Source organism: Caldanaerobacter subterraneus, from assembly GCF_004345675.1.
GTDB classification, from domain to species: domain Bacteria; phylum Bacillota; class Thermoanaerobacteria; order Thermoanaerobacterales; family Thermoanaerobacteraceae; genus Thermoanaerobacter; species Thermoanaerobacter subterraneus.
Window position 1 is genome coordinate 1 of the sequence record NZ_SLWU01000007.1, and the last position, 57,671, is coordinate 57,671.

The 57,671-nt window shown below is 37.0% G+C and carries 50 protein-coding genes, 3 pseudogenes and 1 riboswitch; of the genes and pseudogenes, 11 read left to right on the plus strand and 42 right to left on the minus strand.

The genetic code is table 11. From position 1 onward, the window contains the following. From EV203_RS04255 to EV203_RS04265, 3 genes are all read right to left on the minus strand, one after another. Window positions 1–286: helix-turn-helix domain-containing protein (locus tag EV203_RS04255; protein ID WP_165911582.1), on the minus strand; the 286-nt coding region annotated here is incomplete at its 3' end. 71 nt (window positions 287–357) lie between these two features. Continuing rightward, window positions 358–630 carry an excisionase family DNA-binding protein gene (locus tag EV203_RS04260; RefSeq protein ID WP_132039308.1) on the minus strand — a complete coding sequence of 91 codons (273 nt, stop codon included), beginning with the start codon at window positions 628–630 and terminating at the stop codon, window positions 358–360. A 48-nt stretch (window positions 631–678) separates the two neighbouring features. After that, entirely contained in the window at window positions 679–903 is a 225-nt protein-coding gene (locus EV203_RS04265) for a helix-turn-helix domain-containing protein (RefSeq protein ID WP_132039309.1), read from the minus strand. 179 nt (window positions 904–1,082) lie between these two features. Here EV203_RS04265 and EV203_RS04270 point away from each other — a divergent pair, with 179 nt between their 5' ends. From EV203_RS04270 to EV203_RS04280, 3 genes are read left to right on the plus strand one after another with little or no spacing between them, the layout of a single operon-like run. Next, on the plus strand, window positions 1,083–1,505 hold the full coding sequence (locus tag EV203_RS04270) for a helix-turn-helix domain-containing protein (protein WP_132039311.1): 423 nt from the start codon (window positions 1,083–1,085) through the stop codon (window positions 1,503–1,505). A 13-nt stretch (window positions 1,506–1,518) separates the two neighbouring features. Further along, window positions 1,519–1,974 (plus strand): ImmA/IrrE family metallo-endopeptidase, encoded by a 456-nt coding sequence (locus EV203_RS04275; RefSeq protein ID WP_132039313.1) that lies wholly within the window; start codon window positions 1,519–1,521, stop codon window positions 1,972–1,974. Between the two features lie 26 nt (window positions 1,975–2,000). Next, window positions 2,001–3,176 (plus strand): tyrosine-type recombinase/integrase, encoded by a 1,176-nt coding sequence (locus EV203_RS04280; protein WP_011026230.1) that lies wholly within the window; start codon window positions 2,001–2,003, stop codon window positions 3,174–3,176. A 140-nt stretch (window positions 3,177–3,316) separates the two neighbouring features. Here the strand turns inward: EV203_RS04280 and EV203_RS04285 are convergent, their stop codons facing one another. Then, on the minus strand, window positions 3,317–4,726 hold the full coding sequence (locus tag EV203_RS04285; RefSeq protein ID WP_132039315.1) for a PIG-L deacetylase family protein: 1,410 nt from the start codon (window positions 4,724–4,726) through the stop codon (window positions 3,317–3,319). A 152-nt stretch (window positions 4,727–4,878) separates the two neighbouring features. On the opposite strand from EV203_RS04285, the gene EV203_RS04290 reads away from it, so the two are divergent. The 3 genes from EV203_RS04290 to EV203_RS04300 all read left to right on the plus strand — a co-directional run bounded on the left by EV203_RS04290 (window position 4,879) and on the right by EV203_RS04300 (window position 9,559). Next, on the plus strand, window positions 4,879–5,811 hold the full coding sequence (locus EV203_RS04290) for a dipeptidase (protein ID WP_009610763.1): 933 nt from the start codon (window positions 4,879–4,881) through the stop codon (window positions 5,809–5,811). A 273-nt stretch (window positions 5,812–6,084) separates the two neighbouring features. After that, entirely contained in the window at window positions 6,085–7,326 is a 1,242-nt protein-coding gene (locus tag EV203_RS04295) for a serine hydroxymethyltransferase (protein ID WP_009610753.1), read from the plus strand. 289 nt (window positions 7,327–7,615) lie between these two features. Next, window positions 7,616–9,559, plus strand: a complete 1,944-nt coding sequence (locus EV203_RS04300) for an oxidoreductase (RefSeq protein WP_132039317.1) — start codon at window positions 7,616–7,618, stop codon at window positions 9,557–9,559. A gap of 197 nt (window positions 9,560–9,756) precedes the next feature. Here the strand turns inward: EV203_RS04300 and hisIE are convergent, their stop codons facing one another. From hisIE to hisZ, 9 genes are read right to left on the minus strand one after another with little or no spacing between them, the layout of a single operon-like run. Continuing rightward, window positions 9,757–10,374, minus strand: a complete 618-nt coding sequence (gene hisIE / locus EV203_RS04305) for a bifunctional phosphoribosyl-AMP cyclohydrolase/phosphoribosyl-ATP diphosphatase HisIE (protein WP_011026233.1) — start codon at window positions 10,372–10,374, stop codon at window positions 9,757–9,759. 17 nt (window positions 10,375–10,391) lie between these two features. Next, window positions 10,392–11,153, minus strand: coding sequence for an imidazole glycerol phosphate synthase subunit HisF (gene hisF / locus EV203_RS04310; protein ID WP_132039318.1), 762 nt, complete (start codon window positions 11,151–11,153; stop codon window positions 10,392–10,394). Further along, a complete protein-coding gene (gene hisA, locus EV203_RS04315; RefSeq protein ID WP_132039320.1) occupies window positions 11,154–11,876 on the minus strand; it encodes a 1-(5-phosphoribosyl)-5-[(5-phosphoribosylamino)methylideneamino]imidazole-4-carboxamide isomerase in 723 nt (240 codons plus the stop codon). Then, on the minus strand, window positions 11,867–12,478 hold the full coding sequence (hisH, locus tag EV203_RS04320) for an imidazole glycerol phosphate synthase subunit HisH (protein ID WP_009610410.1): 612 nt from the start codon (window positions 12,476–12,478) through the stop codon (window positions 11,867–11,869). The genes hisA and hisH overlap by 10 nt, the downstream gene beginning before the upstream one ends. An 18-nt stretch (window positions 12,479–12,496) precedes the next feature. Beyond that, a complete protein-coding gene (gene hisB, locus EV203_RS04325) occupies window positions 12,497–13,081 on the minus strand; it encodes an imidazoleglycerol-phosphate dehydratase HisB (protein WP_009610409.1) in 585 nt (194 codons plus the stop codon). After that, window positions 13,078–14,133, minus strand: coding sequence for a histidinol-phosphate transaminase (gene hisC / locus EV203_RS04330; protein WP_009610408.1), 1,056 nt, complete (start codon window positions 14,131–14,133; stop codon window positions 13,078–13,080). The genes hisB and hisC overlap by 4 nt, the downstream gene beginning before the upstream one ends. Further along, complete coding sequence (gene hisD, locus EV203_RS04335) at window positions 14,126–15,418, minus strand: histidinol dehydrogenase (protein WP_009610407.1); 1,293 nt, start codon at window positions 15,416–15,418, stop codon at window positions 14,126–14,128. Before hisD ends, hisC begins: the two co-directional genes overlap by 8 nt. 2 nt (window positions 15,419–15,420) lie before the next feature. Beyond that, window positions 15,421–16,053, minus strand: coding sequence for an ATP phosphoribosyltransferase (gene hisG / locus EV203_RS04340; RefSeq protein WP_009610411.1), 633 nt, complete (start codon window positions 16,051–16,053; stop codon window positions 15,421–15,423). A 1-nt stretch (window position 16,054) separates the two neighbouring features. Further along, window positions 16,055–17,194 (minus strand): ATP phosphoribosyltransferase regulatory subunit, encoded by a 1,140-nt coding sequence (gene hisZ / locus EV203_RS04345; protein WP_009610404.1) that lies wholly within the window; start codon window positions 17,192–17,194, stop codon window positions 16,055–16,057. A gap of 166 nt (window positions 17,195–17,360) precedes the next feature. Here hisZ and EV203_RS04350 point away from each other — a divergent pair. Further along, window positions 17,361–17,627 (plus strand): annotated as a pseudogene (locus EV203_RS04350) (nucleotidyltransferase domain-containing protein). On the opposite strand, the gene EV203_RS04355 reads toward EV203_RS04350, so the two are convergent. The 13 genes and pseudogenes from EV203_RS04355 to EV203_RS04410 form a co-directional block, all read right to left on the minus strand. Continuing rightward, on the minus strand, window positions 17,620–18,525 hold the full coding sequence (locus tag EV203_RS04355) for a DUF4340 domain-containing protein (protein ID WP_009610402.1): 906 nt from the start codon (window positions 18,523–18,525) through the stop codon (window positions 17,620–17,622). The pseudogene EV203_RS04350 and the gene EV203_RS04355 sit on opposite strands and share 8 nt — an antisense overlap. Further along, the gene (locus tag EV203_RS04360) at window positions 18,522–19,910 is read right to left on the minus strand and encodes a GldG family protein (protein ID WP_011026238.1); all 1,389 of its coding nucleotides are present in this window, start codon (window positions 19,908–19,910) and stop codon (window positions 18,522–18,524) included. Before EV203_RS04360 ends, EV203_RS04355 begins: the two co-directional genes overlap by 4 nt. Before the next feature lie 11 nt (window positions 19,911–19,921). Beyond that, window positions 19,922–20,629 carry an ABC transporter permease gene (locus EV203_RS04365; protein ID WP_132039322.1) on the minus strand — a complete coding sequence of 236 codons (708 nt, stop codon included), beginning with the start codon at window positions 20,627–20,629 and terminating at the stop codon, window positions 19,922–19,924. After that, window positions 20,595–21,572, minus strand: coding sequence for an ABC transporter ATP-binding protein (locus tag EV203_RS04370; protein WP_132039324.1), 978 nt, complete (start codon window positions 21,570–21,572; stop codon window positions 20,595–20,597). The genes EV203_RS04365 and EV203_RS04370 overlap by 35 nt, the downstream gene beginning before the upstream one ends. A gap of 153 nt (window positions 21,573–21,725) precedes the next feature. Continuing rightward, the gene (locus EV203_RS04375) at window positions 21,726–30,314 is read right to left on the minus strand and encodes a glycoside hydrolase family 94 protein (protein WP_132039326.1); all 8,589 of its coding nucleotides are present in this window, start codon (window positions 30,312–30,314) and stop codon (window positions 21,726–21,728) included. A 103-nt stretch (window positions 30,315–30,417) separates the two neighbouring features. Then, window positions 30,418–31,800, minus strand: coding sequence for an RsmB/NOP family class I SAM-dependent RNA methyltransferase (locus EV203_RS04380; RefSeq protein ID WP_011026242.1), 1,383 nt, complete (start codon window positions 31,798–31,800; stop codon window positions 30,418–30,420). Window positions 31,801–31,818: 18 nt separating this feature from the next. Next, window positions 31,819–32,940 carry a Gfo/Idh/MocA family protein gene (locus tag EV203_RS04385; RefSeq protein WP_011026243.1) on the minus strand — a complete coding sequence of 374 codons (1,122 nt, stop codon included), beginning with the start codon at window positions 32,938–32,940 and terminating at the stop codon, window positions 31,819–31,821. Window positions 32,941–33,053: 113 nt separating this feature from the next. Further along, entirely contained in the window at window positions 33,054–34,160 is a 1,107-nt protein-coding gene (gene metX, locus EV203_RS04390; protein ID WP_132039328.1) for a homoserine O-acetyltransferase MetX, read from the minus strand. A gap of 12 nt (window positions 34,161–34,172) precedes the next feature. Beyond that, a complete protein-coding gene (locus EV203_RS04395; RefSeq protein WP_009610397.1) occupies window positions 34,173–35,456 on the minus strand; it encodes a homocysteine synthase in 1,284 nt (427 codons plus the stop codon). A gap of 25 nt (window positions 35,457–35,481) precedes the next feature. Beyond that, window positions 35,482–36,762: a homoserine dehydrogenase gene (locus EV203_RS04400; protein WP_009610393.1), complete on the minus strand. Its 1,281-nt coding sequence runs from the start codon at window positions 36,760–36,762 to the stop codon at window positions 35,482–35,484. Window positions 36,763–36,837: 75 nt separating this feature from the next. After that, window positions 36,838–36,947, minus strand: a riboswitch (SAM riboswitch). Window positions 36,948–37,104: 157 nt separating this feature from the next. Next, window positions 37,105–37,452, minus strand: a pseudogene (locus EV203_RS14040) (DUF1646 family protein). Continuing rightward, on the minus strand, window positions 37,430–37,717 hold the full coding sequence (locus EV203_RS14280; RefSeq protein WP_424945274.1) for a DUF1646 family protein: 288 nt from the start codon (window positions 37,715–37,717) through the stop codon (window positions 37,430–37,432). The pseudogene EV203_RS14040 and the gene EV203_RS14280 overlap by 23 nt, the downstream one beginning before the upstream one ends. Before the next feature lie 140 nt (window positions 37,718–37,857). Then, window positions 37,858–39,075 carry an IS110 family RNA-guided transposase gene (locus tag EV203_RS04410; protein ID WP_132039330.1) on the minus strand — a complete coding sequence of 406 codons (1,218 nt, stop codon included), beginning with the start codon at window positions 39,073–39,075 and terminating at the stop codon, window positions 37,858–37,860. Between the two features lie 246 nt (window positions 39,076–39,321). On the opposite strand from EV203_RS04410, the gene EV203_RS14285 reads away from it, so the two are divergent. Continuing rightward, window positions 39,322–39,684, plus strand: a complete 363-nt coding sequence (locus EV203_RS14285; protein WP_132039331.1) for a DDE-type integrase/transposase/recombinase — start codon at window positions 39,322–39,324, stop codon at window positions 39,682–39,684. Here the strand turns inward: EV203_RS14285 and EV203_RS04420 are convergent. From EV203_RS04420 to EV203_RS04430, 3 genes are read right to left on the minus strand one after another with little or no spacing between them, the layout of a single operon-like run. Continuing rightward, complete coding sequence (locus EV203_RS04420; protein ID WP_132039333.1) at window positions 39,575–39,922, minus strand: hypothetical protein; 348 nt, start codon at window positions 39,920–39,922, stop codon at window positions 39,575–39,577. The two genes, EV203_RS14285 and EV203_RS04420, sit on opposite strands and share 110 nt — an antisense overlap. Window positions 39,923–39,926: 4 nt before the next feature. After that, window positions 39,927–41,561, minus strand: a complete 1,635-nt coding sequence (locus EV203_RS04425; protein WP_132039335.1) for a carbon starvation CstA family protein — start codon at window positions 41,559–41,561, stop codon at window positions 39,927–39,929. Between the two features lie 38 nt (window positions 41,562–41,599). Next, entirely contained in the window at window positions 41,600–41,968 is a 369-nt protein-coding gene (locus tag EV203_RS04430; RefSeq protein WP_132039337.1) for a hypothetical protein, read from the minus strand. A 589-nt stretch (window positions 41,969–42,557) separates the two neighbouring features. On the opposite strand from EV203_RS04430, the gene EV203_RS04435 reads away from it, so the two are divergent. Genes EV203_RS04435 through EV203_RS04445 form a run of 3 tightly spaced genes read left to right on the plus strand, consistent with a single transcriptional unit; the run spans window position 42,558 to window position 45,582 of the window. Continuing rightward, window positions 42,558–43,616, plus strand: coding sequence for a universal stress protein (locus EV203_RS04435; RefSeq protein ID WP_243700577.1), 1,059 nt, complete (start codon window positions 42,558–42,560; stop codon window positions 43,614–43,616). 21 nt (window positions 43,617–43,637) lie between these two features. Beyond that, a complete protein-coding gene (locus EV203_RS04440; protein ID WP_132039339.1) occupies window positions 43,638–45,026 on the plus strand; it encodes a Na+/H+ antiporter NhaC family protein in 1,389 nt (462 codons plus the stop codon). Between the two features lie 37 nt (window positions 45,027–45,063). Further along, complete coding sequence (locus EV203_RS04445) at window positions 45,064–45,582, plus strand: ferredoxin domain-containing protein (RefSeq protein ID WP_009610651.1); 519 nt, start codon at window positions 45,064–45,066, stop codon at window positions 45,580–45,582. Window positions 45,583–45,613: 31 nt separating this feature from the next. Here the strand turns inward: EV203_RS04445 and EV203_RS04450 are convergent, their stop codons facing one another. The 13 genes and pseudogenes from EV203_RS04450 to EV203_RS04510 all read right to left on the minus strand — a co-directional run bounded on the left by EV203_RS04450 (window position 45,614) and on the right by EV203_RS04510 (window position 57,450). Further along, window positions 45,614–46,462 (minus strand): YitT family protein, encoded by an 849-nt coding sequence (locus tag EV203_RS04450; RefSeq protein WP_009610656.1) that lies wholly within the window; start codon window positions 46,460–46,462, stop codon window positions 45,614–45,616. A 145-nt stretch (window positions 46,463–46,607) separates the two neighbouring features. Then, window positions 46,608–48,044 (minus strand): IS200/IS605 family accessory protein TnpB-related protein, encoded by a 1,437-nt coding sequence (locus EV203_RS04455; RefSeq protein WP_132039341.1) that lies wholly within the window; start codon window positions 48,042–48,044, stop codon window positions 46,608–46,610. Beyond that, a pseudogene (locus EV203_RS04460) lies at window positions 48,025–48,523 on the minus strand (IS607 family transposase). Before EV203_RS04460 ends, EV203_RS04455 begins: the two are co-directional and overlap by 20 nt. 73 nt (window positions 48,524–48,596) lie before the next feature. Further along, window positions 48,597–49,331: a WecB/TagA/CpsF family glycosyltransferase gene (locus EV203_RS04465; protein WP_009610644.1), complete on the minus strand. Its 735-nt coding sequence runs from the start codon at window positions 49,329–49,331 to the stop codon at window positions 48,597–48,599. A gap of 12 nt (window positions 49,332–49,343) precedes the next feature. Next, window positions 49,344–50,423, minus strand: coding sequence for a polysaccharide pyruvyl transferase CsaB (csaB, locus tag EV203_RS04470; protein ID WP_009610643.1), 1,080 nt, complete (start codon window positions 50,421–50,423; stop codon window positions 49,344–49,346). A gap of 1 nt (window position 50,424) precedes the next feature. Then, window positions 50,425–52,437: a DUF5693 family protein gene (locus tag EV203_RS04475; protein WP_132039343.1), complete on the minus strand. Its 2,013-nt coding sequence runs from the start codon at window positions 52,435–52,437 to the stop codon at window positions 50,425–50,427. A gap of 101 nt (window positions 52,438–52,538) precedes the next feature. Further along, window positions 52,539–52,889, minus strand: coding sequence for a type II toxin-antitoxin system PemK/MazF family toxin (locus EV203_RS04480; protein WP_031314082.1), 351 nt, complete (start codon window positions 52,887–52,889; stop codon window positions 52,539–52,541). A gap of 2 nt (window positions 52,890–52,891) precedes the next feature. Then, entirely contained in the window at window positions 52,892–53,167 is a 276-nt protein-coding gene (locus EV203_RS04485; protein WP_011026253.1) for a CopG family ribbon-helix-helix protein, read from the minus strand. 88 nt (window positions 53,168–53,255) lie between these two features. Beyond that, entirely contained in the window at window positions 53,256–54,422 is a 1,167-nt protein-coding gene (alr, locus tag EV203_RS04490; RefSeq protein ID WP_009610648.1) for an alanine racemase, read from the minus strand. An 18-nt stretch (window positions 54,423–54,440) separates the two neighbouring features. Next, on the minus strand, window positions 54,441–55,040 hold the full coding sequence (locus EV203_RS04495; protein ID WP_243700578.1) for a LolA family protein: 600 nt from the start codon (window positions 55,038–55,040) through the stop codon (window positions 54,441–54,443). A 39-nt stretch (window positions 55,041–55,079) separates the two neighbouring features. Then, window positions 55,080–56,618 (minus strand): NAD(P)H-hydrate dehydratase, encoded by a 1,539-nt coding sequence (locus tag EV203_RS04500; RefSeq protein WP_132039345.1) that lies wholly within the window; start codon window positions 56,616–56,618, stop codon window positions 55,080–55,082. Continuing rightward, window positions 56,615–56,998: a holo-ACP synthase gene (gene acpS / locus EV203_RS04505; RefSeq protein WP_043884095.1), complete on the minus strand. Its 384-nt coding sequence runs from the start codon at window positions 56,996–56,998 to the stop codon at window positions 56,615–56,617. The genes EV203_RS04500 and acpS overlap by 4 nt, the downstream gene beginning before the upstream one ends. 89 nt (window positions 56,999–57,087) lie before the next feature. Then, a complete protein-coding gene (locus EV203_RS04510; protein WP_011026258.1) occupies window positions 57,088–57,450 on the minus strand; it encodes a DUF6514 family protein in 363 nt (120 codons plus the stop codon). Window positions 57,451–57,671: the final 221 nt, after the last annotated feature.

Consider the following 57,671-nt stretch of genomic DNA (forward strand, 5'->3'; position numbering starts at 1 on the left):
CCTCTTCCTGTTTTTCTTTTTCTATTTTTTTGAATTTAAATTTTGCTAATTTATGGTTTTCTAAACTTTTTTCTTTTTTTCTTTGTTTTATTTTTTCATATTCCGGATCTTCTTTAATGGCTTTTTTTACTGTAAAAAGGCTGCAGTTGAGTATTTTGGCAATTTCTTTCTGTGTCATTCCCTCTCTATGTAGTTTCTGTATTTCTTTTATAAAAATTGCTGGGTAACTCACCTTGTTTTCCCCCTTAAAATATACTAGTTTCTTGGGAAATACTGGTGTTTTCAACCTTTTTTGTCTCCTGTTTTTGGGTACAAAAAGACTATATAAGGCTATGTGCCCTTTTGCAAAAAGCTTTGTTATAGGACTTTTCTTTCTTCTGCAACCCTTTTTAGCCATTCTTTGAGCAGTTCTCGGTTTATTAAAAACTTTGTACCAACCCGAAAGGCTGGGAAGCCCGATTCTGGGTTGTGGGCCAGTTCTAGCAATTTATCTCTGCCGATTCCGGTGTATCTTGCTGCTTCCTCTATTGTTAGTGTTAATTTAGGATTCATGGCTTCCTTAACTGCTTCTTTTATGGTTTCTTGTAGCTGTTCAAGGATATTCTCTTCTACTGCTACCTTTGAAGGCATATTGTGATACCCCCTTTTAGGTAGTAAATTTTGAATATTCTATTTTCTTTATGCAATTTCCGGTTTATTTGCTTTATCGTTGTATAATTCTTCTATAGGCACTTCCAAGATTTTTGCTATTTCTGCTAAAGTTTCCGCTTTTATATTTCTTTTCCCACTTTCTATGTAATGGTAACCTGTTCCGCTTTTATATCCTATTTTTTGTGCAAGTTCTTTTTGTGACATTCTTTTTGCTTTGCGTAAAGCTCTGATTTTTTCTAAATTTACTTGCATAAGTAAACCCTCCAAATTGGTAGTTTGTTACCGTACTGGTAGCCTAAATATATTATAAACTACCGAATTGGAAATGTCAATACTTAATTTTCCGATTTGGTAGTTTCACTTTAAAAAAAATTTCCGTTGCGGTATAATTATATTACCAAAATGGTAAAAACAAAAAGGGGGATAAAAAGTTGTTAGGAGAGAGAATTAGGAAAGCAAGGTTAGCAAAAGGTTTGACACAAAAACAATTAGCGGAAATGTTAAATATAACAGACGCAACTGTTAATAGATATGAAAAAGGTATAAGGAAACCAGATCCTGAAATGCTTAAAGCAATAGCGGATGTTTTAAATGTATCTATTGATTATCTTCTTGGCAAAACAGATATTCCTAATATTCATATACCCGAAAGTTATTCTCAAAAGCATGAAGTTACTAAACGAGATTTAGCACAATATGAGGACTTCGTAAAGCATGTTAATGCTTTTTTTATGGATGATAAAGTTGCAGATGAAGATAAAGAAAAACTTTTTAAAGACATATCCGAACTTTTCTGGAAGGCCAAAGAAATAAACAAACAAAAATATGGAAGGAAAAAGAAAAAAGCTGATTAGAGAGGTGCTTCACATGTATGAGAATAGGTGTATTAAAAAAATTTATAAAAAAGTGAAGCACCTTGTACGAGAACATGAAACAAGAGACCCTAAAAAACTTGCGGAGTATTTAGGAATTCATGTAGTATACAAAAGCTATTCTCTATATACAAAAGGTTATTTTATAAAAACCCTGCGGAATAAATTTATTATTGTTAATGATGAGCTGGATGAAAACGAAAAGAAAATCGTCCTGGCACATGAGCTGGGACATGCCGTGCTTCATTCTGCTAAGCCTATTTCTTTCATCAGAGAGTATACACTTTTCCCAGTTGGAACGTATGAAGAAGAAGCAAATATATTTGCTGCGGAATTATTGATTGATGATAGTGATATAGAAGAGTTAAAGTATCTTTCAGTATCCCACATTGCTGCTGTTCTGGGTGTTAGTGAAGGACTTGTAAAATATAAACTTTTAAAGTTTTTATAAAAAAATTTTACGCAGGAGGAGATGTTATGGCTAAGAAGACGAATTATGTTAAAAACGGAAAAGAGTATTACCGTGTAACAGTTACTATTGGGAGAGATGAAAATGGAAAGCTAATACGTAAAGAATTTTATGGAAAAACAAAAAAGGAAGCTGAAGCAAAGAAAGAAGAATATTTAAACGGAATAAGAAACGGATTGAATGTTGATTTTCAAGATGTTACTTTGGGAGATTTAATGCATACATGGCTTTTTGAAGTAGTGAGAATGTCAAGAAAGCCTGCTACGTTTGTGAAATATGAAGGACATTATAGAAATTACATAAAAAATAGTGAACTATATGGAATGAAAATCAGTATCATAAAGTCGATACAAATACAGAGGTATTACAACAAGCTATATCAGCAAGGGAAAAGCAGTAAAACAATAAAAGCTTTGAACAATTTTTTGAAGACGTTTTTTAATTATGCAGTAGATGAAGGATATTTAGCTAAAAATCCATGCACAGGGAAGAAAATAGTTATACCCGGTACTCCAGAAGAAAAAATTGAAACAGAAATTGAAACTTTTTCTGATGAGGAAATAAAGAAAATTAAAGAAGCATTAAAAGGGCATCGTCTGAAGGCACTGTTTTTGCTGGCTTTTGGAACAGGTCTAAGGCAGGGAGAATTGTTGGGATTGAAATGGACAGATATTGACTTTGAAAAAAAGGAATTAAGGGTTCAGCGTATGATTAAACAAGTTACTATTATTGATGAAAAAGGAAATAGAAAATATAAAACTATTGAACAAATACCAAAAACAAAAAACAGCATAAGGACAGTTCCAATTCCATCATCACTTATACCAATGCTAAAGGAGCACAGAAATAGGCAAAGGGAAGAAAAATTAAAGGCAGGCTCAGTCTACCTCAATGATGTTGAAAAAGGATATGTGTTTACAACAGAATTGGGCAATACTATAGATGCAAGTAACCTTTTAAAGACATATAAAAAAATTTTAAATAGAGCAGGAGTACCTTATAGAAAATTTCATGCCATACGACACACGTATGCAACAAAACTATTTGAAAGGGGCGTACCACTCAAAACAGTATCAGAATTATTAGGGCACTCCAACATCTCTATCACAGCAAATATTTATACTCATGTAATACCTAAACAAAAAACTAACGCAGTAGAAACACTAAATGACCTTTTTATTTAGAAAAACAGCTTTTTAAAGGCTTTGTTTTATTCCCACACTTTTCCCACAAAAGTTTTAGAAAGTTATAGAATGTTTTAGTACGTTAAAGTACAAAAAAGCAGTATTTATGCGAGTTACGGGGCAATATAGGGAATTATAAATTACTTGGAAATGACATACATATTCCAAGGTATCTTATCTATAAGGCGATTCCTGTAAATAGAATCTGCTCCCATAAATATATACCTCAAATTGTCAACATGAGGAATGTTCACTTCAATCCATATTCTATTTCTCTCTATAAAAGGTTTTGACGCTATCACGTTTGTCAGGGAATTCTCTGCTCTCTTGTACTCGTACAGTTCCCCATTTACTACCCCTAAATCTATCCTCTTTATGTCACCTGGGTCCTTGTAAAACAGCCTCATTTCAATATGGTATATCACTTTTTTAGAAATTGGCTTTGCCGATTCTAAACCAACGTACAGCTTGTTGTCATGGTAAAAAGCTGCAAGTTTAGTCAAAGCAGCACTCCTGTAAATTTCTTCGTTTAACATACCCCCCGTATACACTTTAAGAAGGGTATGAGGCAGATCAGCATCTCTCAAATCAGGCTTTGAAGACACAACTGGTATACTTATCACAGGCTTGGTAGCAAACAACTCAGTCTTTCTGACAAATCCCATCAAAAATGGCTCCATAACTTCTGTCTGGGTTCTATACTGTTTTATTGCAGCCTGTTTCATATTCACTTCTTTAGGAGTAAGCTCAAAAGCCTGCCATTCTGTGTTGCTGTTTTTCATGTCTACTGGAGGCAACATAGGCCTATTTTTTTCTGCCATCCAAGGAACAGGCCATTGAGGGTGGTGAACTAAAAACATGTGTTCTCTGACATTTAAATTCATAACAGTAATTGTATATCTTACAAAATTGCTCACTGCCCAGTGGTCAGGATGAATGTCATCCGCAAGAGGGTAGTATATATCAGTAGGCTTAAAATCTTTTATTATCTCGGTAAGCTCATCTACCAATGTCTGACCGGTATAAGGAGCTCTTGGCTTATAAACCGTATCGTAAGGAGCATAGGCCACACGAGTACCGCCACTTACGCGGGGCCTGTTATTATCCCAATATTGGCTCCACAAAAACCTCGTGCTTCCATCCGCAAATCCCAAAAAAATTAAATCTTTTCTGGGAAGCCCGAGAATTCTCATTGCAGCAATGCTTTCCTGCTGGCGAGCCAATCCCAGTTTGTAAAAATCTCTAGGAGTAGGATTCTTTTTTCCGCAAAAAACCATTGCAGCTTTTTTATAGCTTTCACCACTTGTGACAACCACCACTTTTACAGGCCTTTTTAATTCAACCGCTCTTTGGATAACACCTGCCATACCCAGAGTTTCATCGTCCGGATGAGGAACTATAATAAGTATTCTCTGCCCTGGGTCGTCAAAAGTAGGCACGGTAGCTTTTTCTGTGAAATTTGCAATAGCCATTCCCCAGTTCATTATATAGGAAACTCCGATAAGCAAAGCAGTAAATAAAGAAAAATATATAGTTCGCCTTGTAATCATACTCTTTGCCTCCATTCTTGCTTATTATTTTACCATAGATTTATGAACAAATTATTACAGGATAATTAATTTTTAATTAATGAACTCAAATTCTGAAAATCTTTCTCAGTGTGATACAATCATATTGAGAAGAATTTGAGGAGGGGATAAAAATGTTTGTAGATTTTCACTGCGATACCCTGTACAGGCTGGTAGATAAAGGAACTGATTTCTTTGAAAGGACAGAAGAGAGGCATGTAGATTTCCCCAGAATGAAGGAGGGAAAAGTGCATCTTCAAGTTTTTGCAGTGTTTGTAGACCCTAAATTTATGAGAAAGAATGCAGCTACAATGGCTTTAAAACTAATTGATAAAATGCATGAAATAATAGATAAAAGCAGCGAAATTGAATTGGTACTAAGAGGAGAGGATATTGACAGAATAAAAAGCGAAGGAAAAATTGGAGCTTTGCTCTCAATTGAAGGGGGAGAAGCCTTAGAAGGAGAAATCGCTTTACTAAGAATATTTTACAAATTGGGAGTAAGAGCTATCACTTTGACCTGGAGTTTAAGAAATGACTTAGGGGATGGAGTCGAGGGAGTTCCTGATGCTGGGCTCACATCTTTTGGAAAGCAAGTAGTAAAAGAAATGAACCGGCTTGGTATGATAGTAGACGTATCCCATCTCAATGAAAAAGGCTTTTGGGATGTTATAGAAATAAGCGAAAAACCAGTAATAGCTTCCCATTCAAACGCTAAAGCTTTGTGCTCCCACAGGAGAAATCTGACAGATGAGCAGATAAAAGCAATCGCTCAAAAGGGAGGAGTAATTGGTATAAATTTCGCTCCTCAATTTTTAAAAGATGACAAAAGAGCAACGATAGAAGATGTATTAAATCACATAGATTACATGGTGGACTTAGTTGGAGAAGACTACGTAGGATTTGGATCTGACTTTGATGGCATAAGTTCCACACCAGAGGGGTTAGAAGATATATCAAAATTCCCGAAAATTGTAGAAGGGCTTATAAAAAGAGGATATACACAGGAACAAATTGATAAAATCACTCACAAAAATTTTGAAAACCTCATAAAAAAGATTTTATAAAACAAAAAGTGCCCCGATCACCGGGGCTTTATATGTTAAAGGGGGAGTCATTGGTTTAACCAAGTATACATTATACATAGGTTTTTTAAAAAAAGCAAGACCTTATCAAAATATTTTAAGAGGGATAGGGGGTTTTAGGGAGCTCGTCTAGATATATTATACCCAGTTTTCACTGATTTTAAATTAAAAGAGTGTTAAATTTTTATTAACTTTGTGTAAAAAATAAATTGTTGTATAATAGAGGTAGAAACACAAAAATGAGGGGGTAAAACAATGGATATTGAAATAATAAGAAAAACAGACCCAGAAATCGCAGAAGTCATATTAAAAGAACTCAACAGACAGAGAAACAAAATAGAGCTTATAGCCTCTGAAAACTTTGTGAGCAGGGCCGTAATGGAAGCAATGGGTACCCCTCTCACAAATAAATACGCAGAAGGGTATCCCGGAAGGCGTTATTACGGTGGCTGTGAATATGTAGATATGGCAGAGGAACTTGCAAGGGAAAGGCTTAAAAAGCTTTTCGGAGCGGAACACGCAAATGTGCAGCCTCACTCGGGAGCTCAGGCAAATATGGCAGCTTATTTTGCACTTCTAAAACCTGGAGATACTGTACTAGGAATGGATTTAGCTCACGGCGGACATTTAACCCATGGAAGCAAAGTCAATTTTTCTGGGCAAATATATAACTTTGTATCCTATGGCGTAAGAGAAGATACAGGATACATAGACTATGACCAAGTAGAAGACCTAGCAAAAAAGCATAAACCAAAACTAATTGTAGCTGGCGCTAGTGCTTATCCAAGAATAATTGACTTTAAGAAATTTAGAGAAATTGCAGACAAGGTAGGAGCATATCTGATGGTAGACATGGCTCACATTGCCGGGCTTGTCGCAGCAGGTTTACACCCAAATCCTGTTCCTTATGCAGACGTAGTGACAACTACTACTCATAAGACTTTAAGAGGACCTAGAGGAGGAGCTATACTCTGTAAACAAGAACACGCAAAAGCCATCGACAAAGCCCTTTTCCCTGGAACACAAGGTGGACCCTTAATGCATATTATAGCAGCAAAAGCTGTATGTTTTAAAGAAGCCCTTTCAGATGAGTTTAAAGAATATCAAAAAAGGATTGTAGAAAACGCAAAAGCTTTAGCAAATGCATTAATGGAAAGAGGAATAAATTTGGTATCCGGCGGTACTGACAACCACTTAATGCTATTAGATTTGCGAAACACAGGAATAACAGGAAAGGAATTGGAAACTAGATTAGATGAAGTAAACATAACTTGCAATAAAAACGCTATACCTTTTGATCCATTAGGACCAAATGTAACCTCTGGCGTAAGATTAGGTACACCTGCAGTTACCACCAGAGGAATGAAACCGGAAGACATGGTAGAAATAGCAGATATAATAGCTAATATGATAAAAGATGAAAATTACAAAGAAAAAGCGAAAGAAAGGGTAGCAAAACTACTTGAAAAATACCCTCTCTACCCAGACCTCTTATAACCCCAGACAAGGGGACGGTTCTTCCGTCCGGTTTCTCACAAAAAAATCGGACAAAGAAACCGTCCCCTTGTCCGGTTAAAAGAGCCTCCTTCTTGGTAAGAATCAGTGTGAGGCTCTTTGCTTTTTGTGTTTCAAAATAAACCAACCACTCACTAAAGCTTTTAATAGAGACATTCTATAAAAATTTTACACCCTCAATATGCATAATTGCTCTTGACATAATGAAAAAATAAAGTTAGCATATTACTTGATAACTGTTAATAAATTAACAATATGAGGAGGATTTAAGATGAGTGAATTCAAGTTTGAAAAGCTTCTAGAACCAATTCAAATTGGGTCAATGAAACTAAGAAATAGGATTATTATGCCTCCTATGGTTACAAATTACGCTGCTGAGGATGGTGCCGTCACCGAACGTTTTAAAGCTTATCACCAAACCAGAGCAAAAGGTGGAGTAGGCTTAATTATTGTTGAAGCAACATACATTCATCCAGGTGGTAAAGGCTTTCAAAACCAACTTGGTATTTACAAAGATGAATTAATATCTGGTTTGAAAGAATTAACAGAGGCAGTTCATAAGTATGGAGCGAAAATTGCTGTGCAACTTTATCATGCCGGTAGGCAAACAACTTTGAAAGTTACTGGAATGCAAGTAGTTGCTCCGTCACCTATTCCTTGCCCAGTTAAGCAAGAAAAGCCCAAAGAATTATCAGTAGACGAAATAAAAGAGTTAATAGAAGCATTTGGACAAGCTGCGAGACGTGCTAAAGAAGCAGGGTTTGATGCTGTCGAAATCCATGGTGCTCACGGTTATTTAATTAATCAATTCTTATCACCATATAGCAATAAGCGAACCGATGAATACGGTGGAAGTTTTGAAAACAGAATGAGATTCCCATTGGAAGTTGTCAGGAGAGTAAGAGAAGAAGTTGGGCCAGATTTTCCTATTATATATCGCATGAGTGCTGAAGAGTATGTTCCTGGAGGACTTACGATTGAAGATACTAAGATATTTGCTCAAAAGTTAGTAGAAGAAGGAATCGATGCTTTGCATATTTCGGGTGGAGTATATGAATCTTCAGCAATGATTATCCAGCCTGCAGCTATACCTCAGGGTTGTTTTGTAGAAAACGCAGCTGCTATAAAGAAAGCAATTAATAGCAAAGTACCTGTAATTGTTGTTGGTCGAATCAAAGATCCTATTATGGCAGAGCAAATCATCCGTGAGGGCAAAGCTGATCTAGTATCAATGGGAAGAGCCCTACTAGCAGACCCAGAATTGCCCAGGAAAGTTTCTGAGGGCAAGATTGAAGAAATAAGAAAATGCATTGGGTGTAATCAGGGTTGTATTGATCGTCTGTTCCAAGATATTGATATTGGTTGCATAGCCAATGCATTAACTGGACATGAAACAGAATTTGACATGGAAAGCCTAGCAAAGACAAGAAAGAAAGTATTTATAATCGGTGGTGGCCCTGGCGGGTTAGAAGCAGCTAGAGTAGCAGCTTTGCGTGGCCATGAAGTAATTCTTTATGAAAAGCAACCAGAATTAGGTGGACAAATGCGAATTGCTGCTGTACCGCCTCATAAAGGGGAAATAAATGATCTGGCTGATTACCTCATCAATCAAGTAGAAAAATCTGGTATTACGATTGTAAAAGGCAAAGAAGCAGATTTAAACACAATTCATGAAATTAAACCCGATGTGGTTATATTAGCAACAGGGTCTGAACCAATAATTCCTGAAATTCCTGGAATCAATCAAAAAAATGTTGTTACGGCCCATGATGTTTTAAAAGGGACAGTTACTGTTGGTAAAAAAGTAGCTGTCATTGGTGGTGGGTTAGTAGGTTGTGAAACTGCAGAATTCTTGGCTGATCAAAGTAAAGAAGTAACAGTAATAGAGATGTTGGATGATATAGCAATAGATGTTGGAAGTTTGGTAAGAGCTCTATTACTAAATCGTATGGCTGAGAAGAAGATTAAAGTATTGACAAAGAGCAAAGTTAAAGAAATATCAGGAGATAAAGTAACTATAGAAACAGTAAATGGAAACCAAGAATTAAGTGGTATAGACACTATCGTAATAGCAGTTGGGTCTAAACCCAAGAACGATTTATTGAAGTTAATTGAAAAAGAAGGTATACCTGTTTATGCTATTGGGGATTGCGTCAAAGCTAGAAAGTTTATGGACGCTATTCATGAAGGTTTCCGTTATGCTTACAGCTTGTAATTTTAAGTCTTTACAAAAAAGGGGTATCCCAAAATATAGATGGATACCCCTTTTATTATTACTCCAAATTTAATTGTGCTTATAGCTCATTATAATAACCACTTCTTCATTGCCAATAAACGCGTAGACCTTTTTCAAATAGTTACTCTCCACTCCGTACATGGTGACAGACAAAAGGGACGGTTCCTTTTGTCTGATTATTTTTTATATCGCCTTTCAAGTTCATTGTATATGTCATTTAATGTAATATTTTTCTCAACCAAAAGCACCATCAAATGATAAATTAGGTCAGATACTTCATACACTATCTCATCTTTTGAATCATTTTTCGAAGCGATAACCACTTCTGTAGCTTCCTCTCCAACTTTTTTTAATATTTTGTCTATGCCTTTTTCAAAGAGATAGTTTGTATAGGATCCTTCTACAGGGTTTATTTTTCTGCCTTTTATCCTTTCATAAAGCTTATTTAGAATCTCTATGCCATCTTCAGTTTCTTCATCGAAACTTCTATAAAAACAGCTTATATTGCCTGTATGACAGGCAGGGCCTTTTGCTTCTACTTGAATTAAAAGAGCATCTTCATCGCAGTCATAAAATATCTTTTTTACCTTCTGCGTATTCCCTGAGGTTTCCCCCTTGTGCCATATCTTGCCTCTGCTTCTACTAAAAAAATATGTCTCTCCTTTTTCTAATGTAAGCTTCAAACTCTCCTCATTCATATATGCAAGCATTAAAACCTGCTTTGTGTAATAATCTTGCACAATTGCCGGTATAAGACCCTTTTCGTCAAACTTAAGCTCTTTTATGTCAATCATCCTCTACATCCTTTCTCCTACAATCTTACCGGTATACCCTCATCCTTTAAATATCTTTTCAACTCTTTTATATCAAGCTCTCCATAGTGAAATACAGAAGCAGCCAAAGCTGCATCAGCTTTTCCTTGTGTAAACACCTCTTTAAAATGCTCGGGTTTCCCTGCTCCTCCTGATGCTATAACTGGAATATTCACAGCTTCACTTATAAGCCTTGTAAGTTCAATATCATATCCATCCTTTGTCCCGTCTTTATCCATACTTGTTAAAAGTATTTCTCCTGCACCCAAATCTTTCACCTTTTTAGCCCACTCAACAGCATCAAGTCCTGTGTTTATTCTCCCTCCATTTATATACACATTGTAGCCTGTGCCATCTGGTCTCTTTTTAGCGTCAATTGCCACAACAACACACTGGCTCCCAAACCTCAAAGCCGCCTGACGAATAAGTGTTGGCTGTTTTACCGCCTGTGTATTTATAGAAACCTTATCAGCTCCTGCTTTTAAAACTTCTCTTATGTCATCAATATCAGAAATTCCTCCCCCTACAGTCAAAGGGATAAACACCTTTTCTGATGTTCTCTTTACAACATCTATCATAATTTTTCTTTTTTCATAGGAAGCTGTAATATCCAGAAATACAAGCTCATCGGCTCCTAATTCATTGTACCTTTCAGCTATTTCAACAGGGTCTCCAGCATCCTTTAAATTTACAAAATTTATTCCTTTTACTACTCTTCCATCTTTAACATCCAGACATGGTATTATTCTCTTTGCAAGCATTTAAATTCCCTCTCTTTCTAATTCCAGCAATGCAGCTTTTAAGTCTATCATACCAGTGTACAAGGCCTTCCCAATAATAGCACCAGTAACTCCCATATCTTTAAGCCTTTTTAAATCTTCAATTGAAGATATGCCTCCTGAAGCTATTATTTCTACTCCTACCTTTAGCATATCCTTTAAAGCTTCAAAATTTGGCCCATGAAGTGTGCCATCTTTTGAAATATCAGTAAAAATTATTGTCTTTATCCCTATCTCTTTTATCTTCTCAGCCAACTCAGTATCCTTTATTTTAGTCCTTTCAAGCCATCCACTTACAGCAACTTCTCTTTTTTTTGAATCAATTCCCACTATAGTCTTTTCTCCATAATGTGAGACAGAATAAAGAAGAAGGTCTTTATCATATATTGCAGCAGAACCTAAAATAATGTACGATACTCCAATTGAAAAAAGATAATCTAAAGCCTCTCTATTTCTTACTCCTCCCCCTACCTCTATTTCTACATTGCAGCAGTTCACAATCTTTTCAATAACCCCTGCATTTACCAGATATCCCTGCCTTGCCCCATCCAGATCCACTACATGAATTCTCTTTGCACCACACTCTTGCCACATCTTAGCCACATCTGCAGGATTGTCATAATATACTTCTTTTGAATCAAAATTCCCTTTTGTGAGTCTTACACATTTCCCATCCAATATGTCAATTGCAGGTATTACAAGCATTTTATCATCTCTCCAAAATTTTTTAAAATTTTAAGCCCTGTCTCTCCGCTTTTTTCTGGATGAAACTGACAGGAAAAAACATTGTCTTTAATAATGACAGCTGGAATTTCTATCCCATATTCAGTAACTGCGTATTCAAAATCTTTTTCATTGCCATTTACATAATAAGAATGGACAAAATACACATAATCTCCATTTTTTATTCCTTTAAGAAATGGTGTGTCTTTTTTTATGGTCAAACTGTTCCACCCTACATGGGGGATTTTATTTCCTTTAGGAAGTCCTACAACATTGCCTTTAAATATTTTAAGCCCCTCTGTCTTGCCTCCCTCAAAACTTTTCTCAAATAAAAGCTGCATTCCCAAGCATATTCCCAAAAAAGGCTTTCCCTTTTCAATGTGTATTTTTATCTCTTCAGCCATACCTGTTTTGATTAAAACCCTGATGGCATCTGGAAAGGCTCCAACTCCGGGAAGTATCAAGGCCTCAAAATTTTTTATTTCTTTTGCATCACTTGTAATCTTCGCATCGTATCCCACGTATTTTAAAGCTTTTTCAACGCTTCTCAAATTTCCCATTCCATAATCTATAATGCCTATCAAAATTCCACCCCTTTATGTTTACAAAATCCCTTTAGTAGAAGGTATGCCATCTATTCTCTCATCCAATTTAAGTGCCTCATCCAACGCTTTACCCAAAGCTTTAAAAGATGCTTCTATAATGTGATGAGTGTTTACACCATGTAAAAGTTCTACGTGGAGTGTTATACCAAAATTATAAGCAAAAGCCCTAAAAAACTCCTCCACAGTCTCTGTTTCAAAATTCCCAACTCTTTCAGCTTTCAAAGGCAAATCATAATAAAGATAAGGCCTTCCACTTATATCAAGAGAAACTCTAACTAAAGCTTCATCCATAGGCACATAAAAAGTACTAAATCTTTTTATTGACTTTTTATCCCCTGAAGCTTTTAAAAAGGCAGTACCTAAGACTATTCCTACATCCTCTACAGTGTGATGAGTGTCTACTTCCAGATCTCCTTTTGCTATTACTTTTAAATCAAAAAGGCCGTGCTTTGCAAAAAGAGAAAGCATGTGGTCAAAAAAGCCTATTCCCGTCTTTATATCATATGAGCCTTTGCCATCTATATTAAGTTCGACATATATGTCAGTCTCTGCCGTTTTTCTTTTAACTTCCGCTTTCCTCATGACAATATCTCCCTTAAAGCGTTTATTAAATAATCATTGGCATCAGAAGAACTCACAGTTATCCTTAAAGTCCCTTCCAACCCCTTCACATTAGAAAAATTTCTCACCAAAATTCCCCTTTCAACAAGTCTTTTGTGCACATCATTGGCATTTTCAAATTTACAAAGAACAAAATTTGCATGAGAAGGATACACTTTTATCCCATTAATTTTATTTAACTCCTTTACCAGCTTTTCTCTTTCGTTTATAATGTAATTTACCCTCTCCTTTAAAACACCACTTTTTAAAACTTCTAATGCTATTCTCTGTGATAAAGAGTTGAGATTATAAGGAGATTTTACAAGATTTAAATATTTCACTATTTCTCCATTTGAGAGAGCATATCCCACTCTTAATCCTGCAATCCCAAAAGCTTTTGACAATGTTCGCAGCACAATCAAATTTTCAAATCTATCTATATATGGCACAAGAGTTTTTCCATAAAATTCAAAATAAGCTTCATCAACTATTACAATCCCTCTTGCTTTTTCAATTATTCTGATTATATCCTCTTCATCTATTACGCTTCCAGTGGGATTGTTTGGATTGCACAAAAACACCAATTTAGGCTTATATCTTTCAACTGCTTCTGCAAATCTTTCAACATTATAAGTATAGTCCTCATTTAAATTCACAGCTATTTCATTCGCTCCTGCAATTTTACTGTATATGCTGTACATTGCAAAAGATGGGTGAGGGTACAAAACTGTATCCCCTTTATCTACAAAGGCAAGCATTATAAGGTGTATTATTTCATCAGAACCATTTCCTACAAAAATATTTTTAGGAGTGACACTGCAATATCTCGCTAACTCTTCTCTCAATTTTTCTGCCGTAGGGTCTGGATATATATTTACATGGATAGACTTTACAATATCCCCTATATTTTTCATTACCTCTTCAGGAAGTTCAAAAGGGGTCTCGTTTGCATCCATCTTATATTTATAAGGCACATTTTCCACTTCATAATTTTTAAATCCTTTAATTTCTTCCCTCAACAAATTCTCAATCATTGTAAAACCTCACTTTTACAGAATTGGCATGGGCTGTAAGCTCTTCAGCTTCTGCCAAGGTTATGACATCATCTTTTACACTGCTCAAAGCTTCCTTAGAGTAATAAAGTACATTCATCTTTTTGACAAAATCCCTAACTGAAAGAGGAGAGAAAAATCTCGCTGTACCACTTGTAGGAAGAACATGATTTGGACCTGCAAGGTAGTCTCCCAAAGGTTCTGGAGAAAATTCTCCTAAAAATACTGCTCCTGCATTTTTAATTTCGCCTAAAATTTCAAAAGGATTTTCAATGACAAGCTCTAAATGCTCTGGAGCTATTTCATTTGCAATACCAATTGCTTCTTTTAAATTATCTATAACAATTATCGCGCCAAAATTTTTTAAAGACTCTGCAATTATTTCTTTTCGCTCAAGATATTCCATTTGTCTTTCAATTTCTTTTTTTACTTTTTCCGCTAACTCTTTTGAGGTTGTCACTAATATTGAAGAAGCCATTACATCGTGTTCTGCCTGTGAAAGAAGGTCTGCTGCTACATATTTTGGACTTGCTGACTCATCTGCAATTACCAAAATTTCACTAGGTCCTGCCACCATGTCTATGTCTACATAGCCATATAGGGCTCTTTTTGCCATTGCTACATAAATATTTCCTGGACCAACTATTTTGTCCACCTTAGGTATTGATTCTGTGCCAAAAGCCAGTGCTGCAACAGCCTGTGCTCCGCCAATTTTATATATTTCTTTTATTCCAATTTTATCTGCCGCCACAAGCACATAAGGGCTTATCCCCTTTTTTCCAGCAGGAGATACCATTACTATTCTTTCAACGCCTGCCACCTTTGCAGGAATACCATTCATCAAAACTGAAGAAGGATATGAGGCAGTTCCTCCAGGAACATAAATGCCTACAGAGGAAAGAGGCCTTAATACTTGCCCGTAAACTATTCCTTCTTTAAAATCCATCCATGTCTTTTCCTTTTGCTTCTCATGAAACTCCGTAATATTTTTTATGGCCTTATCTAACGCTTTTAAAAAATCCTCTTTCACTTCCTCATAAGCTCTTTTTATTTCTTCCTCTTTTACCTTCACTGTCTCGCTATTGAGATTTATTCCATCATACATATAGGTGTATTCAAATAACGCTTTATCCTTCCTCTCTCTCACATTTTCTATTATGTCTTCAACCCTTTTTGCAATCTCTTTATTCTCCAATTTACTTCTATTCTGTATTTTATTAAAAATCCCTATATCGACTTCCTTAGTAAAATCAAACATTTCTATCATCTCTATCCCCCATTTATAACTTCTCTCAGCTTTAAAATTATATCCTTTATTCTCTCGCTTTTTGTCTTCATGCTTGCCTTGTTAACTATAAGTCTCGCTGTTGAAGGAAAAATCTCCTCTATAACAACAAGGCCATTCTCTCTTAAAGTCCTTCCAGTCTCCACAATATCAACAATCACTTCTGATAATCCTACAATTGGAGCAAGCTCCACAGAGCCATTTAATTTGATTATCTCAACATTTTCACCTTTTTTCTTAAAAAATTCCTCTGCAACGTTTGGAAATTTAGTAGCAACTCTTTTATTTGTGAGAAAGCTGTCTTTAACATTGGGAGGACCAGCTACTACCATTCTGCAAAATCCAAATTTTAAATCTAAAACTTCGTATAAATCCTTTTTTTGCTCCAACAAAATATCCTTTCCACAAACCCCTAAATCTGCTGCACCGTGCTCCACATAAGTTGGAACATCCATAGGTTTTACAAGCATAAACTTTATAGCATTTTTATTATCTTCTAAAATTAACTTCCTCGATATATCTTTTAACACATCATTAGAAATACCTGCTTTTTTAAATAAAACTACTGCATCCTCTGTCATCCTGCCCTTTGGCAAAGCTATTGAAACAATATCCATGTCATTCCCCCACATCTACGACTTCATCAAAACTTTTTAAATCAATATTTTCACACCTCTTAAAAGTGTACATCTCTACGACATTGCCTTCTTTTCTGAGTACATTAGCCTTTTCATAAGCTCTTCTTCTCTCTTCTTCTTTATACCTTACTAGCACTCTGCGGGGTTTTACCCATTCTCCCTTGCTTTGCCTTTGCAAAGCAAGCATAACTCTTTCTACACTTATTGCAAAGCCTGTAGCAGGCAAGTCTTTACCGTAAATCTTAAGGAGCTTGTCATACCTTCCTCCAGTGCATATAGCATAGCCAAGCCCTTTTACAAAACCTCTAAATATAATTCCTGTGTAATAATTTAGATTTTGCACCATCCCCAAATCAAAACTTATATATTCCTTCATACCAAAGTCCTCAAGTATCTTATACACTCTATCAAGATACTCAAGCACTCCCTCCGTCTCTTTAAAATTTTCTTTTTTTAACTTTTCTAAAATCTCCTCCCCACCGAATAAAAGAGGAAGTTCCCTTAGAAGTTTAGCCTCTTCTCTTTTTATTTCTTTTTGTTTTATGAAATCTTCTATAGCAGATTGGTTTTTTTGCTCTAAAAGTTCTCTCAATAGATTTACATCTTCATTTCCTAGATTTAAATTTCTTACAATACTTCCAAATACTTCAGCATGTCCTATATCAATTTTAAAATCCTTTAAGCCTGTACTTTTTAATGCCTCTATAGAAAGAGCTATAACCTCCGCATCTGATTCTTCGTGATTTGTACCTATAAGCTCTACTCCTGCCTGTGTAAATTCTCTCATTTTACCTACTTGTGTGTCCTCATACCTATACACATTAGCTACATAGCATAACTTAAGTGGGTATCTGCCTTCCAACTTTGTAGAAACAATTCTGGCTATTTGAGCAGTTACATCAGGCCTTAAAGCTAAAATATTCCCCTTTTTATCAAAAAACCTGTACATGCTGTTTTCATCAAATAAATGAGAAAAATTTTCGCTGTACTCAAAAGTGGGAGGCATTATCTCTTTATAGCCAAAACTTTTGAAAACCTCTCTAAATTTGTCCTCTATATTTCTCTTGAATTCATATTCTTCTGGAAGGAAGTCCTGCACTCCATCCGGCAAATATATCATTTAAATCCCTCACATCGCTATGTCTTTGTAACGTGATAAAGTAATGAATTGTATCTCTTTTATTGTATATTAATTTTATATGTATGTCAAGAAGAGACAAAGAATGGGAGAAAAGTACTTCATATTGTGGTATAATGTATTTACACAATGCAAAGAGGCGTTTCTTATGAGGGAAGCTACAGAACTTTTGAGATATTCATTAGAAGATGAATTAAAGAGAATAGTAAATATAATCATTGAGAAGTGCAACCCAGAAAAAATAATACTTTTTGGCTCAATGGCCAGTGGAACTGCCAAAGAGTAGAGTGATATTGACCTAGTTGTAATAATGGAAACAGATTTGAGATTTGTGGATAGAGCTTTGTATAGTGCTTTTGTCGGTTATTTGCCTGGTGGCAGGGAGTTATCTCCCCGCCTCTTATTTTTTATTTAATAAGTTTATCCAAATTGTTTTTTATGCTGTTTATATCCTTCAAACTTACATACTGTCCAATACTTTTTCCATCAATTAATACATACTCGTTATTTTCATCTTTTTTTGCAAAACTTATCCTCTCTACTTTATCTTTCCCATATACATCAAAGGCAAAAGGCCGATCAGCAGAAACGACGTTTTTCCCCTCGTCCAGTCCATTGATTTGCAGTAACACTATGCTATCTAAAAGATTGTCCATTTCTTCTTGTTTAAGAGTTTTCCCATCAAGCTGCCAATTGCCCTTCTCATCTTTTTTAAATTGAAATTCCTTACCGTTTTCATAAAAAACTAATTTTTTTATTTCATTTTTAGGCACAGTTACAACAAATTTCTCCATGTACTTGTACAAATAGTTATCGGTTAGAAAGAAATTTTCTATAGAAGAAGCATTTACCCTGTATATTTCATTGCTCTTATCTGTCCTAATGTAATACCCTTCCATATAGTTCTCTTTGACTGGGGACTTATTCCCTATCATAAGGGAATAAGTGTATCCATTCTTTAATCTTCCTTCTACAACATAGGAAGGTTTTTCAAGTCCATAGGTAAACAAATCACCTTCCAATTTTCTGTCAAAAGTGAGAGAAGTCAAATTGTCTAAAAGCTCATCTACATAAATACTGTCAGCCTTGTAACTGACAGGACTTGTTATATACCAGTCATTTCCTTCTTTTTGAAAGGAAATTAAAGCCTTACCCTGTTTTTCTATCTTCAAAGAAGCTACATCTTCTTTTTTAAAAGTAAAAATTTTATTATCTTCCTTGACAGGCTTGCTTGTTTTTAACTCGTAAAAATAGTACCCTCCAAGAAGGACTAATATGAGCAACAATATGACAGTAGTTTTAAAAATTTTCATGCTGTTTTCCTCCTATACCACATGTATCCTCCCACTATCCACACTGCCAATGGGATGATGACAACTGTAGTATAAAAGAGCATAACTGCCTGTTTTCCTGTCAAAAAAATCTGATTGAACTCCAAAGATTTAGGTCTTATGGAAATCTGAGTAGTCTTATTAGCCAGCCAGTTAGCGGTATTCATAAGAAAATCCCTGTCAGCCTCCAATGTTATTATTTTGTCCGTAAACATCATGCTGCTGCCAACAAGTACCATTTTCATACCTGTCTTTGAATCAGATACCGCAACAGCCAAACTTAAAGGCCCTTTAATGTCTCCATTTTCAAACTTCATTGTCTTTGAACTAAAATTCGTCTTGCCCCAGGCTTTGTCACTAGTTGACAGCAATTGTTCAATTTTAATATTCTCAGCTGGCTTTTCCGCATAAGATATACTCCTTGCCATTGGCATTACTACATATAAATTTGAAAGGTCTAGTTTGTTCGTAATTGTGTGAAATTTATACTGCGGAACTGGTGACAATGGATCCATAAAATAATTTCTAGCAGGGTCTACAACTGCGTCATTGTCAAATTTCACACCCCAGGTAGATAAAAGTTCATTTACAGATTTTTCTGTTAAAGGACCGTATTCTGCTCCCATTGCAATGATTGCTTTGCCACCTTTTTCAAAATAAGCTTTTAGAGCCTGCATTTCTTTATCGGAAAAATCTCTGCGCGGGTTTACAATGACAAGCAAAGCTGTATCCTCCGGTATACCTCCTGCCTGTCCTATATTGAGGTCTTCCACATTGTATCCTTCTCCCTTTAAAGCATTTTTAAAGGTGACCAAGTAGTCAATACTATTTAATTCATCGTGCCCTTGAAGAATATAAGCTTTTAGCTTTTTTGTCTGAGTCACATCAATAATAGCCTGAGTAAACTGCTGCTCTCCATTAAATGTGGCAGTATTAGGTTCATTTCCAAATCCGAAAATATCATAGGAATTCACTACCTGCCTTTTTTCAGAAGGTCCACTCCCAGAGATAAAAAGGACTGTATCGTAATCGGTGATGCCGTATTTTTGCGCAATTGCTGGTTCTTTGTCAGGGTCTACGAAGTGAACACTTATCTCCTTAGACACGCTTCTATACTGGTCGAGCAAATTTTTGACCATCTCCTTTGAATCGGTTCCATCTTTGAAAAAAGCGTAAACCGTGACATCGGTTTTAAGATTTCTAAGCACTTGTTTTGTCTGATCCGAAAGGGTGTACTGCTTATTTTTGGTTAAATCCCATTTTACAGGTTTTTGTGCCACTATCACATTTGCAAGTATCAAAATAGCCAATAGAATAGCTGTCATTAAAAATGCATTTGTCCCATACTTCAGCCTAGTACTGTTCACCTTAATACCTCCTAACTCCAGCGTTTTCTATCTATAACTCTTATTGTGGCAAAGATAAAGAAGATAACTACGCTCAAGAAAAACACAATATCATTTAAATTAACAATTCCATTTTGAAAATTATTCAACCTATCAAAAAATGACAGACTCTTAAAAATTGCTTTTGCTTTACCAGTAAAAACATCTCCCAGCCAGCTTATTACCCAAAATACAAGTATCAAGGCAAATCCGATTACCCCTGCCACCATTTGATTCTCTGTAAGAGAAGAGGCGAAAAGCCCTATTGAAATAAAGGCAATTCCAGACAGGAAAAGCCCTATATAACCCGATATGATGGGCCCCATATCCGGTGAAGAGTATATTTTAAGGTAGAGAGGGTAAATAAATGTTATCACAAGCGTTATAAAGTACACAAAAACTGCAGATAAAAATTTGCCAATCACAATGTCAAAGACTGTAACAGGAGAAGTAAGCAAAAGCTGATCTGTCCCCATTTTCATATCTTCAGAAATTAGCCTCATCGTCAAAATAGGAGCAACAAACATAAAAACTGTCACCATACTTCCTAAAACAGGGCTTAGCTCAGCATAATGAGTAGTCAGCACAAATGTTGCAAAAAAGTATCCCGAAATCAACAAATAAAAGCCCATAAGCACATACGCGGCAGGAGAAAAGAAATAGCTCTTAAGCTCCTTCTTTAATATTTCTAACATCTTCATCGTAACTTTCCTCCTCTGTTGTAAGTTCAAGAAAGACCTCTTCCAAGCTGTATCCCAATGGTCTTAGTTCCAATATTGGGAGCCCTTCTTTGGCAAAGGCAAAAAATACATCTTTTCTTATATCTCTATCATTAGAAGACTCCACTGTAAGTTTTACCATCATATCTTCTTCAATTTCCGCTTCCACATTGATAACTCCGTCAATGTTTTCTACAGTCTTTACCACTTTATCATAGGGACCTTCTGCTTTTATGAAATATCTTCGAACATTTTGCAAAGCTATCGACAGGTTTTCTGTCTTATCCATTGCCACAATTTTCCCTTTGTTTATTATTATCACTCTGTCGCACACCATGCTAACCTCTGGCAGTATATGGGTACTCAAAATAATAGTGTGCTTTCCCCCCAATTTTTTTATTATATCCCTTATTTCTTTAATCTGCTTGGGGTCAAGTCCAACAGTCGGTTCATCTAAAACGAGGACTTCTGGGTCACCTATTATAGCTTGCGCAAGGCCCACTCTCTGTCTGTAACCTCTTGAGAGGTTTTTAATGAGCCTTTTCCTTACCTCCAGCAGTCCTACTTCATTCATTATTCTCTCCACATCTTCCCTTCTCCTTTTAGCGGGGACTCCTTTTATTCCCCCTACAAAGTGAAGGTACGCCTCCACCGTCATATCCAGATATAGAGGTGGTGTTTCAGGCAAATATCCTATATGCTTCTTCGCTTCAATTGGCTGTTCAACTATGTCATACCCTGCAATTTTTATGGTACCACTTGTAGGAGGCATGTAGCCCGTTATCATCTTCATAGTGGTCGTCTTGCCTGCACCGTTGGGCCCTAAAAAACCCACTATTTCACCTTTATCAACAGAAAAACTTATATTATCCACTGCTTTTCGCGTGCCGTATATTTTTGTCACATTTTTTAGCTCTACCATCATCCTTGTCTCAGTCCTCCATTTTACATAGTATGGAAATTATATCATGAAATTTTTAAAAATCTGTGTACAAACTGTTAAGACTTAGTTAAGACCGAAAAGTCATTAAAGAGGCATTTTGTGCTGACAAGAAGAAGACACAAAATGCCTCTTTAATTAACCCATCACGACAAGCACTCTAAAGACTTTATTTTCATCTTTAAGGGGTACAAATTTATCCACAGGTTCCCCATCTAAATAAATCTCTCTTACGCCTTTGTTCACTCTATCTGGATTTATCACCTTTATTACGTATTTGCTGTGGCCATGGGCATATTCTATCACAAAACTTTCCCAGTTTCGAGGAACGCAGGGGTCTACTGTGAATTTATCTCCATATTTTTTTAACCCCAGAATATGTTTAACTGCCACCCTGTACATCCAGCCTGCTGCCCCTGTGTACCAAGTCCACCCTCCTCTTCCCGCATGAGGGTCAACTGCGTACACATCTGCAGCCATCACATATGGTTCTACTTTGTATTTCATGCATTCTATAGGGGTCCTGGTGTGGTTTATTGGGTTTATCATGTTGTAAAGCTTCCAGGCTGTATCTCCATCTCCTAGCTCTGTAAAGGCAAGTATTACCCAGGCAGCTGCATGGGTATACTGCCCGCCGTTTTCCCTCACTCCGGGCACATAACCTTTTATATACCCCGGATTTAAATCCCCAGAATCAAAAGGCGGCGTCAAAAGCTTGATTATCCCTTCTTCTTCATTCACCAGATAATTCACGACCGCTTTCATGGCTTCTTTTGCTCTTTCTATTCTTCCGCCTTTAGAAATTAAAGCCCACGACTGTGATATAGAGTCGATCTTGCACTCCAAGTTGTTAATGGACCCGAGTGGAGTGCCGTCGTCAAAATATGCTCTTTTGTACCAACTGCCATCCCAAGCATTTTCCTCTATTGACTTTAAAAGCCTCTCTGCTTCCTTAATGTATTTTTCTTTTCTTTCAATATCTCCCATTTTTTCAGAGATAGAAGCAAACTTCTTTAGGACAGTGTATAAAAACCATCCCAGCCATACACTCTCCCCCTTCCCTCTATGCCCCACCTTGTTCATTCCATCGTTCCAGTCACCTGTTCCCATTAGAGGAAGGCCGTGTTCCCCAAATTTCAAAGCATAATCTATGGCTTTGACACAGTGCTCATACACCGTTCCTTTATGAGAAGAAATAGAGGGAACAGAATATCTCTCCTCTTCCTCTTCCTTGAGAGGAAGGTCTTCTAAATATCCCGCTTTTTCTTCTAATATTGCCCAATCTTCTGTCTTCTCTACATAGTCAGCTACTACATAAGGAAGCCATAGAAGGTCATCTGAAAATTTCGTCCTTATTCCCTTGTTTAAAACAGGATGCCACCAATGCTGTACATCTCCTTCTATAAATTGATGCTCACAAGCATTTATTATCTGCCTTTTTGTAAACTCTGGATTCAAAAGTACCACATTCATGGCATCCTGCAATTGGTCCCTAAATCCATATGCACCCCCTGACTGATAAAATGCTGAGCGCGCCCACAATCTACAGGCTATCGTCTGATAGGGTAACCACCCATTTACAAGCAAATCAAGAGATTTATCAGGCGTATTTACCGTGAGTTTACCCAAAATTTCCCCCCAAAATCCTTTTACCTTTTCTAGTTCTTTTTTACAGTTTTCTACTTTTGAATATTTCAAAGCCAAATCTTTTGCCTCTTTCTTCTCTTTAGCATGTCCTAACAGGATTGATATCTCTTTCTCTTCACCAGCTCCTATTTCTACAGAAAACTCAATTGCACTGCAAGGATCAACCGCCAGTCCTTCTGAATTAGAAAGAGTTTCATAGGAAAGAGCTTGAGGGCTACTTAAGTCAAAACCTACCCCTATAAACTCCCCTCTTTCGCTCTCATAAGAGTTTATCCCCTCTGATGTGGCTAGAAATGCTATTCTATTAACAAAATCTTCATTGTACACATTTCTTATATACAAAATCCTTTCTTCCTTATCAAATTCAGAAGCAATATACTGCGACGTAGCCTCATCCGTGACCCCTAGAACTGGCCTAATGTAATAAACTATCTGGATTTTTCTGCTATTTTTAGATGTGTTTTTTAATTTAATCAAATTTATCTTTACAGAATCTTCCTTAGGAACAAACATTGTGAGCCTGCTTTTTAATTCGCAACTTGCGCTTTCAAAAGTAGAATATCCAAAACCATGTCTTATATAGTAAATACCTGAATTTCCTGCTGGATGCGGAGTAATTGTCCATTTCTCTCCTGTAATTTCGTCTATTAGATATATCACTTCTCCATGAGGGTCTAAAACAGGGTCATTGTACCAGGGAGTAAGCTTGTATTCCCTGCTATTTTCTGCCCATGTATAACCTGCCCCCACCTCAGAAACCTGAAAACCAAAATTGGGGTTGGAAATTATGTTTATCCATGGCGCCGGACTGCTTTTCCCTTCCCATTTTATTACATATTCTTTTCCATCAGGGGTAAAACCTCCAAACCCATTGTAATACTGAAGTTCTATTTCTTCCAGCCCATCATCTCTACAGCTTGAAACTTTTTCTTGGAAGCTTCTAGGTTTTAATGCCTTTTTGTGAACTTTAACCATTATTTGGTCATAAATAGATTCATTTTTGCCGTCAAATTTGAGAGCTGCTACAGCGTTTAAAAGGTAGAAATCATCTTCTTTTAAGTTATTTTCTTGAAGCAAATATACTCCTCCATATTTTCCAAATACATCGTAAGCAAAGGTGGTATTTATAACCTCTTTTATTTTGTCGTTTAAAGGTTGCAAGTATCCGCTTTTGTCCTTGTTCACTATCACAAGGTCAATGTTTATGCCCTTCATCCTCCAGTATTCATAAGCTTTCAAAAACCATTTTACCAACTCTATCTCTTCCATCTTTTCCACTTCTAAAAGCACAATTGGCAAATCTCCCGAAATTCCATGAGCCCACAATCCCGATTGCCCTTTTGTGTTTTTCAGTATCATTTCTTCTCTCATTTTTCTTTGAGGGCTTGCAAAAATGAGATAGGGGAGCATTCTCTGAAATAATCCCAATTCTCTTGGCTTTAAGTTTATATACTCCAGTTCTACTCTGCTTCTAGTCCATGACATCTCAAAAGCTCTTTCTATAGCATTTTCCTCTTTATACTTTGAAACGATTTTTACTGCTTCTTCTTTTGTCTCTGTGATGGCCGAAATATACGCTATTTTCGCAACGCCCCCCGGCATTATTCTTATTCTCTTTCTCAGACTTACAATTGGGTCTAAAACAGCTCCTTCTGTGTTAGAAAGAGGCTGATCTGGCTCAAGAGCCAAAGGTTTTCTCACGCTTCTCCCTCTACCTATAAACTTAAGCCTATCCGTCTCAAACTGGGTGTCTCCCATCGCCTCCCCACTTAAAACCACGACTTTATGTAAAGCCCACAATCTAGACTTTTCTGGATCTCTTGGCCTTCTGCACACTATAATCGCATCCTCATCCTTCAAAAACTCCGTCTTTACAAATAGCTTGTTAAAAGCAGGGTGTGCTACATCTGAAGGCAAATCCATCAAACTTATCTCAGAAAAACTGGTAATCTCAAGTATCTGGGGGTATTTGCTGTGGTTTTTCAAAGTAAGCCTTCTTATCTCCACATCATCTTCAGGCGACACAGTAATCTCCAAATAACTATCTATGCCGCCTACTCTCTTAAAGTACTCAGCTTTGTCGGCAGAGAAAACCACCCTGTAATGCTGCCCTTTTTGATAAAAAGGCGCAAAAGTGGCTGACCACACCTCGTTTGAATCCACGTTGCGTATAAAGATAAATGTGCCGTAATCTTGAGCAATGTCTTTTCTCCACCTGTTTAGGAAAATACCTTTAATATTCTTGCTGTATCCTGTACCTTTCTCTGTAAGCATCACAAAATATTTGCCGCTAGAAACAATGTGCACCTCTGGAATCCAGCTTCTCGATTCTCCCAGAACTCTCACAAAGTCTAAATCTTCTTTTCGTATTTTTTGAATTTTCCTTGGTTCTTCTCTTTCTTCTCTAGTCATATCCAGATAGATAGGAGCTTTTTCTTGCAACAAAATTTGTGTAGCTTTCACTCTCGGATCTCTGTGAAATCTTTTTTGCATTATATTTTCATGTATAAAATTATCTATCGCCACAAAAATCATGCCTTGATGATGGGCCATAAAACTTTTGACAATGGCATTCTTTTTCCCAAAAGGCACCCTCTCCGGAGTGTAATCAATTGCCTCATACAATCCGTACTCTCCTTCTGCTCCTTCCTTTTTTAAAAACTCTATATTTTTCATAACTCCTTCTGGGTCAACAGAAATTGCCAAAATAGACCCGTAAGGAGCTACTACCTTGTCATGGGAAAGTCCTCTTTTCAGTCCCAAAATTGGAACACCAAAAGCCTTGTATTGATAGTTAAGGCTCATATCAAAGGCATAAAATCCTGACTCAGAAATACCCCATGGAATACCCAATTTAACTCCATACTCTTTTTGCACTTTTGCCGCAAAAGAATAAGTCTCATCCAATAAAGTATTTTCATAATTTTTCATTATCAAAAGGGGCATAAAATACTCAAACATCGTCCCTGACCATGAAACCAGTCCTTTAGACCTATTCGCCCTTGTAAGCATCCTTCCTAATTTAAACCAGTGTTTCTTGTCAACTTCTCTTTTGGCAATGGCAATAAAGCTTGCCTGTCTTGCTTCAGAAGCAAGCAAGTCATAATAGGACTTAGTAAGCTTTTCTTCCTCTACATTGTATCCAATAGAGAAAAGTTGCCTCTTTTCATCGTACAAATGCTTGAACTCTGTCTTTTCAATTATATCTTCAATTTCCTGTTTTAATTTCAATATCCTCTCTTTTAACTCCTCAATTTTTTCAACAGCTCTCTGTATCTGTTTTATCTTAAATTCAGGCAGTCCTTCCTTCTTTGCTCTAAAAGTTTCCTCCAGATATTTCTCATACACTTTTTTCAGCTCTTCAAAAGAATTGCATTCATTAAAAATTTCTCCATAACCTCCCTCAGCATCTTCAAATTCCAGCCACGGCATAAATTCTCTAATCTCATTTTTAAATTTTTTTACAATATCTCTTAGTCTTTCCTCCTCTACCTCTTCTAAATCATCTAGAATTTTTTTCCATGCAAGAGGGTCTATATCCCCTTTTTTGAGAAACTCCTCAAAGAGACTCTTATCAATTCTTTCAATCTTCAGCATTCTGACAGTATCTTTTAAACCTCTTAAAAACTCCAAGTCAATAACAGGCTTATCTAAAAACTCTTCCAAAGCCTCTTTAACGATAATCAAATATCCAACCAAATTACCGCTGTCCACCGTAGACACATAATAAGGTCTTAAGGGTTTAAGTGTGCGCGTGTCGTACCAGTTAAAAAGGTGTCCATTCCATTTTTCCATCTTTTTTATGGTATTTATAGTGTTTTCAATACGATCTACCATTTCACTGGTGGTTATGTACCCCAAATCCCTTGCACCAACAGTTGAAACAAGGTAAAGACCAATATTGGTAGGAGACGTCCTTTCTGCTATGCCGTTTGGAGGGTCTTCCTGAAAATTATCAGGCGGCAGGTAATTTTGAGCTTCTGTAACTGTATCTTCAAAAAATTTCCATGTCTTTCGCGCAATCAATCTCACCTCTTCTATATCCTCATCCAAAATAAATTTTATTTTGAGAAGGACAGGTTGACTTATGTAAAAAGCTACATAGGGTGAAAAAGCCCAGAGGAAAAATACTCCCACTGCAAAAATCAGAGCCCCAGGTTTAAAGTAAGCTGTTAAAAGGATTAATACCACTCCTTTTAGCAATACCACCCACATTCTCTTTACAAAGCTTATAAAATCATTTTTCAGCCTCTTTTCCATATCTGCAGCTGTTACCCATTCCAAAAGATTCCTCTTAGTTATGTACATCCTGCTAATAGTTCTTATTATGGCATCTGCCATAATATAGGCATTATATGGCAAAAAGATAAAATTAAGCAGTGCTTGGTAAAAAGCTGCCTCAACTCCCGTTATAACTGCCCTATGCCTTTTTTCTAAATACTGCCTTAACTGACCTCTAAAAATCAAATCAAACAGAGTAAGTATCACAGGAAAAAACACAGTTAAAGCAGCAACCGCTACCCAGAATAGAGCACTTGCTGGCAAAACTGAAAATCCAAGAAAAAGCATTACGATCAGAGAAAGTGAAATTAAACTCCTCCTCAGATTATCCATAATTTTCCATTTAGTTATCAAAGAAAGAGGGTTTCTTATCAGTTCTCCTCTCCTGTTCCTTATTTTCGACCTCAAATAAGGCAAAAGTTGCCAGTCGCCTCTTACCCATCTGTGCAGCCTCATCATGTAAGAATTGTACTTTGCAGGAAATCCATCTATCAATTCAATATCTGTCACCAAACCGGTCCTCACAAAAGACCCTTCTAGAAGGTCATGGCTTAATATGGAATTATCCGGTATAGTGTCCTTCAAAAGCTCTCTAAATACGTCGACATCAAATATGCCTTTGCCCGTGTAAATTCCTTCACCGAATAAATCCTGGTATATGTCAGAAGTCGCTGTGGTGTATGGGTCTATACCTCCTTCTCCACCGTATATCTTAGAAAATAAAGAGGCGTTAGCGCTTTCTATATCAACGCCAATTCTGGGCTGAAGTAGACCATACCCCTCCACTACAATTCCCTCGTCTCTGTCAATTATGGCTCTGTTTAGAGGATGCAGCATTGCTCCCACTAACTTCTTAGCCGTATCTATAGGCAAATTTGTATCAGCGTCCAGCGTTATTACATATTTGATTCCAAGTTTAGACACATCATCGCTTACTATGTAAAATGTGGTATCCTTCTCCCCTCTTAAAAGGTCAACAAATTCCATTAAAGCTCCTCTTTTTCTCTCCCATCCCATCCAGCTCTTCTGCATTTCGTTGTAAACTCTTTTTCTGTGGAAATAGTAAAATACCTTCTCACCATTTTCGGCATACTTCTCATTCAATTTTTCAATCTCTTCTAAGGTCGCTTTCACTATCTTTTCATCTTCAGGCATCACTTCAAGGGGAGCATCTTTGAAATCCCCTAAAATTCCAAAGTATAGATTTCTTTCCCTGTTTGCGTGATAATACACCTCCAAGTTCTCCACAAGCTCTTTTGCCTTCTTCTCATCCGGCAAAAGAGAAGATATGACGACAAAGGTCTTGGCATCATCCGGTATTCCATCTTTTAATTCAATTTTCGGCAGCATTACTGGCTTAAAAATGTGCATTAACACCCAGTTAGTCAGCTGAATTGAAATTTCACTTAAAGGAATAGCCAAAACCAAAGAAGATGCAAATAAGTTCCAAAAGCTACCCGTAAAATGGCGCAAATAACCAAGACTAATTATCTCGCCCAATGCAAAGAAAAGAATTATCAACCCAAAGTAGACAGTTGCCGGATTTTTCTGCCTTATCCTGTAAAAATCAAAAAATCTCCTCTTTTTATTGTTAAGCTTGCTCTCTAATATGCTTCTTCCTTTTCCTATGAGATAAAATCCTACGTGATTTATGTAACCCAGGTTTTCCCCCTGGTCAGCGACTTCCCTTGCGCATTCAACTGCCTTTTTGGCCACGTATGTCTCTGACACGTTGTAATACCTAGCCAACTTCTCTATTTCATGCCTGTAGTAATCTTTTGATTCGAAATCCATTTTTGGATAAGTACCATCAGGGTCCTGTTTTAAAACCTGTTCTACAGGGCTTAATGTCTCAAAAATCTCAGCCCAGTCCAATGAGGAGACTGTTTTTAAACTTACAATAGCATTACCTATTGATACCTGCCTTTTTGCCTGGAAATAGTGCGCCTTTTCAGCAATATCGTTTATGCTAGAATCATACTCCATGAGAATTTTCTCTAAGGTTTTTAGAATGTCTGAAGAATTGCTTCCTTCTCTCTTTATCCTGCTCACAAGATATTCTACAAACTGAAGAGGAAATCTGTCCACAACTTTTATATTGCTCTTTATTAGCTTCTTTACCTCTTCATAAGGCATCTCTTTTTCCATCAATGCTGATAATATTTTTTCTGCCTTTCCCCTTTGAAGTCTTGATTCAACAATTTCCTCGCATACTTTCTTTATCTTTTCAATCAAAGCAATGCGTATCATAAGGCTCAAAGCCCACAACTCAGAAGTAGTGAGCAAAGCCTTTTTCTGATATGCCTTTATGAAATTGATAATTCCCTTTTCCTCAATCTTTCCATCTGTGTGCAAAACAAGCTCAAAAGCCAAAGCGTACACTCTAGGATATCCTTTAAAAACGCCGCTTTTAAGAACCGGCAGGCCAGCGTAGTACTTTCTAGTCAGGCTTTTTCTTATCTCCTTCACCTGTTCTTCAATTACATAAAAATTGTCTAAAAGCCATTCTTCTTCTTGAGAAATATACGTATCTTTCTCTTTTAAAAGATTGTTCAAACTCCTGTACACACTTTTTATGTACTCATAATTTTTATTCATTCTAGGAACTAAAAGAAAGGAAGCTCTGTTTCTATTTGCTATTACGTGATTCTGAGCTAATTCCTCAGCGTGCTTTTCCATTTCTTCTGAACTTAAGATTATATCGTCAAACTCTCTCATTGAATCATCTACTTCAATCTTTTTACTTTTTAAGTAAATCCCTGCCAAAAGTAATATCAAAACAAATACCGCATACCACAAGGCCCGTCAACTCCTCCTACATCGCAGTTTTTATGCTAAAAATATTATTCCCCCAAAATTAACTTTTTAAAGCAAAAAATAAAAGCCCTACTAAAAGGGCTTTTCATTCCTCCCATACTTCTATATCTCTTAGCCACTTCGGAAAATAATTTTTAACTACTCCCTTTGCAACTCTGCCCCAGCCAGCTGGGAAATTTTCTGCTGTAAAAAGTATCCATCCATCTTCTTCGTCAAGTTCAAAGGTCTCTCCATTTAGATATTTTTCTCTCTGAAATTTGTCAAGCTCTAATACCCTTTTAATCTGGCTTGGCTTTAATCCCATAGCCAACCAGTGAGAAGGTTCAAATCGATTTTTTTTGAGCTCTCCCATAAGCCAGCCATGCCTGTAAATCCTTATGCCTTTTAATTCCGGCAGATCCAAAGGCACATGATACACAAAGTTATTGTCTACTTGAAGATTTAGTATCTCCAAATCTAAATCGAGATATTTATCTGCAAACTGATAAAAAAGCTCTAATTCTTTTTGATGTTTCTTTTTCTCAACTTTTCTCTTAAAATTTACATTCACATCTTCTCCATTCTTTTTGAGCTTTGCGATAAAATGTCCCTCTCCCCTTACCTTGTGAGGCCATAGCCTCATGCATTTTTCAAGTTCTTTAGGGCCGTCCACCCACTCGGGATGCCCTTTATCAAAAAAGTGACTTAACTCGCTTTCTACTACCTCAAATTCCGGGTTTTCTTCTAAAAACTTCTTTATGACCCCTTCGTTTTCTTCCGGCGAAAAAGTGCAGGTAGAATATACCAATACCCCCCCTCTTTTAAGCAAAGGTGCTACGCTTCTCAAGATATTTCTCTGAGTTATAGAACAGCTCAATACATTATTTAAAGACCATATTCTCCTAGCAGCAGGGTCTTTTCTAAACATTCCCTCTCCAGAACAAGGCGCATCTACTACTATTTTGTCAAAATACCCTTCAAAAGCTTGAATTAACCTCTCCGGCCTTTCATTTAAGAGAACTATATTTCTTATTCCCATTCTAGCCACATTTTCTTCTAAAGCCCTTATCCTCTTTCTATCTATCTCATTTGCCACAATAAGGCCTTCATCCCCAATTTTAGATGCAATGTGAGTAGTCTTTCCTCCCGGGGCAGCGCTCACATCCAAAATTTTCTCACCAGGCTTGGGATCTAATACCTCCACTACAGCCATTGCCGTAGGCTCTTGTATGTAATAAAGTCCTAACACATGGTACAAGTGATTCCCTGCTTTTTCTTCTTTTTCATAGTAAAACCCTGTTGGACACCACGGAATGGGTTCTATCTCAAAAGGCGCAATTTTTTTAAAATTTTCCACATCAATTTTCAAAGTATTTACTCTCAATCCCTTTTGAGGCTTTTTCTCATACTCCTTCAAAAAGGCTTCGTACTCTTCCTTTAAAAGCTCCTTCATCCTCTTTAAAAACTCTTCTTTGACCGGTACTTTCATCTCTTATTACCCCTATTTTTAAAACTTTATAGTTTCACCATTATTTTCAGCAGATAAAATTATTTTATCCAGTACAACTTGGTCTTTATAAGCCTCTTCAAATGTAGGTGTCTCCTCAAATACAATTTCACTTTCTACAATGTTTGTAAAAAAGTTTATAAGGCTTGCCATGTGCATATCTACCATCCAACCCAGTGAGTATTTTTCGGGGGGATAAATTGAATTCACATATTTGCTAAATTCACTTTTATTATCATAATCCCCTGTTATCTCTTTATTCTCTTGCTTTTTGTACAAAATAGCATATCTCGGGTGCTTTGTAGATATTTTTATCGACCCTTTAGTACCATAAATTTCAAATTTCGTCTCTTCCTCAATATCAGGAGATATTCTAGAAGCTTCCATGGTTCCCCAGCCTCCTCCCTCCAGTTCTACCTCTACACTTGTCCAGTCATCCACATCTACGCAATCGTAAATTTCTGAACCTTTCTCCACGGGTCTTTCTTTAAAATAAGTTTTAGAAATCGCCCTCAAAGATTTTATCTCCCCCAGCATGAACCTTACTGCATCTACAAGGTGTATCCCCATATCCAGTATAGCTCCACCACCAGAAGTGGACTTTTTCAATTTCCACGAAATAGGCCTTTTAGGGTCCATATATCCAGAGTGAAGCATCAAAGCCTTAAAATTTAAAATTTCTCCTATTTCCCCATTTTTAATCATATCCCTTGCCTGTGTTATAGCAGGCATAAACCTGTACATCAAAGCTGTCTGATGTATTAGTCCTTTCTTTTTTGCACTCTCCATTATATCATAGGCTTCCTTACTGTTTACCCCTATAGGCTTTTCAAGATACAAAGGTATACCTCTTTCTATGGTCTTCATGGCTTGTTCATAATGAAGGTAATTGGGAGTACATATATCAACAGCATCTGAATTTTCTAAAACTTCCTCTAAGCTCTTTGCCCCTTTTTCAAAAAAATGAGGTATGTCATTGAGGTTGTTTTTATAAACTCTTCCCAGTTTAACTTCAAAAGGAAGATTTTTAAATATAAGTGGCATTGAAAAGCAGGCAATAGCGTGAATTGATCCAATAAACCCAAGTCCAGCAAATCCGAGTTTTATCATTTTTTTGCTCACACAATCACTCCTTATTTTCTATAAAATCTACAAAATAATTATAGCACTAAAATATTTAAAAGGTAGCTTCTAACGCTACCTTTAGACTTATAGAGTTTCTCAGTCTACCTTTCCTATATACAGGCTGCCTCTTTTTTATCTTCTTCACTTTTTTCTATAAACTCAGAAATTATCGGCCCAATCTTGTCTATATCCACCAGAAAAGCGTCATGCCCCTGAATAGAAGAAATCTCTTCAAAGCTTCCTCTGCCCCCTACTGCATTTAGCTTCTTAATAAATTCAATCATATATTTTGAGGGAAAAATCATATCCGTATCTATCCCAATCATCAATACCTCTGCCTTAATTCTTTTTAAAGCAGCTTTCAAGCTCCCGTAGGGTTTTGTTATGTCGTGCTCATTCATAGCCCACAGGATGTAAAGATATGAGTTAGCATCAAAGCGGTTTATAAAGGAAAGGCCGTGGTAATCCAGATAATTCTCTACCTCAAAATTCATTCCATTTTTTGCCCTTCCAAATCTCACGTCAAAAAGTTCACCGCTTTTATAAGTAATCATTCCCAGCATTCTAGCAGTGCTCAAACCTTTATGAGGTTTTTCAGGTTTATCGTAATAATCTCCTCCGTAAAAATGCGGGTCATTCAAAACAGATTGTATGCCAACGTAATTATAGGCTATGTTAAGAGGCGTTAACTTATAATCCGCAGCAATTACAACAGCTTTTTTAACAATATCTGGATATGTCACTGCCCATTCCAGTGCCTGCATTCCCCCCATAGACCCCCCTATCACAACCTTTACTTCATCTATCCCTAGATAGTCCAAAAGCAATTTCTGCACTCTTACCATATCCCTTATATTAATTTTAGGAAACTTAAGCCCATACGGTTTTCCTGTAGAAGGATCTATAGATGAGGGTCCTGTTGTGCCATAGCAGCTTCCGAGAAAATTAGAACATATTACAAAGTATCTCTCTGTATCTATATACTTCCCCGGGCCAATCAAACCGTCCCACCAACCAGGATTGTTCTTCCCCGGATGCACTCCAGCTGCATGGGCACTGCCACTTAAAGCGTGTTCTACAAGTATTACATTGTCCTTTTTTTCATTCAATTGCCCGTAAGTTTCATACACAATTGTAAGCTCTTTAAAGCCATAACCGCTTTCCGTAGTAAAAACAGGATCCCCTTTTAAAGTAACTTTTTTCTCTTCTACTATCATTCCCATCCCCCCTTACTTTTGAGAACTGTAAAGTGCAAAATCCAGGTCTTCAAGAATATCCTCTATATCTTCAAGGCCAATAGAAAGCCTAATCATATCCTCAGTAACGCCTGAAGCCAATTGTTCTTCTTTTGAAAGCTGCTGATGGGTGGTGCTAGCAGGATGTATGACCAAAGACCTTACATCTCCTATATTTGCAAGATGGGTGAATAATCTTAAGTTCTCTATAAACTTTACCCCTGCCTCAAAGCCTCCTTTTATTCCAAAAGTCAAAACTCCACCCTGCCCTTTTGGAAGATATTTTTGAGCAAGCTCATAATAAGGGCTTGACTTAAGGCCAGGATAGTTTACCCAGCTCACAAGAGGATGAGAAGCCAGAAATTCTGCCACGCGAAGTGCATTATAACTATGCCTTTCCATTCTGAGTGCAAGTGTCTCAAGCCCTTGAACGAACAAGAAAGCGTTAAAAGGCGAAAGAGCCGCCCCCAAGTCTCTTAAAAGCTGCACTCTTGCTTTGACTATATAAGCCCTCTCTCCAAACTCTTTCACATACCTTATCCCGTGGTAAGAGGGGTCAGGTTCTGTAAGCTCTGGAAACTTGCCATTCGCCCAATTAAATTTTCCAGAGTCCACAATTACACCTCCGATAGAAGTACCATGCCCTCCTATAAACTTTGTGGTTGAGTGGACTACTATGTCTGCGCCAAATTCTATAGGCCTTGAAAGATATGGAGTTGCAAAAGTATTATCTACAATAAGGGGTATACCTGCATTGTGAGCAACTGATGCTATTTTTTCTATATCAGCCACATCAATTTTGGGATTGCCAATTGTCTCTACGTATAAAGCTTTGGTCTTCTCCGTTATTTTTTCTCTAAAATTTTCAGGGTCACTTGGATCTGCAAACTTCACATTTATACCGAATTTCTTAAGGGTAGAGGCAAAAAGGTTATAAGTCCCGCCGTAGAGATTCGTAGAAGCTACAATCTCATCTCCAGCCCCTGCAATATTTGTAACAGCTATAGTTATAGCAGCCTGCCCTGAAGCTACTGCCAGCGCTCCTACTCCCCCTTCTAATGCAGCCATTTTCCTTTCAAAAGCGTCTACAGTGGGATTCATCATCCTCGTGTAAATATACCCGTCTTCCTTTAGAGAAAATAAGTCTGCTGCATGCTGCGTGCTCTTAAAGGCAAAGGAGGTAGTTTGGTAGATTGGCAGCGCTACTGCACCAGTAGTAGGGTCAGGTTCCCATCCCTCATGAATTGCTATAGTAGAAAAACCGTATTTTCTCTTCATTCTTCCTCTCCTCTCTCCTAAATTTTTACATTACTTCTACCAAGTTTTCAAACTCGCTTTTCTCTTTGAAATTTTCTTCAGGCAAAACCTTAAAAACAGCCTCCAGTACAGCTACTTTTTCTAATTGCTCTTTTAACCCTTCCACTGTCCCGTTTACTTTCACTATAGCGGTAAAACTATTCCCACCAAATGATGACTTTTCAATAGATACCCAGTTTCTTTTTATAAGCTTTAAAACCTCTTTTAAGCCATATACATTGTCTTTTTTGAGCTTCAGCCTTATATAAAAGGTATCAGTAAAACTTTCTTCTCTAAAATTGACTCCTGTGACTTCAGATTTACTGCCCAGTTTATAATTGATAAGTATATCTATCAGATCAGCAACTATTGCATCTCCAGTGGGAAGTTCCCCTGCCCCTCTTCCTATAAAGACATATTCCCCGAAGCTACTTCCCCTCAGTATTATTGCGTTATTGACCCCTTTCACTTTTGAAAGCAAACTATTTTCCGGAATTAAAGTAGGCTCCACTCCTGCCGAAATATAATTTTTAAATTTCTTTGCCCATGCAAAAAGTTTAAACTCATACCCCAATTCTTTTGCTCTTTCTACGTCTTCCTCTTTGATTTCCTCTATCCCCTTCCGAGGTATAATTTCTACCGGGACACTTACGCCAAAGACTCTTTTTACAAGTATGCCAAGCTTAAAAGTTGCGTCAAAGCCTTTCACATCGTAATCAGGGTTAGCCTCAGCATAGCCCAATTCCTGGGCTTCATTAAGAGCTTCTTTATAGCTTTTGCCTTCTCCCATCTTTGTGAGAATGTAATTAGTAGTCCCGTTTACAATGCCACCAATGAAATCCATCTCATCTGTAATTTTTAGCCTGTCTATCTGATGAAGTATAGGTATGGCTCCACCTACACTGGCTTCGCACCTTAAGTACACCCCTTTTTCTGCTGCAATGCTCCCAAGCTCTTCTCCGTACTTTGCGATAAGCTCTTTATTTGCCGTAATCACATGCTTGCCAGAGAGAAGTGCCTTTTTGACATACTCATAAGCAGGAGAAATTCCGCCTATAGCCTCTATCACCACCTTTATCTCTTCATCCTCCAAAATCTCCCGAGGATCATTAGTCAAAAGCCCTGCTGCATCGACTTTTCTCTTTTTGTGCAAATCCTTCACAAGCACTTTCTTTATCTCCGGATAAAATCCCGTACTCTCCTTGATATATCTCCCTCTATAATTAACTATTTTAAATACTCCTGTCCCAACAGTTCCAAGTCCCATCAACCCAATCTTTACCCTCATTTTGCACCTCCAGAAAAATTTTTAGGCCCTCTTCAATGAGAAGAGGGCCTAGTAATCACAATTACTCGGCCTCTCCTCTCATCTCTCAGGCTGGGTAACCCCAACCTGCAGGAATTGGCACCAAGCACTTACGTGCCGGTTGCCGGGTTTCATCGGGCCAGTCCCTCCACCACTCTTGATAAGAGGATTGAGCCATTTTATTAAATTTTGCGCGTTGTAATCTATGTTATCACTTTGAAACTCTAAAGTCAAGAACTTTTTTTGTACTCTTTCTTAAATTTTTTCAAGGATACGAAAAAGATTTCCAAGCATAAGCTTCTGCTTTACTGTATTATTAAATTTTTAAATTGCAAAACAACATAATATACTAGCAAAAGAAATTGTATTCACCCAGTATAAAAGCTCACTTTTCATTTTAACAATATATAAATCAATTACAGGCTTAAAGCCCGTTCCAAGTAGCTCTAATGCAAAAATAAAGACAAATACTTTAAAAGCCCTAATGAATACTTCCTTTATATTCTCATCTGCCTCAACATCCTTGGTAAGCTCACCCATCCCACTTTCTCTTTTTGCAAAAAATGTTCCTATCAATCCTAGAGCTAAAATTGCAATTATTATATCCAGCACCTATTAATCGTGCAAGATAAAAAAGTCAGCATGCAATTTAGATACAACAATAGTAGCCAATGGTTCTCCTACAGGCGTTAAAGCAGCACCAAAACCTATGGAGAAACAAGCAATGACAAATTAAATTTATTTTATTTTTTCTAGAAAGAGGCAAATAGTTTACCACCTCAACCAAAACCAAAGATGCAATTATTGCTGTGATAATACCTGACATAAGCCCAAGAACAACAATTATAATAAAAGCAAAAAGTCTCAAAGATATTTCATCAGTAATCTTTTCCACGCAGTTAAGTCTATATAATTGTGTAAAAAGGGGTTGAGCCATTACCCACCCTCTATCCCGAAAATAGAACACTGCCGAAAAAGACAAAAAAACAATAACTATATAAACCCTATAGCATTCCGCTTCAAAAAAATTACTCTATAGGTCTTACGAGGCATTGTGTTAAATTGTGTATACAAACCTTACACTGCATTCTCCACGGTGACTTTTAATCCTAATGCCTCTAATTTCTTGATGGATTGTCTCACAATTGCTTCTTTCTTGCGTTCTTCGTAATAGTTTACTCCTAACTCATTATATCTCTCTTTTCGCTTTAATAAATAATACACAATCGTAAGAATACTGTGAGCTACAGCAACTGCAGCGCGATTGGCTCCTCGCCGGGCAGCTATACGGTGATACTGCGCTGATAAATATGTATCTTTCGTGTGAGCAGCAGCTCTTGCAGCTTCTACTAACACAGACCGTAGTTTTTCGTTCCCTTTTCGTGTTCTACCCGATTTTCTTTTCCCTGCACTTTCATTGTTACCTGGAGCTACTCCTGCCCAAGAGCAAAGATGAGCAGCTGAAGGAAATTGGTCCATGTTTGTACCAATTTCAGCTATTATGTGTTCAGCTGTGCGTCTGCCCACTCCTGGAATAGTGTCTAAACGCTCCAGGTCCTCCTCAAAAGGGAGCATTCGCCTCTTTATCTCTTCATCCAATAAGGCTATTTGTTCATCGAGAAAATCTATATGTGCCAGCTGTGTCTTTAACATTAATCTTTGATGTGGCCCTATTAAACCATTTAAAGCTTTCTTTAGTTCTTCTTTCTTATTCTTTAATCGTTTCTGAGCCAATTCGGATAAAATGGCAGGATCTTCTTCTCCATTAATTATAGCTTCAATCATCGCACATGATGATTCCCCCAGTATATCTGTAGTTACAGAAGCAAGTTTAATATTTGCTCCCTCTAATACTTTTTGCATCCGGTTTATTTCTCTGGCACGTTCTTCTATTAAGCTCCGTCGATATCTTATTAATTCCCGCAATTCCCGCTGCTCTCTTGAAGGAATATAACTGCCCTGCAGTAAACCATGCTGCAATAATCCTGCAATCCACTCCCCATCCTTTACATCCGTTTTTCTGCCCGGTACATTCTTAATATGATTAGCATTTACTACCATTGGATTGAGCCCCTCAATCTCAAGAATGTTGTAAATGGGCTTCCAGTAAGAACCTGTACTTTCCATCGCTACATGTGTACAACTTTTACTTTTAATCCAGTCCACCATAGCTAGCATATCTTCAGTCATTGTGGAAAATGTACGTATTTCTTTTTCTTCTGGTGTAATTACACAAGCTACTACAGTCTTTTTATGAATGTCTAAGCCACAACAGCGTGGATATATAACTTCCATTTGTATCATTGTCCAGCGGCTTTTAGATTTGAAGGGCTGGTGCAACAACCTCTATCGATTATTCTATCCCGCGTGCTTCCATATTGGAGCAACAGTCTGTGGTGCACCCGGTCGTTGTGGTTCAGTCTAACCATCGAGCTCGAAACATCAAAATAAAAACGACCTGCCTTCACCAGCCGCTAAAAAAATTATACTAGATTTTATGAGTATTTTCATCCTCTGCTGGTGATGCTTATTGCATCATGAATGTCTAACCAGAGGAATTCTACACAAAAATTTGGACTTGACCTTTCCACGCCAATTCTTAATTTTTCCTTAAATAATGTAAAAATCAATCTTGCAGTTGAAACTGCTAAGGTTATTGATGAAACTTATATTAAAATCAAAGGTAAGTGGCATTATCTTTTTGCGGTTTGTGATTGCTTAAGGAGCTTTATTCTCTTAAAATATCTTTTTAAAAATGAAATGGAATCTGTCAGCATCTTTGTAAAACGGTATTTTAATGCTGCTGTAAGATTTGTTCAAGTTGTTCAATGGTGGGTATACCCTCAAAGACTTTCTTACCATCCAGTATCCAGGCAATTTTACCACCTTTTATATTGTATTTAAGGAGATAAAGAAAAAAGAAAAAATTCCTCGAATCTACAACCTCAACCTCGATTTCTGGGTGGTTTTTATAAAGATATTTCAATACTACTGATAAATTTACAGGGTCATCCGCCGATGGGTGGACGCTAAAGTCTTTTACTTCTCTTAGGTCTACAACACAACATCCTGTAGTATTGCTAAAAAATTCAGCAAAGACCAAGAGGCGCCGTTTAGCGCCTCTTTTTTTAACATCATTCATATACTTACGCCTTCTCCTCCTCTTTGTTTTTCTTAATTAATGCTAGGTAAGCTTCCACAACCAGCCAAACAGCCAACACAATAAGTATTATAGAAACAATTCCTAATGGAAGTGTAGGGCCACTAAGATTAGCCTTGATTAGCAGTATCAATGCTGCCAAAGTTGTCACAATCATAAACACCATGGGCAAGCCAGTAAACCAAGCCGGTTTCTTCAATCCCTTCATTATGTAGGCTGTTATGCCTAATAATGCTAGACCTGCTGTTAATTGATTAGCTGAACCAAATACCGGCCAAATGAGCTTCCAAACTGGAGTTTCACCACTTTTCATAAATACTAATACCAAAGCTGCCAAAACCGTAATGAGTGTTGCAGTATACTTATTAAGTTTACCTGAGGTTAACTCTTGAAGCTGATACCTGCCTAAACGCGTCGCAGTATCCAGTGAGGTAAGTATAAATGTGTTAATAGCAAACATTCCAAAGGATATACCAACTTTTTCTGGCAAACCAAATAAACTCCAAAACTTAGCAAAACCGACACCGTAAGTGTACTGTGGATTAGGTGGCAAACCTTCAGCAGGAGACAAAATTTTACCAGCCATTATTACAGTAATCAAAGCTATAACAGCAACTACTCCTTCTAATAACATACCTCCATAACCAATAAGCTTAGCATCTTTTTCATTTTTCAGCTGTTTTGCCGTTGTTCCACTGCCCACCAAAGAGTGAAATCCACTAATCGCGCCACATGCAATGGTGATAAACAGGATGGGCCACAGGTAGTTACTACCACCTGCATACCAACCTTTAAAAGCCTCTAAGTTTACAGGATACTTGCTACCGCCAAATAAGATACCTATCGTGCTGATAAGCACACTGAAATACAAAAACCAGGAAGAAAGATAATCTCTAGGTTGGAGTAATAACCAAACAGGAAGCACAGAAGCAAACGAAATATAGACAATTAATATCCAACGCCATGTATTAACATCCAGCTTGAACACAGATTGCACCCACGGTGAATAGTTGCCCCAGAAAATTGCGCCTATCAGAAATGGAAGCATAATAACAGTGCCCCAGCCCAAGGATAAATTGTACTTATATACCAGCAAGCCGAAAATGACAGCCATTACTATATACAGAACTGCACTGAAAGCAACAGCAGGGTCCCCAGCAAAAGAAGTAACTGCCAGTTCCAAAAAAGCTGCCACCACCAGCACTAATGCAAACCAAGCAAATGCATTGAATAATACTTTGGCCCGTTTACCTATGTAGCGGTTTACCAGTTCTCCTACACTAAGACCTTTGTGCCGTATGGAACCTACAATAGCACCCATGTCATGAACACCGCCAAAAAAGATAGAACCAATCACAATCCATAAATAAGCAGGAAGCCAACCAAACATGGAACCAGCTGCAATAGGTCCAACTATGGGGCCTGCACCTGCAATACTGGAAAAATGGTGCCCTAAAAGAATCATTGGATGAGTTGGTACATAATCGATGCCATCGTACAATTCGTAAGCGGGAGTTTTGTTGTTATTATCCAAGTTATACAGTTTTTCTTGCCATCTCCCATACAACCAATAAGCTAGGACAAACAATAATACCGCCACTACAAATAACGTTAAAATCACTTTAAAACCCTCCTCACTATTATATATTTCTAAAGCCCTTAGGGCTTTAGTGCTTGTTTAACCTCTCTCCTCATATCGTCAAATAACCTTTCTGTACCCTCCAAAAAACCAATGTACGCCCATCCCCTCAACCCAAACCAAAAAGACTTCCTACTCATTTTCCCTTGACCAGGTAACAAAAATCTCTGCATCATTACGTCGGGAATAGGCTTAATTAGCGGCACAAGCTCATCCACCGTTAAATCTACTACAATAAAATCCAGCAACTTATAATCAGCAATTTTTCCTAGTATTCCACTCTTTTCCATGATAAAAACTCTTCTGTATAAACGGTGTCCCCTAAACTCATGGGGTTCATAATAAAACTCTCTCAGTTTATTTTCATCTAAAATCAATTTGTATTGCATTTCGTCCTCCTCTCACTTCCTTTCTTGCTTGCTATAGTTCTATTATAGTAGTTTTAACGTATACATGATTTATCTAACAAAAAATCATTTTCCCATTTTTCACATACTACCACGATTTTCTTGGTAAATTCTTCTATTACAATTATATATTCTGTGTCATTTTTCAAATTAATTCAGCCTAAAACATATAAAATTTTTCAGATTAAATAATCTTGTGATAAAATTAATGCTAAAGGAAGATGAAGAAGTAGTTTACCAGGCACAAAATGAAATCAGTTTATGAGAGGAGTAACTTTCGCTACTCTGAATTTCTATTATATCTCAATTAACCTAAATTGTCAATAACCTGTTTTGGCGGTATGCTCTTGGAAAGTGAAAAATTTTTTAAAAAAACTGTTTTAATTTGATAAGTAAATGTTTCCTCGGTCTTATAAAAGACTATTGTAATTTGAAAATGTTCGAAGTTTTAGCACAAAAATAGATTAATTCTATTTTCATTAATGGTTGTGTTTTATTAAGCATGGAGGCTTACTCCTGAAGAAGCCTTGGAAATTGTAAAAAAAAGCAAAGAGGAAAACTGAAAATATTCTTGGGATACGCTCCTGGCGTTGGAAAAACTTATGCTATGTTAAACGAAGGAAATAGGCGTCTCAAAAGGGGACAGGATGTCGTAATAGGCTATGTAGAAACCCATGGAAGAAAGGACACAGAAGCTCAAATAGGAAATTTAGAAATAATACCTCGGAAAAAAATTGAATATCACGGTATGATATTGGAAGAAATGGACGTAGATGCTATAATAGCACGAAAACCCGAAGTAGTTCTAATTGACGAGCTAGCCCATACCAACGCTCCTGGTTCAAAACACAAAAAGAGGTATGAGGATGTCCAAGAAATTCTGGAACACGGAATAAACGTGCTCACTACCCTAAATATACAGCATATAGAAAGCTTAAACGATATAATTCAGCAGATCACAGGGATAGCAGTAAGAGAAACAGTACCTGACAGCATAATAGATAACGCAGATGAAATTGTAGCAGTAGATTTAACTCCAGATGCTCTGATAAACAGACTAAAAAGAGGGGATGTATACCCCTTAAGTAAACTGGATGAATGTCTTTCTAATTTTTTCAGAAAAGGCAATTTAAGTGCTTTAAGAGAATTAATGTTAAGACTCACCGCTGAAGAAGTAGACCTGGAGTTAGAAGAATACATGAAAGAGCACGGAATAGAGGATACATGGGAAACAAATGAGAAAATAATGGTATGCATAACGCCAAATCCTCTATCTAAAAAACTCATACGAAGAGGTGCAAGAAGGGCGAGAAGATTTAAGTGTGACTGGGTTGTCGTATACGTGGACTGCACTCATTTTTTGGCACCAAAACTTACTGAAAAAGACAAAGAAGTTTTAGAAAGTCATTTTATGCTCGCAAAGCAATTAGGTGCAGAAGTTTATACCTTAAGAGGAAAGAGCGTCTCCGATGAACTTTTGAAGTTTGCTAAAAAAATGCACATAACCCAAATAATAATCGGACACTCTCAGAGGTCATGGCTTCAGACCTTGTTTAGAGGCTCTACTGTAATAAAATTGATTAAAAAAGCTAAAAATATCGAGATACACGTAATTCCTTACACAAAATAAAAGCTCAAGGGGTAATGAAAAATGCAGAACAAATTTGGATTTTCCCTTTCAATTTTTCTGTTCACATTAATTCTCACCATGACAATGGTTCTATTTTTCCATAAACCACCTTATATTCCTCTTTTTATAAGCTATATGTTTACATTTTTTGCTTTATTAAAATACTTCTCCGCCAAGGAACTACTAAACATGTCCCTAAAAGGTGTAAAAAGAGGGATAAACGTGATGATAATACTGCTTCTTATAGGAGCACTAGTCGCACTCTGGAAGCAAAATGGAACACTTCCAGCCCTTATATACTACTTTTCCCGCTTTTTAAAGCCACATGGATTCCTTTTGACCTCTTTTGTCATCACCTCAACAATATCCATGATTCTGGGAACCGCTGTGGGAACAGCCAGCACCATTGGAATAGTAATAATTGGACTTGCTCATGCCTTTGGATACCCTCTCCCTGTAGTGGCTGGTGCTGTAATTTCGGGTTCTTTCATAGGAGACAGAACATCCCCTTTGGCAGGAAATGTAGCTCTTCTTTCCGATATGGGAGAAATACAGCAGTACAATGTATTAAAATCCCTGTTTAAAACGGCAATTCCTGTATTTACAATTACAGCTTTTTTGTACTACCTCTTTGACTATCATTTAAATTTTTCTGCCAAATATGACATTAGCAATCTCTTCACAATAATAGTACAGAGCTATCGATTAAGTGCAATATTATTCATCGCACCGCTCACAATAATAATATTGGCCCTTTTTAGAATCCCCACAAAGACAAACCTTGCAATTGCTGTATCAATTTCCTTCTTAAGTTCAATAATTTTGGGGTACTCCCCTCTTGACTCATTAAAAGTAATTCTTACAGGAAATACCTTTTATTCTCCTGAATTTAAGTCCATTTTTAGCGGTGGCGGAATGGTTTCAATCCTCCCAATGATAGGAGTAGTAACCTTCGCTACTGCTTTGGCAGGAATATTAGAAGATACAGGAATAATAAAAAGCGTATTTCAAAGCATAGATAAAATTAAAAATTTCAAACTTGCCTATTTAGTCACTATGCTTTTAAGTACTCTCATGGCAGTAATAACCTGCAACCAAGCTTTATCCGTAATTTTGCCCTCGCGAATAATGATAAACGTATATGAAAGATTAGAAATTGCAAGAGAAGAAATGGTAAGAGCCATAGCAGATTCTGGAATGATACTGGCAGGAATAATACCCTGGAATTTGGCAGCCATGCTACCTGCTGCAGTATTAGGAGTAAAAGTAACTGAATATTTGCCCTATGCATACCTAAACCTTTTATTTCCCCTCTTATCAATAGCTTTTGTTTTTGCAAAAGACGCAAATGAGTTGATAAAATTTTATCAAAAATTTGTTGAAAAGGGCAGAAATTTATTGCAAAATTAAATATGTGAAGTTTAAAAACAGGGGGGAATAAAAGGCTATGGTAGATGTAATAGAACTAGCTGCTCATTTAATGGCTTTATCAGCTCGAACAGCTCCTAAAGCCACAGGAAAAGATTTTATCAAAACAAAAGTTGTAACAGGAGACGATTTGATTCGACTTGCAGAAGACATGATAAAATACGGTGAAGAGACAGGTAAAAGAAATTTTGACAGGGACGGAAATAACGTAGCAAAATCCGGCGCTGTCCTGCTCATATCTTTAAGCAACGCACAAAAGGTAGGTTTAAACTGTGGAGCCTGCGGATACGATTTTTGCAACGACATGCCAGATTTTAGAAAAGGCGCGGAATTTGACGGTCCCATATGCGCCTGGAGGTTAATCGACCTTGGAATAGCAATAGGTTCTGCTGTAAAAACTGCAAGCATTTTAAATGTGGACAACAGAATCATGTACAGAATTGGGGTGAGCGCCAAAAGGCTTAAAATGATTGAAGGCGAAATTGTAGTGGGAATACCTCTTTCTGCTACAGGCAAAAACATATATTTCGACAGATAAAAATTCCCCTCTCGAAAAGGGGAATTTTTTCTCACATATTTTTGAACCCTTCACCCAACACCTCATGGGCAGTAGAGAGTATTACAAAAGCAGAGGGGTCAATGCTTTTTACCAAATTTCTCAGTGTAGTAACCTCTCTCCGGGTAACTACACAAAGCAGCACATTTTTCTCTTGCTTGGAATATCCTCCTCTCCCTTTAAGCTCTGTAACACCTCTTTCCATCTCCTCAAGTATAGACTTTGTGATTTCCTCATACTTGTCAGAAATTATTATGGCTATTCTTTCGTCCCCACTGCCTTCCTGGATTAGGTCAATTACTTTGATAGTGATAAACTCTGTAGCAAGAGCATACAAAGCTAGCTCAGGGCTAAAAACTATCCCTGCCATGGTAATTATTATAAAGTCTATGATGAGTAAGATTCTTCCTACGCTCAAAAAATGAATGTACTTGTGTAAAGTCATTGCCGCCATGTCAGTGCCACCAGTAGTAGCGCCATATTTTATGACAATGCCAAGTCCAACCCCCATTATTATTCCGCCGTAAACTGCTGCCAGCATTGTATCATGGGTCAAAGGCTTCAAAAAAGCGAGAGCATCTATAGAAACCCCCAGCAAAATCGTAGAATAAAGGGTTTTCGCTCCAAACCCTGTCCCTAAAACTTTTGTAGCAATTAAAAAAAGGGGAATATTAATAGCCAAGGTCACAGCTCCTATGGGCCATCCAAACAAGTGCTGCAATACTACTGCAAGGCCACTAACTCCTCCAGGTGCAATCTTATTAGGCGCCAGAAATAAATCTAAAGAAAGGGCCACAAGAATTGTACCTACTGTCACCCAGAAAAAATCTATTATTACTTTTTTTGCAGTAATCTTCCTCATATTTTCCTGGTTACCCAAACTGTACAAAAATCTACAGTTTAGACAGCTGGGGTATTTATAGTCCGCCCTTCAGACTTTCCCAGCCCCAGCAGGCGGTTTTTGGGAAAGCCATAGCCCCTGCCCCAAGAAGCAGGAACTTGCGCCCTTAAGGGTCTCTCCACTTACCCTGAATTAGTAATTCTTTCAGGGTAGAGAAGTCTCTTTTTACCTTCTCAGGAGAGAGTGGTGTTACCACCGCTACCTTGAGAACTTGCCAGAAATCATTGGCACTAAAACTTGTTCCATACAGAGGTCTTAGCACCTTTCCTGACTCACTCTCAAGGCTTTGTAAAAATTTTATTGCTCTGTTTATCTCTTTTAAGTGCCTTTTCTTCAAATACTTGTTTTTGACAGTATTTTTTACATGCTTTTTTAATTCTTCTAATTCTTCTACAGTCAATGTGTTGAGAAAGTTTATATAGTTATTCGGTATTTTTTCTTCTTTGCCCAACCCTCTTCTTGCTATTACATAGGCTGCTGATATATCTTTTGTTATCATGTACTGCGGAGAATATTTTAACATGCCTATTATTGATGTGTAAGAAGGGTCTACTTCTATTACTTCTATCCCTTCTCTTTTTGCCAGAGTTTTTATTTTTGAAAGAAGGGATTTATAGCTAAAGCTGTGCCTTATCCTTCTTGATTTCCTCCCTGAAAAGTCTCCTCTTTTGCCTTTTTCTTTTATGTCTAATTCTTCAATCACTATTGCCTTTCTTTTCTCTTTTGCTATTTTTACTATCTCATGAGCATACTGCCATCTGAAGTATTCTCTTTTGTCTTTACTGCCACTTGATAGTTCTGGCATTGGTATATTCCCATAGCTTATTAAATTACCTTTTTCATCTACTTCTGCCCATGATATGTTGTCTGGATATGCATTTACATCTATTCCTATGACTCCTTTGTCAGTTGTTATTTTTATTTTCGGATATTCTTCTTCTATAGCAAAATAGGCGTATATATTGCCATTTTTAAGTTTTAATTCTACAGAGTAGGGTATATTTGATTCCGCAATTTTCTGAAGGAGTTCTTCTCTGTTTTTATTCTTTTTCCATCCCGCTTCTATTTTTGCATATACATATTTTCTTTCTCCCACGTTTATCCTTAAGAAAGTGCCATTTTCTTTTACTTTTATCCTTGTGTTGAGATTTCCTTTTTTGCTCTTATCCCCTCTTGAATATAGATTTCCTTTTCTTTTTTCTTGCCACTTTGTTTTTAATTTTTGATATTCCTTCCCATTTATATGGCGATTTTGAAGTTTTTTAAATAAGTCTCTTCCTCCAAAAATGACTTTCTTTGGATTATTCCCTAATTCCTTGGAGGATTCTAATACGCTTCCTGCTTTCATTATTGCGTCATCTACATATCTTGAGTTTAACTCAAAAGGTTCCTGAAGGTCTCTTTTTAGCGTTTTTCTGTCATGGCCTTCTAGAAGCCTTTTATATGCATATCTCATGCAGGAAGACCATCTTCTCATTAAGTCTAATACTGTTTGCTTGTCCTTTTGATTTAGAAAAATGAGTTTAGCCTGTATCACTATCATGTTTTTTATCGCCCCTTTGTCCGTAAATTCTTGCTGCGAAAGATGTTACTATTGCTATTAAGATATTTAAAGTATTTAAAGCCAAATCTCACTAGCCTATCAGGATATTCTATTACAACTTTTTCAACTTCTCCTCTTTTTATCTTGTTCAAAAACTTTAATAACCCCCTTCTATTTTCATTTACTCCACTTGCTATTTCGGATATAACTTCATACTGCCATCCTTTTGAATTGGCATATTCTTCTAGCCTTCTAATCTGATTCTTAAGATATTCTTCCTGTTTATTTGTAGATACTCTTGCATACAAAACTACTTTTGGTTTTGGTTTTTCTTCTAGTATACCTAATAACTTCATTATATCCTCTTTCTTGTACCTTCTTCTCCCTTTTGGTGTTCTTACTGGAGTTATTAATCCTTCTTTTTCCCAATTTATTAATCTAATTCTACTTATATCGTATAACTCTTTAACTTTTTTTATAGTTAGTAACTTTTATTATCATCTAATTAAAATTGTTTTACTATTAATTTCAACTGTTTTGAACCTCCTTTGCTTAAAAATCTCCTTTTAATCTAGCTAAAAGCACTTTAAAAGCAAATTTGGGAAGTGCTGACATCCTTTTATAGCGCCAGGGCTCTTGTATCAGACGGTATAGCCACTCAAGTCCAAGCTTTCTATAAATTTCTGGTGCTCTTTTTGCTTTGCCTGCAATAACATCAAAGCTTCCTCCAACCCCCATGGCTATCTTCACTTTAAGCTTCTCCTTATTTTTATATATCCACTTCTCCTGCTTAGGAGCTCCTAATGCCACAAAAAGCACCTGTGCAGCCCTTTTATTTATGTCTTCAATGATGTTTTCTTCTTCTTTTTCATTAAAATAACCGTGATGAAATCCAACTATTTTAAGAGAAGGGTAAAGATTTTTTAAATTACTTTGTGCTTTTTCAACAACTTCCGGTTTTGCTCCTAAAAGATATATCGAAACATCTTTATGAGATGCCCATTTTACAAATTCCATCATCAGGTCAAAACCAGCAACCCTCTCTTTTAAAGGCTTATTGAAGACCTTTGAAGCAAACACTACTCCACTGCCATCTGGCACATTAAGGTTAGTCTCATTCAAGATTTTTTTATACTCTTCGTCCTTCTGAGCCATCATTATGATCTCTGCATTAGGAGTTGCCACTATGTGAATCCTATCCTCTTTAAGATAACCTTTTAAAATTTCAACTGCTTCGTTCATTGTAACCCTATGTATTGGTACTCCAAATATATACAACTTATCCATATTATTACACCTTCACTTAAACAGTATTTCAAAATTCATTTCTGCTTTTTTCTTTAATTCCTCCAGATAATCAGCCATCTTTTTCACGTAATCTTCTCTGTTTTTCAAAATGTCCCCCACTCTTTCTAAAATAGACTCTGCTGTAAATGAATTTACATCCCCTACGCTCTTTTCTCCTATAGAATGAAGAAAACCGTCTATTTTTGGGTCATAAGATATTCCTACAAAAGGAACTAGCGATATAAAAGCGAAAATCAGAGAATGAAGCCTTATGCCGATTAAAAACTCGCTCCTTTTTATAATAGCCAGAATTTCTTCTACATCATACTTTTCTGTTAAAATATCAGAAGGCATTTTCATGTAAGTGGCAATCCTGTCGCTTTCTTCTATATCTTCATGATAAAAAGGCAAAAAAACGATTCTGTATCCGTATTCCTCCGATATGAAATCTGCCGCCCTCGCCAGTTCTACTCTTGAAAGCTCGAAATTCCCCCATTCCCTTGGGCATATCAAAAGGTATTCTTGAGAAAGAAGGTCTATTCCCTCTTTTTCAAGAATTTTTTCAAACACCCTGTCGTCAACTTCTTCAAGAGGAAAATTTATCGCAAAATCAGCTGCAATTTCAACTTCCCTTTTAATCCCTAATTCCTTCAGCAAAAACTCATAAGAGAGCTGATCTCTCACTGTTATCCCATCTACTTTATTCAAAACAATACTAGCAAGCCATCTATCAAATTTTTTCTCTACAGGACCTATTCCCTGCCCTACTACATACACTTTCTTCCTTAAAAGTTTGCCCAATATCATTATCCCAAGATAATACCACAGACTTCTGCTACTAGTTTTATCCTGGATAAGACTTCCACCACCGCTTAACACTACGTCTGCTCTTTTTATTGCCCGGAAAATCTCTTTAAGAGAATTTCTGTTCGCAGCTTTGACTTTGTACTTCCTGCTGGTTTCGATAGGTTTATTAGACAGAACTGTTATATCCTCTACCCCTCTTTGCTTTAACCCATACACAATGCATTTCAAAACTGCTTCGTCACCTATGTTGTCAAACCCGTAATACCCTGATATAACAGCTTTCATATCAATACTCCTTTTTTGTATTTTTTAAAATCTTGCTTAACAGCCAGATGCCAATCAATCCAATTAAAGCCCCCAGAACCCATGCAAACAAAGTCCTCTTTATAGCGATGATAAGCACACTTTCCACATGACTGAAGGTATTGGTTATGGACAAAATACCAATAGAGCCCAAAAGTCCTGCTACAAAAGCCCAGCCATTGAATTTTTTCAAAGCAGTGTAAAGGCCAATTAAAAGCGCAGGGTCTCCGATTAAAAATTCTTTTGTGCGAGGCCTAGCAATTAGAGTATGTTCAAGAAAGTCTCTGAATTTAAGCTCAAGTTCAGTAGGTTTTATTATTGGCTCATTGCCAGTTCTAGATATGTAGAGAATTCCTGCTACCGCAGCTATCACAAAAGCCATCACATGCCATACTTTCAAGTCCAAATCTAAAAACTCCTTAATTTTGCTCCAGAAAGCCTTAAAATTGTGAGTCTCATACACTCTCCATATGTAGTAAAAAACATAGAATATAAGCGGTAGTATAAATGAAAATTTCACACCTCTAAAATAGTCAATTTTTAACATGTACTTGCTGTCTGCCATTATAGCTCCTATGGACAAAGCTCCAGCAAAGGATATCGCAAGGGAAATAAAAAATATCTTTAAAGCATGCCAAACAAAATTATTTTCTCCTTTCCCTTTTAAAAACTCATCCAACCTGTTTACATAATAAGCTATCCCTAAAGAGGGAAATACTATAGAATAAGCCAAAGCAACTGTTTTTACACCCAAATCGTTGAATCTGCTCATCAAAATCCCTGAAACGCCAATTACACCTATTATCCCTAAGATCGCTAATACCCTTCTACTCACACCAAATAATTCTAGAATTAAAAGCCCAGCTGCAACAACTCCCAAGCTGATAAGAACTTCCATGAATTTCCCTTGATGCACTTCAGGAAGTGGCTTGGCAATGCCAACTTTCAAACCTGCTCTTTTTATGTAGTCAGTAGCATCCTTAATCATCGCTATATTCTCTTTAATATTGTATTGATGGCTTTTAGAATCATCTATCTTAGCTCTCACATATATAATTCTCACATTCCTCTCTATGATACCTCTAAACCATTTACTTACAATTTCTTCCCAATCGTATTTTTGAGTCTCCTTTTCTGAAAGGCCGTATACCTTTATACCCCTATAACCGGTAAATTTTGCAAATTTACTCATACCTTCCTGCAGCTTTTTGCCCATGGGAACATCAATAATCCCCACATTTATCCCGTTTTCCTTGAACAGTGAAGCTGCATACGAAATTTTCTCTGGATTTCCAAGCACATCTGTCCCGTTGAAAATAACCGTTCTAACTCCGTATTTTTTTAAAATACTTACATATTCTGTTATATCCCTATCCTTTATTCCCGTGAAATTTTCAACGCGAGGTATTAAGTCAAAACCAAGGGATTTTATGTAAAAAAGCTCATTTTCATCAAATCCCAAACCCTTTGTCACAAATACCTCTTTAGGCTTGTTTATTATAAAAGCAAAATCATTCCCTTTTGAAAGGATTATTAAGTCTTTCGGTGACACTCTTTTAGTTAAAGCTTCTTTTAAAAACTTAAAAGTATTTGCATTTTTTGTACTCACTACAATGTAATTGCTATACTTTTCTATATCTTTAGTTGAAAGTCCCTTGAGGTAGTCCTCTAAAGCCAAATTTCCCAGATTGCCAGAAAGAAGATATAGATTTTCAACATCTTTTAAGAGGCTTACAGATATTTTCCCTGCCTGCTGGAGGCTCTCCAGAGTCACTTCATTCACAGCGACTCCATCCATACCTGCTTCCTTCATTTTAGTCAATATAGACTTTAAATCTTCTCCCGTAAAAGAAGCAAAATCTTTAAGGCTTTTCAAATCCCCCACAAATTCTACGGTATCGTATTCATTTTCAGCCTTCATTCTTCCAAAATCTACTATTAAAGATACAATTAAAGAAAAAATTATTGTGAAAATAAGCATCCTTTTAAGATTCAAGTTTCCACTCCCCTTTTCTCTTAACGGAAAGGATAAATACATGACCATTCATATTATATCACAACAACAAAAAAAGAGGAACTTGAATGGAGCAAGTTCCCCTAAAAATCAATCAATCCCAAGCTTATTTGTAAAGCCTCATTGACCTTTTCCATCATTTCCTGATCAAGATGTCCTATTTTCTCCCTCAAACGCTTTTTATCAATAGTCCTTATCTGTTCCAAAAGAATCACAGAATCTTTCTGAAGGCCATATTCAGCCCCATTTATCTCTACATGGGTGGGCAGCTTTGCTTTATTGATCTGTGATGTTATTGCCGCTACGATCACAGTGGGACTATACTTATTCCCTATATCATTTTGAATTATAAGTACAGGCCGAATTCCACCCTGTTCAGAGCCTATCACAGGGCTTAAATCGGCATAAAATAAGTCTCCTCTTTTCACTACCATAATCAATCACACTTTTTCAGTTTCATTTCATAACCTGCAAAACATTCATTTTCTGCGGTTAGGCCCATTTCCGCAAGTTCAGAATTTATAGCTGCCATCTCCATATAACCCTTTTTCATGCTTTCTCGTATCTGCGCTTTTTTCCTCTCACGTATATACAATTTCATCGCTTCCCTTATAAACTCACTGCGATTTCTGTTTTCCATAGCGGCAAGAACATCAACTTCTTCCAGCAGGCTTTGAGGCAAACTGACGAGAATCCGCTTTGTTTCGCCCACTTTCAGGACCTCCTTACGCACCTATATAATTCATTATATACCACCATATATATGATGTCAACGATTTGTAAATTTTATACTATAAAAGTTAAATTTTTAAATAATTTTTTACATCGAAAACTTCTCCTCTGTAAATATATATTCTAGGTACCCTTCTAGATATTCCACAATATACTTCGTGAGGAATAGTGCGAAGTTTTTTAGCTATATCATCTGCCGTTATCCTCTTTCCTTCCTGCTCTCCAAATATGACCACCTCGTCTCCTACCTCTACTCCCTCTACTTCTGTCACATCTATCATGGTCTGGTCCATGCATACTCTACCTACTATCGGCACATATTTACCTCTAACCAGCACTTCATGGTTATTTGAAAGAAGTCTGTTGAGTCCATCCGCATATCCTATCGGTAGAGTAGCTATTTTGCTAGGCCTTTTAGTTATAAAAGTTCTTCCATAGCTTATAGAAGTATTTTCCGGCACTTCTTTTATGTAGACTATTTTGGTCTTAAAGTTCATGGCAGGTCTTAAGTCTAAAATTTTATTAACATCATCAGAAGGGTAACTGCCGTAAAGAGTTATTCCGGGCCTTACCATGTCAAGATATGCATAATTTAAATCAGTTATAGCTCCGCTGTTAGCAATATGCTTCAAAGTGATATTTACTCCTCTTTTTTCTAAACGCTTTAGCATATCCGCAAATCTTTCAAACTGTTCCCTCGCATAGTCCTTATCTTTTTCGTCGGAAGTAGCAAAATGACTAAATATGCCTTCCAATTCAATCCCTTCAAGCTTTGACATCTCTTCAATTTCTCTTTCTGCTAAATCAAAATCAGTATACCCTATCCGTCCCATCCCTGTATCAATTTTTACATGAATTTTTGCTTTTTTTCCTTTCCTACTGGCTATTTCCCCTAACTCCTTTACATACTTTAAATCAAAGGCGGTAAAAGTCACATCTTTCTCCACAGCCTCTCCTGCCTGGCTTAAAGGGGTATAACCCAAAATTAGGACAGGGGCAGTAATCCCGTAGCTTCTCAATTCCAATGCCTCTTCTACTGTAGCAACAGCAAGATAATCAACACCATTTTCTACTAATGCTTTCGCAACGTGATACGCCCCATGGCCATACGCATTGGCCTTTACAACCCCCATCACTTTAACCCTATCTCCAACCACCCTCTTTATTTCCCTAAAATTATGGACTATACTGTCCAAATTTACCTCTACCCTTGTGGGCCTTATCTCATCAAACATCAAAAATCCCCCTCTTGTTCATCTCATCGACTCTTTAATCGTTCCTTCAGAAAACAGGTCATCCTGAAGCTTAAGATTATACTGAAAATCCTTATAGGTAATTTTAGCAAAAAGCTCATTGTTTATATCAAAAATACGCAGCTCCACAGGTATTAAATCTTTTTTTGAAAAAATCATCTCCTCTTTGTACATAACGACATTTCTTTCTGGTATAGGAACTGTAACTAAGTAAGAGTTGTCTAAAACCTTTTTCTCTATCTCCCCTCCCGCTTCAAAATAATTTTTTGCAAAAGACGAAATCATTGAAAAAAGAGGAATTTCTTTTTCATTTTCTGCTACAAAAATCTGGTCCACTTTTCTAAAATATACGTAGCTTCTTTTGCCATCGTACACCACAATCTTGTCCGGCTGTTCTTCTTTTTCAAAAACTTCTAGCCGAAATTTCCCTTTGCTGTAAAATTGAAATACAGTAAAACTGGTATCAAATTTGTTGTAATATAACTCTACTGTAGCCTCTGCAGTATAGCTCTCCATTTTTGAAAGTTTACTCTTTATGCTCTCAAAAGGGTCTCTTATCTTCTTTTCTTCTCTTGAACAGGAGGCAAGTAAAAATAACATAAGCAAAATTAGCACAAATGCCCTTTTTTTCAATACCTATCACCCTTTTAAACCTTCACTTAACGCCTCAGGAATACTCTCTAGTATATCCACTGCTGTCATCCCATATTCGCCTTTTGACTTTTTCGCTACATCCCCTGCTTTCCCATGATAAAATACCCCATAAACTGCTGCTTTTTCCTCTTCAAAGCCCTGCCCCAAAAGAGAAACAATCATGCCTGTCAGCACATCTCCACTTCCTCCTGTTGCCATTCCAGCATTTCCAGTGCTATTTATATATATGCTCCCATCCCGAGTAGCTATTACAGTTCTAGCACCCTTTAGCACGAGTGTAACCTCATATCTCCTCACAAAAGACCTTGCCACTTCAAATATGTTGTTTTTTATATCTTCAATTTTAAGACCAGTAAGTCTTGCCATCTCTCCGTAATGAGGTGTCAGGATCACTCTCTTGCCTTTTACCACCTCCAATCGCCCTACCAGCGCATTTAAAGCATCAGCATCCAGCACCAATGGCTTTTCCGTATTTCTTATAACATCTTCTATAAGCTTAGAAACCTCTCCCTCATGAGTCAATCCTGGGCCAATAGCTACAGCATCGCTCTGTTCTATAAGTTCAAGTATCTGAGATAAAGACTTATAAGAAATAACTCCTCCCTCTTCATTAAGACCATAAATTATAGCTTCATATAGGGCACTTTGAATAACAGGTTGGATGCTTAAAGGCACAGTTAATCGCACAAGGCCACTGCCTGTCTTAACAGCGCTTTTAGCTGCCATAAAAGCTGCCCCGGTCATACTTCTCGACCCAGCAACTATAAGGACTTTTCCGTAATCTCCCTTGTGCGTATCCGGGTTTCTGCTCTTTAGAGCCACATCCTGGGGAACAACATAGTGATACGATGGTCTGACCTCTGCAGCAAGACGAGAAGGAATCCCTATATCGGCAATTTTTACCTCTCCAGCATATTCAATTCCAGGATATATTAAAAGGCCAGGCTTTAAAAAGTGCATGGTGATAGTAATACGAGCCTTTACAGCAGCTCCCTCTACTCTCCCAGTATCAGCATTAAGCCCTGAAGGGATATCTACTGCTACCACAAACTTCTCTGACTGGTTTATAAGCTCTATTACTTCTTTTGCAAGCCCAGTGACTTCTCCTCTTAACCCTGTACCATAGATAGCATCCACAACTAAATCAGAATCTTTGAGGGTCTTTTCTAAAAACTTCAAATGCTCTTTTTGCGTCACTTCAGCTACATAGATTCCCAGATTCCGTATAGCTTCAAGGTTAACTCTCGCATCTCCGGAAATTGAACCAATGCTTCCTATCACAAATACTTTTACGTCTATCCCCCAATTATAAAGATTCCTAGCTACTACATAGCCATCTCCACCATTATTCCCTCTCCCTGCGATCACAACTGCACTGCTTAATCCATTTTCCTCCATCACCCGTTTCACTTCACAGGCCACTTCTTTTCCAGCATTTTCCATCAAGCATATAGAAGGAATCCCCATCTTTTCTATAGCTATCCTGTCAACTTCCCTCATCTGTTGCGATGTTAACACTATCAACTGTTTTCACCTCCTACTGCAATAGCAACGCTCACCGCATAATCAGAGGTATGAGAAATGGACAATTTTATCTCTTTTATCCCTTTTTCTGCTGCTATAGCCTTAGCCTTTCCTTTTAGTACGACTTCGGGCTTACCGTACTCATTGTGTATTATCTCTATGTCCTGCCAACTAAATCCTCTTATCCCCGTCCCCAAAACTTTTGAAACGCTCTCTTTTGCTGAAAAAAATCCTGCTAAGTGGGGCCATGGGTTTTTCTTTTTCCTTAAAAGCTCCCTTTCCTTTTCCGTAAAAATTCTTTCAAGAAAATGCGGCCTTTTCTCCAATATTTTTTTTATCCTTTCTACTTCCATTATGTCTGTTCCAACAAAAATTTCCATCTCATCCCTCCAACAGTAAATCTCCAATAATATTATTCTCCTTTATTTCGCAAATTCCTTCAAAAAAAAAGAAGGCGTAACACCTTTTTTTAAATCGCCACCTTGTGCAATTTTACCTGTATGTCGTAATCTCTAATCAAGTCCTCCCACATATCGTCCAAAATCTCCGGCAGGTGAATTGGAGAAACCTGCATCTCTTTAAACAACTGAGCCAGCTTGTCCACTTTTTCAAAGTAAGGACTTACATTGGCTACTTTTTCCTCTACCACTTCCACCCTTTTTTCTCCTTCAAAAACCTCCTCTAGAACTTCAATGCCGTAAGACGGCAATTTCACTTGTTCTTTTCCGTTAAAAACCTCTACTTCAGACACAATCACTGAATAACGTGTAAAAATAGTCCTGTCCTCAGCCTCCCTTGTCGATATGTACCCGTTCACTTTCCTGTAATACATTTTACTACCCCCTCCGCCTTATTTTTTAGGATTAATTCTTAACTCACAATCCATATTATTATATTCTATTTTTTTCTAAAAAATCCTTTATTTTTTCGAAAATTTTTTATCGACAGAATATATCTCTTTTTTACGCCAATAGCCAATTGTCAGACTGTCTTTTGCTTTTATACCTCTTTTTATAAAGTCGAATATTGGAAAAAATCTTATTTACATCCAAA

What these genes read in the sequence shown, in the direction of transcription:
- EV203_RS04260 (WP_132039308.1), bottom strand. Translation starts at nt 630, where the DNA reads ATGCCTTCAAAGGTAGCAGTAGAAGAGAATATCCTTGAACAGCTACAA.
- EV203_RS04265 (WP_132039309.1), bottom strand. Translation starts at nt 903, where the DNA reads ATGCAAGTAAATTTAGAAAAAATCAGAGCTTTACGCAAAGCAAAAAGA.
- EV203_RS04275 (WP_132039313.1), top strand. Translation starts at nt 1,519, where the DNA reads ATGTATGAGAATAGGTGTATTAAAAAAATTTATAAAAAAGTGAAGCAC.
- EV203_RS04280 (WP_011026230.1), top strand. Translation starts at nt 2,001, where the DNA reads ATGGCTAAGAAGACGAATTATGTTAAAAACGGAAAAGAGTATTACCGT.
- EV203_RS04285 (WP_132039315.1), bottom strand. Translation starts at nt 4,726, where the DNA reads ATGATTACAAGGCGAACTATATATTTTTCTTTATTTACTGCTTTGCTT.
- EV203_RS04290 (WP_009610763.1), top strand. Translation starts at nt 4,879, where the DNA reads ATGTTTGTAGATTTTCACTGCGATACCCTGTACAGGCTGGTAGATAAA.
- EV203_RS04295 (WP_009610753.1), top strand. Translation starts at nt 6,085, where the DNA reads ATGGATATTGAAATAATAAGAAAAACAGACCCAGAAATCGCAGAAGTC.
- EV203_RS04300 (WP_132039317.1), top strand. Translation starts at nt 7,616, where the DNA reads ATGAGTGAATTCAAGTTTGAAAAGCTTCTAGAACCAATTCAAATTGGG.
- hisIE (WP_011026233.1), bottom strand. Translation starts at nt 10,374, where the DNA reads ATGATTGACATAAAAGAGCTTAAGTTTGACGAAAAGGGTCTTATACCG.
- hisF (WP_132039318.1), bottom strand. Translation starts at nt 11,153, where the DNA reads ATGCTTGCAAAGAGAATAATACCATGTCTGGATGTTAAAGATGGAAGA.
- hisA (WP_132039320.1), bottom strand. Translation starts at nt 11,876, where the DNA reads ATGCTTGTAATACCTGCAATTGACATATTGGATGGGAAATGTGTAAGA.
- hisB (WP_009610409.1), bottom strand. Translation starts at nt 13,081, where the DNA reads ATGAGGAAAGCGGAAGTTAAAAGAAAAACGGCAGAGACTGACATATAT.
- hisC (WP_009610408.1), bottom strand. Translation starts at nt 14,133, where the DNA reads ATGATTGAGAATTTGTTGAGGGAAGAAATTAAAGGATTTAAAAATTAT.
- hisD (WP_009610407.1), bottom strand. Translation starts at nt 15,418, where the DNA reads ATGATAGAAATGTTTGATTTTACTAAGGAAGTCGATATAGGGATTTTT.
- hisG (WP_009610411.1), bottom strand. Translation starts at nt 16,053, where the DNA reads ATGGATATTGTTTCAATAGCTTTGCCAAAGGGCAGGATGACAGAGGAT.
- hisZ (WP_009610404.1), bottom strand. Translation starts at nt 17,194, where the DNA reads ATGATATATTTGCCGGATGGAGTGCAGGACTTCCTTCCAGAAGAATAT.
- EV203_RS04355 (WP_009610402.1), bottom strand. Translation starts at nt 18,525, where the DNA reads ATGAAAATTTTTAAAACTACTGTCATATTGTTGCTCATATTAGTCCTT.
- EV203_RS04365 (WP_132039322.1), bottom strand. Translation starts at nt 20,629, where the DNA reads ATGAAGATGTTAGAAATATTAAAGAAGGAGCTTAAGAGCTATTTCTTT.
- EV203_RS04370 (WP_132039324.1), bottom strand. Translation starts at nt 21,572, where the DNA reads ATGATGGTAGAGCTAAAAAATGTGACAAAAATATACGGCACGCGAAAA.
- EV203_RS04380 (WP_011026242.1), bottom strand. Translation starts at nt 31,800, where the DNA reads ATGAAAGTACCGGTCAAAGAAGAGTTTTTAAAGAGGATGAAGGAGCTT.
- metX (WP_132039328.1), bottom strand. Translation starts at nt 34,160, where the DNA reads ATGATAGTAGAAGAGAAAAAAGTTACTTTAAAAGGGGATCCTGTTTTT.
- EV203_RS04395 (WP_009610397.1), bottom strand. Translation starts at nt 35,456, where the DNA reads ATGAAGAGAAAATACGGTTTTTCTACTATAGCAATTCATGAGGGATGG.
- EV203_RS04400 (WP_009610393.1), bottom strand. Translation starts at nt 36,762, where the DNA reads ATGAGGGTAAAGATTGGGTTGATGGGACTTGGAACTGTTGGGACAGGA.
- EV203_RS14280 (WP_424945274.1), bottom strand. Translation starts at nt 37,717, where the DNA reads ATGGCTCAACCCCTTTTTACACAATTATATAGACTTAACTGCGTGGAA.
- EV203_RS04410 (WP_132039330.1), bottom strand. Translation starts at nt 39,075, where the DNA reads ATGGAAGTTATATATCCACGCTGTTGTGGCTTAGACATTCATAAAAAG.
- EV203_RS14285 (WP_132039331.1), top strand. Translation starts at nt 39,322, where the DNA reads ATGTCTAACCAGAGGAATTCTACACAAAAATTTGGACTTGACCTTTCC.
- EV203_RS04420 (WP_132039333.1), bottom strand. Translation starts at nt 39,922, where the DNA reads ATGAATGATGTTAAAAAAAGAGGCGCTAAACGGCGCCTCTTGGTCTTT.
- EV203_RS04430 (WP_132039337.1), bottom strand. Translation starts at nt 41,968, where the DNA reads ATGCAATACAAATTGATTTTAGATGAAAATAAACTGAGAGAGTTTTAT.
- EV203_RS04440 (WP_132039339.1), top strand. Translation starts at nt 43,638, where the DNA reads ATGCAGAACAAATTTGGATTTTCCCTTTCAATTTTTCTGTTCACATTA.
- EV203_RS04445 (WP_009610651.1), top strand. Translation starts at nt 45,064, where the DNA reads ATGGTAGATGTAATAGAACTAGCTGCTCATTTAATGGCTTTATCAGCT.
- EV203_RS04450 (WP_009610656.1), bottom strand. Translation starts at nt 46,462, where the DNA reads ATGAGGAAGATTACTGCAAAAAAAGTAATAATAGATTTTTTCTGGGTG.
- EV203_RS04455 (WP_132039341.1), bottom strand. Translation starts at nt 48,044, where the DNA reads ATGATAGTGATACAGGCTAAACTCATTTTTCTAAATCAAAAGGACAAG.
- EV203_RS04465 (WP_009610644.1), bottom strand. Translation starts at nt 49,331, where the DNA reads ATGGATAAGTTGTATATATTTGGAGTACCAATACATAGGGTTACAATG.
- csaB (WP_009610643.1), bottom strand. Translation starts at nt 50,423, where the DNA reads ATGAAAGCTGTTATATCAGGGTATTACGGGTTTGACAACATAGGTGAC.
- EV203_RS04480 (WP_031314082.1), bottom strand. Translation starts at nt 52,889, where the DNA reads ATGGTAGTGAAAAGAGGAGACTTATTTTATGCCGATTTAAGCCCTGTG.
- alr (WP_009610648.1), bottom strand. Translation starts at nt 54,422, where the DNA reads ATGTTTGATGAGATAAGGCCCACAAGGGTAGAGGTAAATTTGGACAGT.
- EV203_RS04495 (WP_243700578.1), bottom strand. Translation starts at nt 55,040, where the DNA reads ATGTTATTTTTACTTGCCTCCTGTTCAAGAGAAGAAAAGAAGATAAGA.
- acpS (WP_043884095.1), bottom strand. Translation starts at nt 56,998, where the DNA reads ATGGAAATTTTTGTTGGAACAGACATAATGGAAGTAGAAAGGATAAAA.
- EV203_RS04510 (WP_011026258.1), bottom strand. Translation starts at nt 57,450, where the DNA reads ATGTATTACAGGAAAGTGAACGGGTACATATCGACAAGGGAGGCTGAG.